Source organism: Corynebacterium sp. 22-2729 (assembly GCF_053479475.1).
In genome coordinates, this window is record NZ_JBRBCA010000006.1 from 57187 (window position 1) to 114857 (window position 57671).

Here is a 57671-nt window from a genome sequence, read left to right on the forward strand (position 1 = left end):
TGGATCAGACTCAGCTGCTCAAGACCGTGAAGGCAGATTCTGCCGACATGACCGTGAACCTCGCCGGTACTGGCAGCGCCAGCGATTCCAACTGGGGCGCGGGTAATACGAGCCGTGGCGCAGATGGTGCAGATGGTAACGACACCGGAGCATCTGCCGCAGCGGGGGAGGGCGATGGCAACGAGAATGAAAACGAAGAGAGCAATCGAGAAAAAGGTAAGTACGATACCGACAAGGTCAGCGCAGCAAAGGGCAATCGCCTGCTGATCTGGATTACGGGGCTGCCGCTTCCGAAGCCCGCGACGATCAGTGAGGTTTCCGCCGCCGGCAACTGGCTCGACCAGGCGACTTCCGACGAGGATTCCAGCGCTACTCAGCCGACCCAGCCCTCAGAGCAGCGCCAGCCGGCACAGCCAAAACCGTCGGCACAGCCGGCACAGCCGGCACAGTCACGCCAGCCCGCGCAGTCGATTCAACCCGTCGGCTGACCTGCACTGTGGCTGAGCCAAACCCATAGCGCATAGCGGCGCCCACCTCAACTGTGAAGTTCACAATGAGGTCGGCGCCGTTTGCAGTTATCCACAGGTTCAGTTCTTTGCCCCCACACTTCATTCAGCACAGAATAAAGTGTGTGACACGGGGGCGGCACGGCTCCGACGTCATACTAAGGGGGAAGATGATGCAGGGGGCGTCACCAAGAAAAACGGCTCATAAACGGCCAACAGAGCAAACCGACCACGAGCTACTACGCGGACATAACGAGGGGCAACCCGGCGCATTTCGTGAACTGATCGACCGCCACCAGCGCACGCTGTGGTGGGCTCTTCGACGGGTGAATGTGCCCGAAGCCCATCAAATGGACGTTTACCAGGAGGGGTTGTTGCGAGTGCACCGCTTTGCCTCGCGCTTTAGTGGAAAACGTTCAGCGAGCGTGAGCACGTGGATGGCCACGATTATGCGCAACGCAGCACTGTCTTACATGCAGCGCTATAACCGTGAGGCCCAACCGGGGCGGGAGGACTTCAGTGAGCGGACGCGGACGCTGCCGGCGCTAGGAGCGCGGGAAGAAGCAACGGTCGCACGGCTGGATGTGCACCGCAGCCTGCGACAGCTATCCCCCGAGATGCGCGACGTGGTGGTACTGACGGAGATCCGGGGACTCAGTGAGGCTCACGCAGCAGCACAGCTAGGCATTCCAATCGGCACCGTGAAATCACGAAAGAACCGCGCGAAGCGGATGATGTGTGAACATCTCGGTGGGGCAGAGGAATACGGAATGGCCGCAGCCGGTTAGACTGGGGTGAACTACATCTTCGACCTCAAAGGATAATCATGAACCAGCCATTCCTGCAGGCCAGCGGTATTCTCAACAGCGATTCAACGGAGGCCGCGAGCGCGGACGCAGACACCCAGAGTGCGGGCCAGGTTCATGACGTCATCATTATCGGGTCAGGACCCGCAGGCTACACCGCGGCAGTGTACGCAGCGCGTGCCGAGCTAAACCCGGTTGTGTTTGAAGGCGTGGAGTACGGCGGTTTGCTGATGCAGACCACCGAGGTGGAGAACTTCCCCGGCTTCCAGAAGGGCATTATGGGCCCGGATCTTATGGAGGAAATGCGCGCACAGGCCGAGCGCTTCGGTGCTGATCTGCGCCAGGAGGAGGTCGAGAAGGTCGACCTTTCCGGCGAGATCAAGAAGGTGTGGGTCTATGGGGAGGAGTACCAGGCTCGCGCGGTGATTCTGGCTACCGGTGCCGCCCCGCGCTATCTGAACGTTCCCGGCGAGCAGGAGCTGCTGGGGCGCGGTGTATCCGCCTGCGCAACCTGCGATGGTTTCTTCTTCAAGGACAAGCAGATCGCTGTGATCGGTGGTGGCGATTCCGCGATGGAGGAAGCCGACTTCCTTACAAAGTTCGGCGAAAGCGTGACTATCATCCACCGTCGCGATGAATTCCGCGCCTCCAAGATCATGGAGGAGCGCGCCCGTAACAATCCGAAGATCAAGTTCCTGACCAACGCCAAGGTCGTAGAGGTTAAGGGCGACAAGAGCGTAGAAACACTCGTTGTGGAGGATACGCAGACCGGAGAGCGTACGGACGTGCCAATGGATGCGATGTTCGTTGCAATCGGCCACGACCCGCGCACGACGGTCTTCGAAGGCCAGGTGGAACTACAGGACAATGGCTATGTGAAGGTCGAGGAGCCTTCCACCCGCACCAGCCTGCCCGGTGTGTTCGCCGCTGGTGACCTGGTGGATTCCCATTACCAGCAGGCCATTACCGCGGCTGGCTCCGGCTGCCGCGCCGCCCTGGATGCCGAGGCATATCTCGCAGCCCAGTAACGGAACGGTCACATTCGGTCACCTTTAGGTAAATTCCACCGTCTGCGCATAGGATATTTACACGTTGAAGGGTAACCTCCAACCTAATGAGAATGTGCCCCAACCAGGAGTTTTGTCACTCTTATGTCCGAGATTGTGAACGTTACCCAAGCCACCTTCAAGTCCGAGGTAGTGGAATCTAGCCAACCCGTTCTGGTCGACTTTTGGGCCGAATGGTGCCGCCCTTGCCTAGCCATGACGCCCATTCTCGACGAACTGGCGGCTGAGTTCGATGGCAAGGCCACAATTGCCAAGGTCAATATTGATGATGAGCGCATGCTGGGCGCCATGTTCCAGGTGATGTCGATTCCGGCTCTCTTAGTGTTCAAGGATGGCAAGAAGGTCGCCGAGTTTAGTGGCGCCCAAGATAGAGACACTCTTCGAGCTGCCATCGAGAAACAACTTTAAACACGCCTGACCTGCCTATAAGGCGGATTGGCGCAATAGACCCTAGAATTGCACCTATGGCTCGACTCTATTCGCAGGGGAATGCGGTAGTGATCTAGATCACAATAAGAGTGGGCGAGAACAAGGCGAGATCAATACCTCGTCGCACATAACTTAGAACAGCGCTAAGGGTGCTCGACCAGCACCAAAGAGCTTTAGAGAATTGGAGTGTTGAGCCCAGTGGATCGTTTGCTTCTCCACGTCGGAGACCGCAGTCCGCGCGTCGCTGAGGTACGCGGTACCTTGGCACGCTTGGGACTGCTGGAAGGTTACGAGGGGGACGCGACCGGTAGCAAAGCACAGCGCTGGACTAGTGAAGAAGAGGTGTTTGACGAGGTTCTGGCTGAAGCGCTTCGAGCGTTTCAGCAGCAGCGTGGAATCATCGCAGACGGTGCCATTACCCCAGGCACCCTGCGTGCCCTTCGAGAAGCCTCCTACACCTTAGGCGCTCGAGTGCTTTCCCTGCAGAGCAATCAATTTGTCGGCGACGATGTTGCGCAGCTGCAAACACAGCTCCACGACCTCGGCTTTTATACGAGCCGTATCGATGGTCACTTCGGCCCGCGCACGCATTCCGCCGTTGTCAATTATCAGCTGAACTACGGTCTGACTAACGATGGCGTGGTGGGGCCCGACACGCTACGTGCCCTGTCCTATCTAGGACGACGCATTACCGGCGGTTCCCCGCAATCGATCCGGGAAAAGGAACAGATCCGTTCTGCCGGACCCCAACTCACGGGCAAGCGAGTTGTGATTGATCCTGGTCTTGGTGGCGCTGACAAAGGCTATATCGTCGATGGTCCTTATGGGCAGATCTCCGAGGAGGAGATCCTTTGGGACCTTGCGGGCAGGGTAGAAGGGCGCATGATTGCCGCTGGAATGGAGACTATTCTGTCTCGGCCACGATCGGCTAATCCAACGAATCAGGATCGTGCGAACATCGCAAATGCTTTTGGCGCAGATGTCATGATAAGCCTGCGTACCGATATTTACCCTAATGAGAAAGCCAACGGTGCAGCCTCCTTTTACTTTGGTTCGCTGACTGGCTATTCGTCCATGGTGGGTGAAAAGCTCTCCGGTTTTATCCAGCGCGAGATCGTTGCCCGCACCTCATTGCAGAATTGCTACAACCACGGGCAGACGTGGGATATCTTGCGTCTGACGAGTATGCCAACTGTGCAAGTTGTGCCAGGTTATTTGACCAGCCCTCGCGACATGAAGATCCTCAGTGATCCCGCCATGCGTGACACCATCGCTGAAGCGATCGTTGTGGCTGTAAAGCGCCTCTACCTTTTGGATAAAGATGTCCACGAGACGGGCACGTTTAGCTTTGTTGAGCTTCTACAGGAAGAGCTTCCGCAGAAGTAGGTTCCCCATTGGGCCAGGTGCTTGTTTGCCTCCGATTACGGTAGATAGCTTTTCAGGTCCATTTACCCTTGCATGATCCTCTTCTGCGAAGTCGCTAAACAAGGAATTATTTCCATTGATTTCAAAGCGATAGCGGGGGAAACGCCGATGGTGTTTTACCACTTTGAAGCCCTCCGCTTCCAATATGTCTTCGGAGAGCATGGGAGCAATATCTAGAACGTCTTCATCCGCGGCGTCATGTACTTCGGCAGCCGCTTCCCATCCCCGATAGGACTCCGGAACATACTTCAGGGATTCTAGGGCGCTGTATTCGCCCTGCTTGTCACCAGCTTGATCGTACTGGCGGCTTACACCTCCTCGATCCGTCTCCGTCACCGAAGCACTGCCCAATTGCCTCGCAAGATCTTCGTCAAAGTCCTCTACACGAGCAAAAGCCTCGACGGCTTTCACGCCACGCCTGTGGGCCTCCGTAATCACCGTATCGATTAGCTGGTGTTCCAGGTAGAGACCCATGTATGGGAGGGCTACATGAACCGTACTCAGCAAGATTGCATCGGGTGAGATTGGCCCAGTAGGAAACTTGGAAATTCCCTGCATATACCGCGCAGGGGCAAAGAATACGGTCGCTGCAGGCACAGAGTGCGTACCCGCGTCTCCAGTGCCCACAAACGCCGTATAGCCGCAGATTCCCCATTCCATCATGACGTTATGCAGCCATAGTTGCTTGTCAAAAATCGGATCGCAATCTTCATTCCCCTTCCTGCCGTAGTCAGCTGGGAACGGCCAAAAAGTCGATATAGCAGCACCTGATTCTAGATCCTCGGAACGCTGAGGGGTTATGGCGCGGATACTTACTTCCACATCTTTTCCTTTCAGCGTTCAGACGACCAATTATGTGTAGGCTGCAGGGTCCTTACTTCCCATAAGTCCGAAGGATCCAACAACGTGAATCCTATAGCGCTCATCCCATGGCCGGGCGGAAATGAAGAGTTTTCTCAAAGCCGAATCCCCGATGTTTCACGTGAAACATCGGGGATTTCTAACCGAATTCGTTCTTCTTAGTATCGATCATCCACGCGCCTGTTTAGCGCACGGCCAGGGTGCGCGGGTTCTTCGTCCGCGTAACCCGCCGCGATAACCAGGGCAATTGAGCGATCATCTCGCCCCTCCAGTCCAATGGCCTTTTTGACGCCCTCCTCGTTCCATCCAGTGGTAGGGGAGGTAGACAATCCTTGTTCCTGAGCCGCAAGGAGCAAGAACCCGGCCACCAACATTGCATCACGAATACCAATTTCGCGTAGCTTGGCCGCAGAGGCGTTGCCATTAAAACCGCGAACCTTTTCCGTTAAATCTGTGCCAAGGATCTCTTCGGCATCCTCCGGAACTACTTCAGACCGTCCTACCACTACGAAGACCACTGGCGCATCTAGGAATTGCTGCTGGCCAGAGGCTTCAAAAATAGCCTCCTTGACACTCTGATCGCGGACAACTACCAGATCTCGCATTTGTGCGTTGAAGGCGCTAGGAGCCTCCAATGCATTCCTCACAACCCGGTCCAGAATCTCATTGCTCAAAGGCTGGTTCTTGAACTTTCGAGTAGCTCGGCGTTGGTCAATTGCTTCAGTCACGCTCAGAGACATGGGAAACCTTTCATTTCTACTATTGGAACTGTAGTTAATACGCTGGAGCCCTACTAATGCTATTTGAACTTCAAAAGCTCAATGATCCTGTCGAAATCCTCAGGCCCACCGAACTCAACAACGATCTTTCCCTTCTTCTTCCCCATCTGAACTGAAACCTTGGTTTCAAGCGCATCTGACGCTGTATCTACCCAGTCAGAAACCTCATCCGGAAGCTGTTGAGGCTTTCGGATGGTCTTTTTGGTGTTTAATTCGCCGCTATCGTCCCGGTTGAGCAAAGTGACCGCTTCTTCAGTGGCTCGAACACTCATACCCTCTGTCACAATGCGATTTGCCAAGTTCTCCTGAGCTTCAGCCCCGAGCTTCAAACCCAAGAGCGCTCTGGCATGACCGGCGCTGAGTACACCTGCACCGACTCGTCGCTGTACAGAAACGGGCAACTGCAGTAGACGAATCATATTCGTAATGAGCGGCCGTGAACGTCCGATTTTTCTTGCCAGCTGCTCTTGAGTTACACCGAACTCCTCCATGAGCTGCTGATACGCAGCCGCTTCTTCCAACGGATTGAGTTGTACGCGATGAATATTCTCCAAGAGAGCGTCGCGGAGCATCTCTTCGTCAGCGGTCTCGCGAACGATTGCAGGAATTACGTCGAAGCCTGCGCGACTAGCGGCACGGTATCGGCGTTCACCCATGATGAGTTCATAGGTCGAGTTCTCATTGGGAGCACGACGCACCACAATCGGTTGCATAAGGCCGAACTCCTTGATGGAGTGCACCAACTCTTGTAGCGCTTCTTCATCAAACACTTCACGGGGCTGCTTCGCGTTCGTGCGAATAGCCTCCAGCGGGATCTCTTGGTACGAAGCACCAAAATCCTCCGTCGATGTTTCACGTGAAACATTGTCTTCTGTGTTCGGCTCGTCGAAGCGACCGGAAATTGATCCTCGATTGTTTTGGTGGGCTGCGTTAGAAACGTCCGAAGCGTCACTGTGACGTTTCGCACCTATACCTGAGGTACCCCTCTCAACACCTTCTTGAGCAGATTTTTCCGAGGCAAAATTCTTTACATCATCTGATGTACGATGCTCACCCTTCTTAATGCTGCGGGAGGTAGATGGCGTATCGGTAGTGCTGACTTTTGACTGGGGGAACGAAGCGCTATTTTCACCAGCCGCATTTATTAAGCCGTTCGCCTCAAACGTAGACCTAGTCGCCGAGCTGTTGCCGAGAACTATGTCTGCGGCACCATCGCCAAGAGACGGTCGAGCTGGCCCAGTCGGGATGAGGGCGGCCAAGCCGCGACCCAACCCACCGCGACGCTGATTGCCAACGGCACTGGGGGAGGGCATTTGTGGCTTTCTATTCCTCGGAGAAGGCATGCGCGGAGTAGCAGTAGCCGCATCTCCGTTTGGATTGTCAGCTGGTTTGCTAGGCTGAGGCATCATCTTCGAGTCATCGGCGTTCGAAGGATTCAAAGGCGCTTTGTCATCTTTTGACTTCACTTGTTTGGAGCTCTTCTTAGACAATTTTGAACCCGTTTTATTGCTTTTCCCCACTATTGAACACCCCCGTCGTGGAGTTCTGGGGCAATCCCAATGGGGGCCGTTTCTGAGGATGGAAGGTAATCGCCACGTACCGCAAATTCCTTAGCCGCGTCATAGTAGGCAAGGGCACCGGGAGCGCCGCCATCGTATTGAAGCACGGTCATGTTATAACTTGGCGCCTCGGACACCTTTACGTTGCGAGGTATGTGGTTATCCAAAACAACCGAGCCAAAGTGTGTGCGCACATCATCACTAACGTTCAGCGATAGCTTCGTACGGCCATCATACATGGTTAGGAGTACACCAGAAATATGAAGATTTGGGTTCAGACTCTCACGAATCATGGCGATATTATCGATAAGCTGGGTCACGCCCTCGAGCGCATAGTATTCACACTGAATCGGAATCAGAACCTCATCTACGGCCGCCATAGCGTTAATAGTCAACAGTCCAAGCGACGGGGGACAGTCAATAAAGACGTAGTCAAAACCTTGTTCTTCCAACCATGAGTCATTCAAAGCCGTGGCAAGTCGGTACTCACGACGTACTTCATTAACAAGGTTAATTTCGGCTCCCGCGAGATCAATCGTTGCAGGCACACAGAAGATATTGTCGTTGTCTCTGTTGCCCTGCATAACCTCATCGATGGTCATCTCATTCAAGAGAACCTCGTAACTTGAGGGAGTCCCAGCATGAGGAACAGCATCTAACGCAGTGGAGGCGTTTCCCTGCGGATCAAGATCAATAACAAGCACCCTCATGCCCATCAACGCTAAAGACCACGCCAAATTAACGGTGGAAGTCGTCTTACCTACTCCACCCTTTTGATTGGCGATGGTAATCTTCCTGCACTTTGGCGGCTTCGGAAGCTGGTTCCGATTTGGGTTCTTCATTCGCGCCGCTTGTCGAGCTGCGCGACCAATGGGTGTGTCATCCATGTCGATATTCGACATTTACGTCCAATCCTGAAGTCGAGAACCGATGTTTCACGTGAAACATCGGGGTGTACGTAAAGAATAATGCAGCCTGTCCTACGTCTCAACGAGAGCACAAGGCTAGGAATAGGTGGCACGTTCAAGGAGATCATGGCGTACCCCTGAGTCTTTTACCAATATTGAACCCTGAAGGGCTCCAATGAATCGATGCCTATTTCACGCGAGGAATTATGATGACGTGAGTCGGCTCAGCAACTTTAGACTCACCAACCAGCTCAATGGTTCCCTCGCCACCACCGGCCTTTGAAATCTCCTTAGCGTCACGCTGCAATTCCTCTGCAACAGAACCACCCTTCAAGGCTTTCATCGACCCACCGACTCGAACCAGGGGGAGAGACCAACGAGCCAGTTTCCCTAAAGGCGCAACTGCGCGGGAGGTAACTACATCGGCGCCACCAATGGCTCTTACCACATCTGGTTCTTCCGCACGGCCACGGATAACATCGCAACCCAGCTCAAGCTCATCATTGATCTCTTGGAGAAAGTTATAACGACGCAACAGCGGCTCTAGAAGTTGAACCTTAAGATCCGGGCGTGCGATAGCCAACGGTATGCCCGGAAGACCCGCACCAGATCCAACGTCGATCACTCGCTGACCCGGATCGATTACTTCGCCAAGGACTGCAGAGTTAAGAACATGACGTTCCCAGATACGCGGCACCTCTCTCGGACCGAGCAAACCTCTCTCTATCCCGGCAGATGCTAGAAACTCTGCATATACACGAGCGAGGGGAAGCCGATCCCCAAACACGTCCTCGGCTATCGCTGGTGGTTCACCCAACTGAGGGTTGGCAACGGTGGAATCGTCCTGATTCGCCATCTGGGCACTCCTTCAAAAGGTGGGAGGATGGGCATGTTTCACGTGAAACCACGCCGAATGTTTCACGTGAAACATTCAAACTGATGTACTCCGCCCATTCTATAGCCACTAGCCGGAACGACAGCACCCGGGAAGGGGAGCAGGGCAAACAAAAAACCGCCACCTCATAGGTGACGGTTCTATAAGTAATTGGCAACGTACAGTAGCGAGCTACTTCCGCTTCTTGCCCTTCTTCTTTGGATTATTCGGACGCGCTCCGACCTTAGGAGCAGAGGTACGCTTCGAAGCGGCAACTGCCTCCTTCTCGGCCTCTTCTTCTGCATCCATCTTCTTGTAGAGGAAGAACTGCTGCAAGTAGGACCACGTCATGTTCGTGACCATGTACAGAGCCAGGCCAACCTGCCATGCGAAACCACCCAGCAGGTAAAGAACCGGCATAACCCAGAGCATGAGTTTCTGCATCATGTCCATCTGCATCTGCATCTGTTGAGCCTTAGGATCATTCCCCTTAGCCGGGGATGCCTTGCGGCGCTTTGCAGCGCGATCCATAGACATGCGTGCGGAGAAGTGCATCAGGACAGACGCTACGAGCATCATCGGCACGACAACAACAATGATGTTGGTCCGCGTAAAATCCACCACGCCATCAGCGGAGAACGCGCGGTAGTTCTGAGGATCCATGGAAATGAAGCCAGAAATCGGGGTACCGAAGATACGCGCATCGAGGAACGATTGAACCTCATCTACTCCGAAGAAATAGTTTGGCGTGTTTCGGGTTTCCTCAACAGACATCCCCAACTGGCCCACACCATTACCGGTACGGTTGAAGGAACGCAGCACGTGGAACAGGCCAAGGAAGATCGGCATCTGCACAAGCATCGGCAGACAGGAAGCCAAAGGGTTAACGCCCATTTCCTTCTGCAACTTGCGCATCTCGATCGCCAGCGTCTGTCGATCATTCTTGTACTTGCGTTGCAGCTCCTGCATTTTCGGCTGCATTTCTTGCATCTTGCGGGACGAGCGCAGCTGATTCGCCATCGGCTTCACCAACAAAATACGGATGGTGAAAACGAGGAACATGATCGCTAGCGCCCACGTGAATCCCGAGTCCGGGCTGAGGACGTAGCTGAACAGCTTATGCCAGAACCACAAAACGCCGGACACTGGATAATAAATAAAATCCATGGCGACTCGAGGTTTCTCCTGATATTGGTCTAGTAAGGCCTATGTTGCTGACGACTCAGCTAGCAGCTCCACAAACGAACAGCCTAACGGTGTCGCCTGCTCCACAGGCGCAAGGGACGACGAGGAGGGACAGGATCCCAACCTCCCGGATGCCATGGCCCACAGCGGGCCAATCGACCTAGCGTAAGTATTGACCCTTTAATCAGACCATGTCGGCCGATAGCGATTAAAGCGTAGTTACTGCACGTAGGTTCAAAACGGCACGTTGGCCCCATTTTAAGGGGTGAAACATAACTTTGGTAACCAAGGATTACTCGGCGAGCCATTCGAGCTCCGAGGCCGCGCTTCCGCGACCTACCCTCGTGCGCGTTAACCGTGCCTTCTGCACCGTCACCGGGGGAGGGCCCGTCGGATGCAGCTACGCACATCACCGACCAACTCCTCAAAGCTTGCCTCGGCGCTCTTCGGCAAAGCGCGGATCACCAAAGTTGTTCCAGCTGGGAAATCCAGTTTGCCTTCATCTAATACAGTCCGAAAGGCATGGCGAATCTTGCGTGATGTATTATGCCTGGTCACAGCGTTTCCAACGGCTTTGGAGACAACCAGTCCCATCCGCGGTCCAGCTGTGGCTGCCTCTTGTAAGGGTGCCGGCAAAGCCTCGGCCCCTTCACCCCCCACTAAAACATGAACCACCACAGTGCGGCTACCTTTCTTCCGGCCGTTCCGAATCGTCTTCCCAAACAGGGAAGTTGACCGAAGCCGGTGCTTAGGAGCTAGCACAATGGTGGCTCTTTCTTTTAATTGACGCCCCTACGACAATCCACCCCAAGATTCTTGGGGTGGAGGGAACGTCGATGCCTTACTTAGGCAGTGAGGGACTTGCGACCCTTGTTGCGGCGTGCGGAAACGATGGCACGGCCAGCGCGGGTACGCATGCGGGTACGGAAACCGTGCACGCGTGCACGACGACGGTTATTGGGCTGGAAAGTACGCTTGCCCTTGGCCACGGTACTTCACTCCTTAACATTCATTAGCTGTGCGCACACCGCATATGACGACAGCAGGCAGCCCAGCGCTAAAGAAGCTGGGATATTGCTTAGCCAGCGATGCGCCCACAAATTTAAGTGGACAGTTGTACCGGCAATCTCCGAGAAGAATGGCGCCGATACCGGAGGCACCCGATAGGCAGCGTGGTGAACTGCTGCCACATATGGGTTGCCATAGACGAGTCAAGGATACGTGCTGTGACGTAAGTTATCCAAATTTTAGAGACGGCGCCCTCGAAGAGGATGCAGCTGTCTCTAATAAATACTCGTCAGAACATCATTGGATGTCTCCAGAAGGCACCTTCCGGTTTCAACGAAACCAACGGGGTGGAAGTAGGTGTGTAAAGCCTAGATCTAAGTTCGTCAAATGACGATGGACCTTGTGGAAAACTCCCTCACCCCCAAACACTAAACCTTTACTTTACACCCTATTTATGCAGGTAGAGTGAATATTGAGGCTCTGATTAGAGTTATCCACAAGGAGCCTGTACCTTGGGGATAACATGTGAAGAGAAGTTATCCACAGGTGTGCATAACTATGTGCAAATGCAGGATATACGGCATTTCCCACTGTGTACGACGAGGTGAACAACTACATAAAAGACGGAATTGAGAACCACCGCTGATTTAACCCCCCGTTTACCTCTACGCCACCCCCGAAAACTCTTACGCTGAAAACAGCCCTGACCCTGGAGCCCCTATGAGCAACTCGAATTTCTCTATCGAGGAACACTTTCCCGACATGTGGGATGCCATCATGCACGATTGGCTCGCGGATAGCTCCTCCGCCAATCCCGACCCCGATCTTCCACCTATCTCCCCCAAACAGCGTTCACTTCTGCGCAAGGTCAAACCGGTGGGGCTTATGGGACGGATCGTCGTGCTTGAAACACCCAATAAGTGGACCAAGGAATCGATCGAAAAAGACCTCATCGATCCCATCAAGCATGTCCTCAAAGCTCGTTTGGATCTTTCCGTCAGCCTTGCGATCACCAGCACGAATGGGGAATCCGTAGAGGCAGAATCAGAGGAACCCAAGCAGGGCACACAGTCTGAGAGTGACACCGAAACGACAGGCGATATCCACGAAGGGGCGTCAGAAAAAAGTTCGGTAGCTACCGCAGACGACCTATCAACCTTCCAGGTAGAAGCACTGGTTCACCAAGCACAGGAAAAAGACGGCGCTGCTACAGAGACTGAGGAAGAAGCTGCTCAGCGACGGGAGCACGATGCCGATGCTCTCGCAGGACAATACGCTGCGACGGAAAACCACATCGATCCGAACCCATCCCCAACGCCGAAACATTGGACAAATAAGGAACAAGCCCACCGGGTGCCGCCGCGACAGAACGTTGCGCCGCAGCCTTCATCGAACTTCAACGATGGGCTGGATGGCGATTCTCTACTGAACAAGAACTACACGTTCGACAGCTTCGTTGTTGGCTCGTCGAATAACTTCGCCGCCGCCGCCTGCCGGGCTGTTGCAGAAGCACCCGCAAAGGCCTACAATCCTCTGTTTATCTGGGGTGAGTCCGGGTTGGGGAAGACCCACTTGCTGCATGCAATTGGACACTATGCCAAAGAGCTACAGCCAAATATGCGGGTGAAGTACGTGAGTTCCGAAGAGCTGACGAATGACTTTATTAACTCCATCGCCAATGACACCCGTGAATCCTTCAAGCGGCGCTACCGCAATCTAGACATGCTGATCGTGGACGATATCCAATTCCTTCAGAACAAGGAATCGACGCAGGAGGAGTTCTTCCACACGTTCAATGCATTGCACCAGGCAAATAAGCAGATTGTGCTGAGTTCCGACCGACCTCCACGACAGCTGACCACGTTGGAAGATCGCCTGCGCACTCGCTTTGAAGGCGGACTGATTACCGATGTTCAGACTCCGGACCTAGAAACGCGCATTGCGATTCTCACGAAGAAAGCAGAATCCGACAATGTGCAGCTACCCGAGGACGTCAAGGTACTGATCGCGAGCCGCTATGAGAAATCGATTCGTGAGCTCGATGGTGCTTTGATCCGCGTGACGGCCTATTGCGCGCTTAGCCATGAACCGCTGACGGTCGAAACCGCAGAAATTGCGTTACGCGATATTTCGCCAGCCGATCAGGATGTGGAAATTGTTCCTCAGCATGTGATTGAGGTGGTGGCGAACTACTTCAACCTCACCACCGATGAGCTCATAGGCAAGGGTAGGGCCAAGAAGTTTGTGCAGGCTCGGCAGATCGCAATGTATCTCTGCCGAGAACTGACGGATCTTTCTCTGCCGAAGTTGGGAAGTGCTTTCGGCGGACGCGACCACACCACGGTGATGTATGCCGAACGTCGCGTGCGCGAATCCCTGTCGGAGAACAAGAAGGTGTTCGATCAGGTGCAAGAACTCACACAAAAGATCAAGTCCCATGCCCGGGATTAGCCCCGTCGTCTGACCTTTCCACCCCCTATGGAGAGGCCGGGGAGCGAGTTACCCACAGTTTTCCCCAGCTTTACTGAGTTATCCACAAGCAGCTTGGGGATAACTCACGATACCCTGACCTTTGGTAGACCGGGATTCAACCGAGTTATCCACAATTCCACAACGTTTTCCACAGATGTAATTCCAAACTTGTAATTCAAGGGGTAGCAACGATGTGTCTTAAGAATCCTCGAAATCAGCATGGAGAGTTGGATGGCTCACACCGCATCCCAATGAACCCTGGGGAAAACTGCGTCTAAACTGGGTAAACAGCAGTGGACAGATTGTGTACAACTCGCAGGGCAACCGAGTTATCCACATTGCAAATGCGTTATTCACAGTTCATCCACCGACGTATCAACATCCGAACCCACGTCCTGACATGCATGGATTAGGGTTTGTGCACAGGATCCACAACACCTACTACGACTGCTATCTCTCTAAATAAAAGGGAATAAACAGAAATAGAGCTTGTGGGTTAATCTTGATCAGACGAACCTCGAGAAGAACGAGACGCTCGAGCACGACGAAGACACGGAAGTTAGATTGAGCATGGATAGCCAGACAGTGAGTTTCATTGTTCCCAAGGATGACTTCGCATCTGCCCTCGGTTGGGTAGCCCGCTCCCTTCCCAGCAAGCCCACCCAACCCATCTTGCGCGGTGTGATGATCGTTGCCGATGACGAGGGATTGGAACTTTCCGGATTCGACCGTGAGGTCTCTACCCGAGTACGCATCAACGCCGAGGTCAACGAGCCCGGAAAGATTTTGGTTGCCGGAAAACTGGCTTCCGATATTGTCGGCTCCCTGCCTAACAAGCCAATCAATATCGAGTTCGATGGCACGACTGTGACTCTGAAAACTGGTAAGTCCAAGTTCGAGCTCCCGGCAATGACGATCGAGGATTATCCAGTACTACCGGATCTGCCGGATGTCACAGGCACTATCGATCCAAACCTCTTTGCTGAATCTATTGCGCAGGTCGCTGTTGCAGCTGGTCGTGATGACACGTTGCCAATGCTTACTGGCGTACACGTAGAAATCGACGGCGAAGATGTGATTATGGTTGCTACCGATCGCTTCCGTCTGGCCGTCCGCAGCTTCCAGTGGAATCCCGCTCAGGCTGATGCGCAGGCAAAGCTGTTGATTCCAGCTCGGACTCTGGCAGATACCGCCCGTTCCATGGATCCGGCCAACACGGATCCAATCGAGATTGCCGTCGGTACAGGCGAAGACATTGGTGCAGATGGCCTTCTGGGTATTTCCACTGAATCGCGTCACACCACGACACGCCTGTTGGATGCAGAATTCCCGAAGTTCCGCCCACTGCTGCCTAAGACGCACACGGCTTTGGCAAGTGTGGAAATTGCTCCTCTGCAAGAGGCCATCAAGCGCGTCTCCATCGTCGCTGAGCGGAACTCGCAGATTCGGATGGATTTCAAGGACAACACCGTTACCCTTTCTGCAGGCGGTAGCGATGTTGGCTCCGCAACGGAAACCTTGGATTGTGCTTTTGCCGGCGAACCACTGGTTATTGCCTTTAACCCCAGTTACCTCAAGGAGGGGCTGGCGGCCATCCACACTCCGCGCGTGGTCTTCGGTTTCACCATGGCTTCTCGCCCCGCGATCCTTCTCCCCGATCCAGGCGAGTTGCCGGAAGCAGACGCTGAGGGGAACTTCGCTACCCCGGAAACGGACTTCACCTACCTGCTGATGCCAGTGCGCCTGCCGGGCTGATCCCGAGAATACGAAAACCAAGGCAAGCCTTTAGCTAACTGTGTACGTCTCCAATCTCCGTCTGAGCAATTACAGGTCGTGGGAGGAACTCGACCTGCAGCTTAGCCCTGGTATTACGATCTTCTCTGGGCCCAATGGCTACGGAAAGACCAATATCGTTGAGGCACTCGGTTACCTTGCTCACCTCAGTTCCCACCGCGTGAACTCGGACGCAGCACTTGTGCGACGCGGTGAAGACATCGCCAATGTGTCCGCCACGGCCGTGAACAATGGTCGCGAACTCACAGCCCATCTCGCCATTCGCGCTCGGGGTTCGAATCGCGCTCACATTAATCGCACGGCCATGAAATCTCCCCGTGATCTGCTGGGTGTGGTGCGAACGACGTTGTTCTCGCCAGAAGACCTGGCCTTGATTAGAGGCGAGCCGGAGCAACGTCGCCATTTCTTGGACACAATAATGATTGCCCGCTACCCGCGCCTCGCAGCAGTTAAGGCGGACTATGATAAAGCTCTACGACAGCGCAATGCACTTCTCCGGCAGTCTGCTTTTGCCCTGCGCCTTGTTGTCGGTGCTCCGAAGGGAGCTAGCCATAACCTATCCGAGGAGATCAAGGCCGACGCGGAATCTGCGTTGGCCACCCTTGATGTCTGGGATAGCCAATTGGCCGCCTTGGGTGGACAGATCATGTCTGCACGCGTGCAAATCGTCTACGATCTAGCTCCACATTTACAGCAGACCTACCAATCGTTGGCACCACAGTCGCGTCCGGCGCACATGTCCTATACGTCCACCATCGACGCGGAGTTGACCGAACTGGGAATTCATCTAGGTGTGAGCGAACCCGACCAGCCCACCGCATTGCTTAGCCCGGAGATTGCCGAGGCTACCTTGCTGCAAGCCTTCGCCACGAAGCGTCCCCAGGAGGTCGAGCGTGGTACCACACTTCTTGGCCCCCACCGCGATGACGTTAACCTGATGCTGGGTCATCAACCGGCGAAGGGATACGCATCTCATGGTGAATCATGGTCTTTTGCTCTTTCCCTGCGCCTCGCCGCGTTTTTTATGCAGCGCGGTGATGGGGTCGAGCCCGTCGTTATTCTCGATGATGTTTTTGCGGAACTCGATGCTTCTCGACGCCACCATCTCGTCAACCTCATCTCCAGCGCTGAGCAAGTGTTGATCACGGCGGCAGTGGATGAGGACATTCCCGAGGCCTTGCGGGATGTTGCGCAGATTTACACTATTGAGGAGTTGAAAGCTCAACCTCAAGAAGTGTCTGACAAAGCGGTGAAGGGTGGCGAAGACAGTGTCGATTGATCCTGTTGCGCAAGCCCTCGATGCTATGAAACAGGCGGGCGGTTCTCCTCAGGCCGAGTTGCCGATGGTGGCGTCACCACGAAAAAAGAAGAAGAAAACATCGGGTGGGCCGACAAGATACAGGACCCGAATGGATGGCCGATTAGATCGCAGCTATCGTGATCCGAAGCGTTTTGGCTCGTTGATTGGGTTAGAGATCAAACGGCAAGGTTGGCAGCAGCGAGTAAGCGTTGCCAGGATTATGAATGCATGGCCAGAGCTTGTGGGTGACAAAATTGCCGAACACACTCGGCCTGTGCGCTATGAAGAGGACTCGCAGGTGTTGGTAATTGAGTGCGATTCGACTCCGTGGACTACCCAGCTGCGTTATATGCAAACTGTGATTCTGCAGGCGATCGCCAAGCGCGCAGGGGAGGATGTGGTGGCTCAACTTCGCATTGTGGGTCCCAATATTCGGAGGCCGAAGTATGGCAAGCTCCGCGTGCAGGGGCGGGGGCCACGGGATGACTTCGGATAAGTCAGTTGGGAGTATCAACTGATTCTGAATGGCCCAAACGGCCTGTCCAATGGCACCTTTTGGCCTCCAACGCGCTAGAATAGGGTGGTTATTTACGCGCGAGAGAAGGAGTTTGACCCACCGTGGCTGAACCACAGAAGCAGAGCGACTACGGCGCGAATTCGATTACGATCCTCGAAGGCCTGGAGGCCGTTCGAAAGCGCCCCGGCATGTACATCGGTTCCACCGGTGAGCGTGGCTTGCACCACCTGGTGTGGGAAGTTGTGGACAACTCGGTTGACGAGGCCATGGCAGGTTATGCCAAGGAAGTTAGCGTAACGCTATTGGCCGACGGTGGCGTAGAGGTCATCGACGATGGCCGTGGTATCCCGGTGGAGGATCACCCGACCGGCCCGCCGACCGTGCAGGTAGTTATGACGCAGCTGCACGCAGGCGGCAAGTTCGACTCGGACTCTTATGCAGTATCTGGTGGTCTACACGGTGTGGGTATTTCAGTGGTTAACGCCCTGTCCACTCACATGGAGACCGAGATTAAGCGCGATGGCTACCTGTGGCTCCAGAACTTCAACGCGGCTGTGCCTGAGGAGTTGCAGCGCGTAAAAAAGGCTCGGGGCACCGGCACGACACAGCGATTCTGGCCGGATCCAGAGATTTTCGAAACCGTTGAGTTCAACTTCGACACGGTGGCTAAGCGCCTACAGGAGATGGCTTTCCTGAATAAGGGTCTGACCATCAAGTTGACTGATGAGCGCGAACATCTTGAGGACGATGAGGAGCTGGAGAGCGCAGCAGAGGATGCCGCAGCTCCAAAGTCCGCGGAGGAGAAGGCTGCAGAGGCTGAAAAGAAGAAGGGGCCGCGCACCCGCGTATTCCACTACCCAGAGGGTCTGAAGGATTACGTTGCGTACATCAACCGGAAGCGCACCGCGATCCACCCGACGATTGTTTCCTTCGAAGCGGTCGGCGAGGATCACGAGGTTGAGGTTGCCCTGCAGTGGAACAGTGGTTTTAGCCAGTCCGTTCACACTTTTGCCAACACCATCAATACTTTTGAGGGCGGTACCCACGAGGAAGGTTTCCGCGCGGCCTTGACCTCGTTGATGAACCGTTATGCTCGTGATCACAAGCTGCTGAAGGCAAAGGATCCGAAGCTCAGCGGTGATGATGTGCGCGAAGGTCTAGCAGCCGTCATTTCCGTTCGCGTTGGCGACCCGCAGTTCGAGGGTCAGACGAAAACCAAGCTTGGAAACACCGAAATCAAGGGCTTTGTGCAGAAGGCTGTGAACGAGCACCTGGCCGATTGGTTGGATGCGAACCCAGCAGAGGCAAAGGCCATCATCGACAAGGCAGTCGCTTCTGCCCACGCACGCGATGCCGCACGCAAGGCTCGCGACATGGTGCGCCGCAAGTCGGCCTCCGATATCGGTGGCCTGCCGGGCAAGTTGGCCGATTGCCGTTCGCGTGACCCGAAGCTCAGCGAGCTGTACATCGTGGAGGGTGACTCTGCAGGTGGTTCCGCTAAGTCCGGCCGCGATTCCATGTACCAGGCCATCCTGCCGCTACGCGGCAAGATCCTGAACGTGGAAAAGGCACGCATGGATAAGGTGCTGAAGAACAATGAGGTTCAGGCCATCATTACGGCTCTGGGCACCGGTATTCACGACGAGTTCGACATTAAAAAGCTGCGCTATCACAAGATCGTGCTGATGGCCGACGCCGACGTGGATGGTCAGCACATCGCCACCCTGCTGCTGACCTTGCTGTTCCGCTTTATGCGTCCGCTGGTGGAAGAGGGCTATGTGTACCTGGCCCAGCCGCCGCTGTACAAATTGAAATGGGCTAAGGGCGAGCCGGGCTTTGCCTTTAGTGATCGCGAGCGTGACGAGCAGTTGGAAGAAGGCTTGGCACAGGGACGCAAGATCAACAAGGATGACGGCATCCAGCGCTACAAGGGTCTGGGCGAGATGAACGCCAAGGAGCTGTGGGAGACCACCATGGATCCGACGGTACGTACGCTGCGCCGCGTGGATCTGGAAGATGCTGCTGCCGCCGATGAGATCTTCAGCGTGCTGATGGGTGATGATGTTGTGGCACGCCGCAGCTTCATCACTAAGAACGCCCGCGATGTGCGCTTCCTGGACGTTTAGTTCCAGCCTGCATCGCCGAAGCGCTCGTGGATTTGCGCCGTCACCTCACCGAGGCCATCACGAACGCCCACCGAAATGGTGGGCGTGAACAGGCCATCGCCTGAATACCCCGCGACGTGCGCTTATTTGTTGTTTAATCGAATGTTGTGAGCGATTCGAAACCCCAAGCGAAGTACACTTCCACGCCGGCACGTCGCCAGCCCACTCTGGTGCCAGTCACGATGGCCGACGACTCAACCTCGCAGATGCGTATCTTCCTGCCCGGCACCCCACGGGTAGGGGAGAAGGTTGTTAATGACGCCACCGCCTCCAGCTCCGCTGAGAATCCCGTGCAGGATCTGGTGAATGCTGGGTGGGATCGTACTCGTCCCCTCATTGTGATCTGGCCTGGTTTTGGAATGGGCGCTCGGTACTACGACCCCATTGCATGGGAGCTGGCCGACCGCGGCTATCCGGTGATCTCCGGTGAACTGCGCGGTCAGGGTACATCTACGGCGGTAGCCACTCGGAAGCATAAGTGGGGTTATCACCACCTGGCCTCTGGGGATTATCCCCGAACGATCCGCGCGGCAAAGGAAGCGTTGGGCGTCAATAAGAATCACCCGACGCTTATGCTGTGCCATTCGATGGGTGGACAGATCGGCTCGCTGTTCCTAGCTAGGCCTGAGGCTAAGGAGCTGGGGATTCGCGGCATGATGGGTGTCGGCTCTGGAACGCCTTACTACCGGGGCTTTAAGGGGAAGCAATACGCGCGATTGCGTTTCGGAACGTACCAGATCATGCTGAATATTCTGTTATTCGGCTATCAGCCTGCGGGTTTTTTGGACTTAGCGGGTTATGGGCGCCAGTCCGGCGTGCAGCTGCGCGAGTGGTTCCGCTATGGGCACACCAACCGTCTGCACAAACTGGCGGATCAGGATATGGATTACGAAGAAGCTAAGAAAGCTGTTCGTATTCCTGTCTTGCTCACCCGCTGTACGAATGACGAGGACTGCCCGCTTGCTTCCGCAGAACACCTGGGGGCAGAGTTGCCCGCGGATATGGTGACGATTGAGGAACTCGACGCGCCGCTGGGACACAATCGCTGGGCGCGTGAACCGCAGGTCGTGTCGGATCGGCTGGAGACGTTCTGGCGCGAGATCTCTGCCTAGGAGGTAAAACAAAACCCGCGCTCCCGGTAGGAGAGCACGGGTTTTAGTAGGAGAGTTCTTTATGCCTCGCGGCGGGAGAACATCATCCAAGCGCCCGCGATCATGGAGATCAGAGCCAGACCAGCCAGGATGGAGATCTCCGGCTTAACACCGGTGTTAGCCAGCTGAACGTTGCGCTCAGCGGCCGGTGCCTCGGCTGCAGGTGCCTCAGCGGCCGGTGCCTCAGCTGCAGGTGCGTCTGCGGCCGGAGCCTCTTCACCCTTCATGTCGCCCTCGCCCTTCGGAGCCTCAGCCTTAGCGTCGTCTTTCTTCTCACCCTTAGGTGCTTCAGCCTTGGCGTCGTCCTTCTTCTCGTCCTTCTTTTCCTCGGCCTTGTCGCCGGCGTTGCCCAGGACTGCACCCAGAACGCCCAGGCCGACGATGGCGCCGCCGACGCCAGCAGCGATCTTGTCATCCTTGCTCATGTTGGAGGAGCCGGCCGGCTCGTTCTCGTCGCCTTCACCTGGCTGCTCTTCGCCAGCGCCCGGCTGCTCTTCGCCAGCGCCCGGCTGCTCTTCGCCAGCGCCGTTGTCTTCCTCGGCCGGAGCCTCCGGAGCCGGGGCGCCTCCCTCGTTCTGAGCGTTAGCGGCCGGGGTCAGCAGGGCTGCGGAAGCCAGTGCGGCAGCAGCGGCGGTAGCGGTGATCTTCTTGGACAGCTTCATGTCATTCTCCTGTGTTTTCGTGTGTAGCCGAGATGTGGCATTGGGGGTGAAACGTTTGACATTTTTAAAATAATCTTTGCCAAGGTATTTAGCAGTGCTAAGAATTACAAAAGTGCCTCTTCAGGCCGATTTATAAACACTTGCTCACGGAATAAGCTGGTCAGCGCGATCTTGCATATATACGCAAATGTTGACAACAATCACTTTGATTTACCCCCGTATGGAGGAGTGAAAAGGCCTTTCCCTAGAAAGTCATCTTCCGCAGCAACCCCTGGGAATACATAGAAATACCCACCGCCGTACGGCCTGATGTAGTCAGCCAGCGGTTCGCCCTCCAGCCGCCTCTGCACGGTAATAAACTGCCGCTGCAGATCCTGCTGGAAGCACACAAACACTAAACCCACGTCCAGGGTGCCGTTGTCCAGCACACCATTGTCGTAGTTATAGGCACGCCGCAGCATCAACTGGTTCGCCGTCTCCTCGGTCCGCGGGTTCGCCAAGCGGATGTGCGCATCCACCGGAATCACATCCCCTGTGGGGTCATCCAGATAGTCCGGCTCCTCCCATTCGTCGCCGCCGGAAAGCGGCCCGCCGCTGAAGCGTTCGCGGCCAAAGATCTGCTCCTGCTCCGCGATAGAGATGCGATCCCAGAACTCCGTCAGCATCACGATCAGCCGCACGGCCATGTAGCTACCGCCCGCTGCCCACTTCGGCTCGTCGCCGCCGGCCCACACCAGCTCGTTGTGCTGCTCGGGCGTGGGATTAACGATTCCATCCTTAAATCCCAGGTGGTTGCGTTGTGTGCCACTCGGCCGGGGCGGGTTCTGGTAACCGGATTGGCGCCACCGCACCGCCATCCCCCCGCGCGTGTGCCGCAGAATATCGCGCAGTGCGTGCATTGCCGTATCCCGGTTGTGCGCGCAGATCTGCAGCACCAGGTCGCCGTGGCACTGTGCGGGATCCAGCGAATCATCCGCGAAGGCCTTCATGGTGTTGAGGTGCTTTGGCTTCTTGGCCTTCAACCCGAAGCGATCGTCGAACAGCGTTGCGCCCGCCCCTAGCGTGATCGTCAGCCCGTCCACCGGCACGTCCTCGCCCAGCTCCCCGGAATCCGTCGCTGGGTATGCGATCCCATCAGGCGCCGCCGGCCCACCGGTGGTCAGCACGCGCGCCCGCTTGGTGATTGTCTGCAGCAGGTTCTTTAGCCCCTCGCGTCCCTCCGCGAGTACATCTAAACCGCAGATAATCAGCTCTTTTTGCGGTGGAGTAATCACGCCCTGCTGGTGCTCGCCTTCAAACGGATAGTCGGGCAGATCGTCGTCGTTGTCGTGGTATTCCTCGGCGGTGGCGCCGGTTTTTGCAAGGGTAGTGACGCCACCCACTCCAGCCAAGCCCAGCATTCCGCCCAACATTGTGCGCCTCGAAACCCGGGCGCCTCCGGGGCGGTTTTTCTGCTCGCCGTGGTCGTCTGCGGTGGCACGGGAATGAAAAGGACAGTTCACTACATCCTCCTGATCACAGTCATGGTTGCCAGCGGGGCAAGCAGTTCGTTTAGTTCGCCGATGGCCGCCCCCAACTCTCGCTGATCGGCTTGATCCCATGCGGTGAAGGGTTTCTTTCCGTCGTATTTGGCGGCCATCTTCTTGGCTACCTCGTCCGTCCGATCCAGTTGCCGATCCAATTCGTGCAGCTCTGCCCCGCGGTCTTCCACCAGTTCGCGCAGTGGTTTGAGGGTAGAGCGGGTGGAATAAAGGGCGGCCCGTACTGCGCTGCCCGTGATGTGGGCGCCGAAGTCGTTATGGCTCTTGAGGTCGAAGCGCTCGACCTCCTCGGTGACCTCGTGTGTTCGCAGGCCATAATTGGGTGCGAAGATCGCAAAATGCTCGGTGCCGTCCGCCACTTCGTGGACGTCTTCGTTCAGGTTCTCGGCTGGGTCGAGCAGATCGCCCATGGACTCGCCGTGCCACAGTCCCCACTCCAGCCGGTGGTAGCCCGAAAGATCCTTGGCCTGATTGCCGTTGGCCTTCGAACTGGTGCCGAAGTCCGCGATGTCATCCACCGGCCCCGGCCACTCGTGGTTGGAATCATCTAGCCTGCGGTAGGCCAGGTAAGCCGTCTTCCAGGCTTCTTTGGCGGCTGTGCGGTCGCCGGAACGCACGGCGCGCAACAGCGCGTCGTCTTTAGACACCCAGTCGCGCACCTGAGGTTCTTGTGCACGCGCATGGGCGATGGATACGGCCGTGACCTCTTTCTCCGTGATCGGTTTCATTTTTGGGGCGTCACGAAGAGAAGAATCGGTGACCTTAAACTCGTCGCTAGAGATCGCCTTTTTACCCTGGAAGACACAGGTCAGGTGGTATGTGCCGTCGGTCAGCTTCACGGACCAGGAGCGGGTGGCGGAACTGCCGACGCGCTCGAGGGTCTGGTAGGCGAAACCCTCCTGGTCGGCGACGTAGACCGTGGTGGAGGCGTCCGCGGTGTTGGTCACTCGGATGTGGTTGAGGTCGCCGTGCAGATCGCCGGGGGAGGGGCAGGCGCGGCGGCTCTTGATGTGAATGTCGGCGTCAGCGTTTGTGCCGTTGCCGCCAGTGCCGTTGTCGCTATCCTCGCTAGAGCAGCCGGATAGCAGCAATGCGCTCGCCGAGACAGAGGCCACGGCGAGGGCTGCGACAACCCGGGCGGGCTGCCGCCGCGGGCGGGGTCGATCCGATGATTCAGGGGAGGTCATGGCTGGTACCGATGGTGGCTAATAATGGCGCCTATTAGTTCTAGCTCTCGGATCCGCCCTTGCGGTTGGAGATCCAGGTGAGGAAGCCCAACACGATTACGGCCACCGCGCCCATGCCCAGCCAGGCGCCCAGGTGGTTGGAGTCGTCGGACTCGCCCGCAGCGTTGTTCTTGCCGTTAGAGGCTGCGGCGTTCTGCACGTCCTTCTCCGTGACCTTCGGGTCGTTCATGCCCTCGGCGACGTCCTTCAGCTTCTCGCCCGCGCGGTCGCTGTCATCCACCCGCTCGATGGAGTCGTAGTCCTTGGCGACGGTGCCATCGGTCTCGTTGAGGAACAGCTTCTCGGCGCTGGCATTGTCGAAGTCGAACATGTTGTCCAGCTTGCCCGCGCGGTTATCGAAGCTGTGCTCGCTGAGGCGGCCCAGCTCCCAGTTGTCCTGGATGAACTTCGTCACCGAGGTCTGCTCGGTGTAGGTGCTGTCCACGTGGTTGACCTTAGAGTACGGGGAAATAACCAGCATCGGCTGGCGGGTACCCGGGCCACACTGGCCGTTCTCGTCACCGGCTACGCCGACCTTCTTGGCTGCAGTGGTGCAGATCTTGGAGTCGATCGGCTTTCCGGTTTCCTCCAGCTTGGTCGTGTCCTTGGAGCCATTCAGAACCTTCGGGGCACGGTGGTCGTACCAACCATCGGAGTCGTCGTAGGCGATGACGATGGCGGTGGAATTCCACTGATCAGAGTTCTGGATCTCGTTGATGTAGTGGGTCATGAAGGCCTGCTCATCCAGTGGGTTGGAGTAGCCCGCATGGCCGTCCTGGTAGTTGGAGGCCTTCAGGTAGCTCACGGCCGGCAGGTTGTTGTTCTCCAGGGCGGTATCGAAATCCTGCAGGTCGTACTGGTGGTTGGCCTGATCGGACTTGCCGATCATGTCCGGGCTGCTGGGCTCCAGGTGGTGCGGGTTGGCGGTGGTGGCGAAGTATTGGAATGGCTGGTGGTGCGGGTTGTAGTCTGTCTTCTCCTGGCCGGTCAGGGTCTTGTGGGTGGCGCCGCAACGAGCGCGGGCATCGTCCGTGGCCTTCTCCGTCGGGCGGAAGCCACCCTGGAACCAGCCCCAGGTGATGTCCTTCTCGTTCAGCTGGTCACCGATGTTCTTGTTGTGCAGCGCAGCCACCTCGTCGGTCTTGGAGGAAGAGCTGTTGGAGCAGTCGTCGTACAGCGGATCCGGGTCGCCTACGACGGTAACGGTTTTGCCGTCCTTGGATACGCCGGCGAATTCGTCGGACTCGCCCGGCTTGATCTTCACCTGCTCACCGTTTGATGGATCGTGGATGGTCGCGCCGGCGACGGTGGCGCCTACCAGGTTCAGCGCGCCGGGGGTCGACGGGCCGAAGATGGTGGAGTAGCTGTTGTCGTTCATGGCGTAGTGCTGCGCGTAGTTCCACAGACCCGTGACGGTGTTGCCGTCGTAGTAGCCCATGGTCATGCCCGGGCGGGCGTATAGACCCTCGTTGTCCTTATCCACGTCGGTGGAGACGGTCTCCGGGAACTTGTCCATCTTGCCGCCGTTAAAAGCCTCCTGCAGCGCGGAGTACTCGTGGTTCTGGTCCACGGTGACGGCCTGGTCCGGGCCCAGGCGGAAAGGCTTGACGGAGTTGGGGTTGTTCTTACCCAGCAGATCCTCGCTAGCCAGGTTGTTGACCTTCGGGGTGCCCTTCTTTGCCTTGAACTTCGGCGCATCCTGGTCGTTGGACTGCAGCTTCTCGCCGTCCTTGTTCGCGGCCTTGGGGTAGGTGGCGAAGTAGTGGTCGAAGGAGATGTTCTCGCTGTAGATGACGACGACGTGCTCGATGGGAGTCTTCGGCTTGGCCTGAGCGTCGTCGGCGGCGGCAACACCCATGCCGCCGGTGGCTGCAGTAAGTAGCAGGGCGCTGGAGGCGGCCATCGACGCGACCTTGCGAAAAGCGGTGAGGGGCTTAGGAGAGTTCATTGTTTGGGCTTCCTCTTGCGATAGCGGTCAAAGCCACTAGTTGGCTATGGCTGCAATAGGGTCAGTGTTTGACACTTTTGATCTAACTCCTGGTTCTGTGACCTCGCACGGCGAAGAGGATGCATCCGCATGAGTTCAGCGGTTATTTACCCGTGCAACATCTCGAATTCACCTAACGGGGCGGGAAAGGTGGCGTCACAAAGCCACCAAAGCACAGTAAACCCGCAACTAGGGGGTAGAATAGATAGGTCTGAAGGCTAAACAGAAAGGCTTCTCAAAACAGTGAGCGACGACAATAACGGTAGCGACAACCTCTTCGATCGAGTCACACCGATCGATCTGCAGGAGGAAATGAAGTCCAGCTACATCGATTACGCCATGAGCGTGATCGTCGGACGCGCCCTGCCCGAAGTCCGCGATGGTCTTAAGCCCGTGCACCGGCGCATCCTCTACGCGATGTTCGACAACGGCTACCGCCCCGAGCGCAGCTACGTGAAGTCCGCAAAGCCCGTCGCTGACACGATGGGTAATTACCACCCGCACGGCGACAGCGCGATCTACGACACCTTGGTGCGCCTGGCACAGCCATGGTCTATGCGATACCCGCTGGTAGACGGTCAGGGTAACTTCGGCTCCCGCGGTAACGATGGCGCGGCCGCTATGCGTTACACCGAGTGCCGCATGACGCCCCTGGCGATGGAGATGGTGCGCGATATTCGTGAGAACACCGTCGAGTTCCAGCCCAACTACGACGGCAAAACCACCGAGCCGACTGTGCTGCCGTCCCGCGTGCCGAACCTGCTGATGAATGGCTCCGGCGGCATCGCCGTGGGCATGGCCACGAACATTCCGCCACACAACCTGAACGAGCTGGCAGAAGCCATCTACTGGTTGCTCGACAATCCGGAGGCGGAAGAGGCGGACGCACTGGAAGCCTGCATCGCGCGGGTCAAGGGACCGGATTTCCCAACCGCTGGCCTGATCGTCGGTGACAAGGGCATCCAAGACACCTACCGCACTGGCCGTGGTTCGATCCGAATGCGTGGTGTGACCAGCATTGAGGAAGAGGGCAACCGTCAGGTCATTATTATCACTGAGCTGCCATATCAGGTGAACCCGGACAACCTGGTGGCCTCGATTGCGGAGCAGATCCGCGATGGCAAGATCGCCGGCATCTCCAAGATCGACGATGAATCCTCCGACCGCGTTGGCATGCGCATCGTCATCACCCTGAAGCGCGACGCTGTACCGCGCGTGGTGCTGAACAACCTGTACAAGCACTCCCAGTTGCAAACCAGCTTCGGCTCCAACATGCTGTCCATCGTCGACGGCGTGCCGCGTACGCTGCGTTTGGATCAGATGCTGCGTCAGTACGTAGATCACCAGATCGACGTGATCGTTCGCCGTACTCAGTACCGCCTGGACGAGGCCGAGAAGCGCGCCCACATCCTGCGTGGCCTGGTGAAGGCCCTGGACATGCTGGATGAGGTTATCGCCTTGATTCGCCGTTCCCCGACGGTAGATGAGGCCCGCAGTGGCTTGATCGACCTGTTGGATGTCGACGAGGTGCAGGCCGATCACATCCTGGCAATGCAGCTGCGTCGCCTGGCCGCCATGGAGCGCCAGAAGATCATCGACGAGTTGGCAGAGCTGGAAGAGACGATCGCCGACCTGAAGGCGATCCTGGCATCCTCGGAGCGTCAGCGCGAGATCGTTCGTACTGAGCTGCAGGAGATCGTAGAAAAGTACGGTGACGAGCGTCGCACCCAGATCATCGCGGCGTCCGGCGATGTGTCCGAAGAAGACCTCATTGCCCGCGAGAACGTGGTCGTCACCATTACCTCCACCGGCTATGCGAAGCGCACGAAGGTGGATAGCTACCGCAGCCAGCGTCGCGGCGGTAAGGGCGTGCGCGGAGCCGAGCTGAAGCAGGACGATGTGGTGCGCCACTTCTTCGTCTGCTCGACGCACGACACCATCATGTTCTTCACGAACTTCGGCCGGGTATACCGCCTGCGTGCTTTCGAGCTGCCGGAGGCTACTCGTACCGCTCGTGGTCAGCACGTGGCCAACCTGCTGGAGTTCCAGCCGGGTGAGCAGATCGCACAGGTCATTCAGATTCAGTCTTACGAGGATGCCCCGTATCTGGTGCTCGCCACCGCACACGGCCGCGTGAAGAAGTCCCGTCTGACGGATTACGATACGGCGCGTTCCGGTGGCCTCATCGCCATCAACCTCAACGAGGGCGATCGCTTGGTCGGCGCCCAGCTGTGCACCGCCGAGGATGATTTGCTGCTGGTTTCCGAAGAGGGCCAGGCCATGCGCTTCACCGCGGATGATTCCACGCTGCGGCCGATGGGTCGAGCCACTGCTGGTGTGAAGGGCATGCGATTCCGTGAGGAAGACCAGCTGCTGGCGCTGACGGTCGTGGCTGAAGACTCCTCCTTGTTCGTGGCTACTTCTGGCGGCTACGGCAAGCGCACCCCGATGGAGGAGTACCCGTCGAAGGGCCGTGGTGGCCTGGGTGTGGTCGCGTTTAAGTACGACAAGAAGCGCGGCAAGCTGATCGGCGCGCTGACCGTCAACGACGACGACGAAATCCTGGCCATGACCTCCAACGGCGGCGTAATCCGCACCGAGGTGCGCCAGATCCGCAACAGTGGCCGTGCGACGATGGGCGTACGTCTTGTGGACCTGGCGAAGGGCAACGAGCTGGTGGCCGTGGACCGCAACGTGGAGGAAGAGGCAGAAGAGTCTGCCGAGGCCACCGCGAAGGCGGAAGCCGACTCTAAGTAAGTCGTCTACGGAAAGCCCAACAAGTAAGTCCAAGTAGCCTGGCGGTTAAAACCGCTAGGCTACTGTCGTAATTGCACAAAAATCTGAACGAGAACAACAAAGTGCCGAACAAGCACCAAACAGGCACCAACCAAGCACCGACAAGCACGGAGATGCGATGACGCACCAAACGCCCCCGCCGAATGCGAAGAACATTCAGAACTCCAAGAGCGCGCAGGCAAAGAAAGCGAAGAATGCGAAGAACGCAAAGCCAACCGCGGAGGAGACAAAGAATGCTCAGGTAGCTGGGCAAACCACGGCGCAGGATCAAGCCAAGGCAGACGGCCAGGGCACCGTAAAGCCTGGTGGCAAGGTCTCGGAGACTGTAGCGTCTAGCCAGCCCGACCAGAGTGCTGTGTCCACTCAGCCGGAGGCGAAGCCCGATGCGTCAGGCAAGGCGGGCAAGCCCAGTAATCCCGCTAAGCGTGGCGTGCAGCGAACGATTACGTACATTGAGCCCGTCAGTGCCCTGAAGATGGCGCTCATCTTCAATCTGGCGTTGTTTGCCGTGTGGTTTGTGGCCATGGCGCTGATCTACATTGTCCTCAGCGTTGCGGGCACGTGGGATCGTTTGGACTCGCTGGTGGGTGACCTGACGAGCTCTGATGGTTTCTCTGCGGGCATGTACTTCGGCGGCGTGATAGCGATTGGGCTTTTCGAGGTTGTGTTGTTCACCCTTCTAGCGCCGGTTGCCGCATTGATTTACAACGCCTCGTCGAGCATCCTCGGCGGTGTTCGCATCCAGCTGGATCGCTAGTTCTTCTGTTCTTTGTGACGCCTACTTTTCAGCGATAAAAAGCCATCTGACCAGCCGATTTGGTGATTGCCTGGATTGGTGGGTAATGTTTCTACTCGTTCGAGGGCCTATAGCTCAGGCGGTTAGAGCGCTTCGCTGATAACGAAGAGGTCGGAGGTTCAAGTCCTCCTAGGCCCACCAATCGAACACCTTTCGCTAGAGAGTCAAAGCATCTGATATAGTTTCGGAAGCTTCGTTCGATAGTCAAGGGGCATTAGCTCAATTGGTAGAGCATCTGCTTTGCAAGCAGAAGGTCAGGAGTTCGATTCTCCTATGCTCCACAACTAAACACGGTGAAGGCCCTCCCGGAAAGTAAACCCGGGGAGGCCTTCATTTTTGCTTGTTCGGCTTTTCCTTCTTGCTTTCAGCGATGCGTTTACGAAGGAACTTGGCACGTTCGCTGTCGCCGTAACCGTGTCGTTCCAACACTTCCAGTACAGCTTCGTCGCCGGTGATTTCTCCTTGGAAGATACGTCGGACGTCCTCTTCGTCTTGGGTTGTCATGGTATATCCGGCCATCGTCATGGAGGCCCGGACAGCGGCTACTTTTTGATCTTCGGTGCGATTGTCGGCGGTCATGTCGTGTTCCTTCTGATCTGCTGTGCAGTTGTCTACGGCGGGCAGGTGCTTAGACATCTTTGGTGGGTGTAGAACTCAGTTTAGTGGCGGGGAGCGACGTCCCAGTTGGTATGCCATTCAATAATCGAACACTTATCTGCCGGACTGTCTTGTAGCGAAAGGTCTGTGGGATACCGCAGATCCCGCCAGCACTACCCAAACGTCAGTGAGTAGAGCTCCACGCCCTTGCCAGCCTCCACTTGCCCTCCAAGCTGTAGTGCAGCGCCTCCGGCTGCACCTTCGCAAACTCGTGGGTTCCGTCCTTGTACTCACCCGCGTGATTAGAAAAATATTCCGCGCGCCGCGTGCCCAGGTACGTCTCCGGGTTCCGCTTGCGGGAACTGGTGGCGCCATTAGAAGAATCCCCACCTTCCTCTACCGGCGAAGGCAGCTCGATACCCGGATTGGCCGCCGAGAGTAGCTCGCGGACCAGGTGTTCGGTCTCGGCATAAGCGCCCTCGCCCTCGTGGATCTGGCGTACCTTGCCCGTGTGGTCCACCAGATAATGCGCAGGCCAATAGCGGTTATTGAAGGCCCGCCACGTGGTGAAGTTGTTGTCCTGCGCGACGGGGTAGTGGATGCCCTGGTCGCGGATGGCGGCGGTGACGTTGGAGGCCTCGTGCTCGAATGCGTACTCCGGTGCGTGCACGCCCACTACCTGCAGGCCGCTATCCCGGTAGCGGTCGAAAAGCTTGGTGACGTGCTCGTTGGCGCGCTGGCAGTTGATGCAGGCATAGGCCCAGAAATCCACCAGGGTGATGCTCTGCTTGCCGTTTACCTTCGCCGGGTGGCGCGGATCCACAGGCGTTTCGGTATTCTGCCAACTCTCTAGGTCGGCGAAGGCCGGCACCGGGCCGCAGTCCTGCAACTCGTCGGGGGCAGAATTGCGGCAAGATTCCAGACTGCCGTCGCCGACGTTGCCACCGCTGCCGTTGGCCTGCTGTATCGCATTCTGGGTCCTGTCCGAAGCGTTGAACTGCTCCTGCACGCCCGCGGTCCAATCCGGTAGCGCCCGCTGCAGCGCCGCCGGAGCGTTGAACGCTATCGCCACTGCCAACACAATCACCAGTGCACCCGCGCCGTAGGAGATGCCCTTGCGGTGAGCACGTACGAAATCCGCCCGCGTGCCGATTCGCTTGCCCGCCAGCGCAAAAAAGAACAACGGTGTGCAAGCACCGATGGCAAAACTGATCGCCAGAATCACGTTGCCCCAACCGATCTGCCCCGTCGCACCCGCCACGGTAACCGCCGCCAAAACCGGCCCTGCACAGGGGGAATACACCGCACCCAGCGCCAGACCGATGCCAAAACCGGAGCCTCCTCCCGTGGTGAGGCGTTGAATCCACTGCGGAATGCGAATCCGCGCAAAAGGCCGTTCCAGCTGGTCGCTCAGCGCTGGCCACAGCATGCTTACACCGACCAGTACCAAAAGCACGACGCCCGCCCAGCGCAGCAGATCCTTCGGCAGCCCCAGAGCACTAAGAACCACAGTGCCCAGCAGGGTGACCAGCGTAAAGCTCAACGCAATACCTGCTGCCACCAGCCACGGTTTGCGCCGTCTATCTGCACTAACCGCCAGCACAATCGGCAGCACCGGCAGGATACAAGGCGAAAGTCCCGTCACCAGCCCGCCGATCAACCCGATGAACGCTATCTCCCATGCCATGTCTCCCGTGCTCCTTCTTGCTCTTTGTGACGCCACCACGTGCGTTACCGGGGTGGTTTTAAAACGAGTTATGTGAATGATTACGGAGCGTTTGCGTGAAATGGATTGGAGAAAAATTTTTTTTAGCTGCCGTCCAATCCGCCGTGGGGGAGGGTGCCGTATGTACTCATGACACGGTCCTTAAGGGGGCTGTGTGGAACCCGAAAACTACTCCCGAAGGAGACTTAAAAATGATGATTCGCAAGACCAACTCTGGGAATGACCGAGCAGCTGGATTCTCTGTAGGTCGCGCCGCCGTTGCCGTGGCGCTGACTGGCGTAATGGGACTGGGACTGGTGGCCTGCAATGATTCCGACGATAAAGGCTCCGAGGGTAAGTCTTCTTCCAGCTCTTCCTCCGAGATGACGACTGAGGAAAAGATGAGCGAAGAGAAGATGACCGAAGAGAAAATGACTGAGGAGAAGATGACCGAGGACATGAAGGGAGGCGCACAGATGTCCGGCAAGAACGACAACATGATGGAATCCGGGGAGAACATGATGCCGAACAAGCCCGCAATGTCCGAAAAGATGCCTGAGAAGATGTCCGACAAGATGGACGGGAAGACGGACGGCAAGATGAAAGACAAGGTCGAAAACATGATGGAGACCGACGAAAGCATGATGCCGGACCTGCAGGGCAAGCACAATCACTAACAAACACGTAGTTTGCCCAACGCACTACGATGAAAATGGTGGCCATAGTCGATAGAGAAACGCCTGAGAGTTTGATGCTGCTCGCCCAAAAGGGCGATGCGGCGGCTTTCGCGCGCCTTTACGACCGGATCGCCCCGAACGTCCTGGGGCTTGCCCTGCAAATCATCCACGACCAGGCACAAGCAGAGGAAGTCACCCAGGAAGTCTTCATCGAACTCTGGCAGCACGCGGCAGACTTTGACCCTGCGAAGGGCTCAGCCAAGGCCTGGATTCTCCGTCGTGCGAGGCTCCGCGCAATTGATCGAGTTCGAAGCGCCATTGCCACCCTGAAGCGGGATGACCGGGAGGCCTTCCTGGTGGCGTCAATAAAACAAGAAAGCGTGGAAGACGAAGCATTACGGAACGTGCAACGGCATGCAGTGCGAACCGCGTTGGACATCATGGGCGAGCCGCACAAGACTGCGATTCTCTTGGCTTACTTCGGTGATATGACTCATGCTGAACTGGCCGCAACGACTGGTGTGCCACTCGGAACTGCGAAGACGCGCGTACGCGACGGGCTCCGTAAGTTGGAGAAAATCCTGAAAGAACAACGCGATGCCCTGGCGAAAGGGGGTGCCTCATGAACGAAAACAAGCCGAAGTTTGGGGAGCTGGAAAGCGATTTGGCTGCATTGGCCGAACCTGTCGCGCCTCCGTCACAGCTGAAGTCGGACATTATGGATGCGATTACGTCGGGCAAGTTCCCGCAGATCCCGCCGGGTGATGAGGTCGCGCCGGGCGAAGACAGCGCAGCAAACAACGTAGTGCCTTTGTCGAAGGCAGCTGTGTCGAAGGCAGCTGGCTCCCGCCGGGGATTCGCACGCGCAGCGTTTGCTGCAGCTGCCGCAGTCGTCCTGCTGGCCGGCGTAGGGATCGTCGGAACCACCAGCGGATTGTGGGGCAGCTCTAGCGAGGACTCCAACGTGGCGGAAAGCAACTCGAAGCAGCCCACGCAAAACGTTGAGGAAGAGGCCCCGGAGGTGTTCTCGGACGGCGAGGGCGCAGCCCGTGCGGACGGCGACGAACCGATGCAGGGCAAAGAAGCGGAAGACCACATGCACTCGATCATGGCAATGGGTGATGTACGAAGCGTTTCGCTTAAAGCCGATGGTTCGACACTCGATGTCGTGGTTTCCGCGAAGATGGATTCCGGCGGTGCGATGGTCAATGGTGCGCCCGACTTGAAGAACGGCATGGGCGCCCAGGTGTGGTCCATCGACGAAAAAGGATCCGCCCGCTCGGCCGGTGTGATTGGTCAGGATCCGCACGACAATGTGTGGATGCCATTGCCGGCGGACACGATAATGGTGCGCGTTACCGAGGAGCCGATGGCCGGAAGTAAAGAACCGGGTGGGACGGTCTTGGCCGAGGGGAAGCTTTAGGCGCGATGCCCTATGCAGAAGTGGGAAAAATCAAGGGGGACGGGACCGCTTCAAAAATCCCCGAAACGGTCTTGGTATCAGCGCCTCTTGCTTGTGGTTGCCGCCACGGTCGGGGTTTGGATCCAAGGTCTTATTGCGACTTGTGTGTTCGCCTCCCTCGGGTTGCTCTTTGGCGTGGATCTTCTCCGGATTGAGGACAGTGAGCACCTTGGCGAGAAAGTCGTGGAACTACCCGTAATCCACGTTGTCGAGGGGGACATGACCAATGCTTCGGTCACCTACTGGGATGAGAAAGAGAACCGCATTCAAATTGATGGGGTTTCGGCTGATTGGAGGCAAAGTGTGTACCTAGAAGACGGTTACTTGCGCGCAGATCTAACTGCCACCAACGGGCCTCAAGATCGAGGGTCCATCACCTGCAAGCTCATGCAGAATGGCAACATCATCATGCAGCAGACTGCGACTGGTCCAGGCGCGAGTGTTAGATGTGCGACTAATTGGCATCGCATACCTGAACACATTCCGGATAATCCAGACATTCTCTACGCTCCACGTGGTGGTGCCCCATCGGCAGCAAGTAATGTTGAAGAAGCGAGCTAGACAACCCCCCAACCAACGGAGCGCCACGACCCATGACCAGCATGAACACCACGTATCGCTACACCGACCCCTTCACCGGTACGCCACAGACTATCGACGGACCTGAAGGCAAGGCGTACCTCCTGGTCGAGCGCGGTGCGGAAGTTCGCCCAGGTGCGCCGATGGAGTTCTACAACGATCGCGAGAGCGCCCGCGAGGCCGTCATGGCCCGACTGAATGAGAAGGCCCGCACCCTGCAGGACTACGAAGAGTACTACGTCACCCACGCCACTCTGCGTGGTGCCCAGCTCTAGCACTATCCATGCGCAACCTGCGGCAAAAGATTCTCCCGGTTCTGCAACGGCGGGCAAAGTGGGCCTCCTTCAAGGCACTTTCCTATTCTTTCCGAGCCGCCGCAACTGCTGTTGAACTCTACGCAAATCTCTTCCCCGGAGTGCGCCTGAACAGGCTCTATGCCTTGGATCCCCGCCGCGGTTTCGCCATCATTGGCGCGGAGATCGGCATGTGGAATGCCTTTTCGCCCTCCCTACTTCCGCACCCCTGGTGGGCGGTTGCTGGCAATGCCTCCACGTCGCAGGCAGTGGGGCATCTTAACGGCACCATCATTGCCAGCGCCGCTTTGCCAGCCTTGCGCGCAGCAGGGTTGGACCTGCAGGAACTGGTAAACAAGCCTGGCTATCGCACCGCCTACCGCGGGATCCACGGTGCCTTTACCCTGGCAACCGTTGCTGCTGCCTATCGCTTTTACAAGCGGCAGGGGGATTCTGCCGAGTTGGTTCACAGCCAACGCCTGGGCGCTCCCTCTGCCTTCATCGGAGTGGCCGTCAGCACCCTTGGCTATGGTGCGTTCCTACTGCTTGGCGAGCTACTTCAATCCAGCTTCGACCTCACCCGGCACTCGCTACGCCGGTTCGTCCCCGCTCCTGTGGCGGTGCCTATAGCCGCGGGAGCAGTGGGCGTCATCGCTTATCTCATCTCCGACAAGATCTTGCTGCGGCAGTTCCTAGAGAAGTTTAACGAGAAAGCCGAACTAGTAAATCGCCGCGTGTACTGGGGTTATCAGCAGCCATGGGAGCCCGAGCGGTCGGGCTCGGTGTGGTCGCATGAACGCTGGATCTCGCTCGGCGCGCAAGGCCGCGTACTGGTCGGCGGCGGGCCACGGGCGCGCGACATTACAGAGGTCACAGGTTGTACCGACGTGCATGAGCCGATCCGAATCTACGGTGGCTTGGCTCCGGGACGCACGCTCGAAGGCATCGTTGACCTAGTAAAACGGGAGTTGCTGCGCACCGGGGCGCTGCACCGTTCCGCCATCATCATCCACACCTCTACCGGCACGGGATGGGTACCGGACTGGCAATTGGATACCGTGGAGTTCCTCACAGGCGGAAACTGCGCCAATGTGACTATGCAGTATTCCTACGTGCAGTCACCCGTCGCTTATGCGCTCGATCGCGATACGCCGGTGCGCGCCGCGAAGTTGCTTATTGACGCCGTGTTTGAGTTGCTGGACGGCATGCCAAATGCGCCGAAGGTGTTCGTGACGGGCGAATCCCTGGGAGCGTATGGCACGGCGGCAGCTTTTGACGGGCTGGAGGACATGTTGGCCAAGGTGGATGGGGCAGTGCTTTCCGGAGCTCCACGGTTTACCAAGATGATCCGCGAGATCACGGAGTGCCGTGGTGAGGGTTCGCCGGAGCGACTGCCGCTCTATGACGGGGGGCGTCACGTGCGTTTCCTCAGCCATTCCGACCATCTAGACCATGATTGGCGCGGACAAGAATACGTCGAGAAGTGGCAACACCCACGGGTCGCGGTAGTGCAGCACGCCTCCGATGCGATTGTCTGGTGGGGTCCGGAGTTGTTTTGGCGGGAACCGGATTGGCTGCGCGAACCGGGTGCCAGGGGAGTCCCGGCGCCAGCCACCCAGCACAGTGACGTGGTGGATAAGCTGCGTTGGATTCCGTTCACTACCGGCTGGCAGGTAGCGATGGACATGCTGAACTCCAAGCAGGCTCCAGAAGGTCACGGCCATAATTACCGTGGCATCATGGTGCCTACGTGGGAGCGCATCCTCGGCCCCGATCTGGTGCGGGTGCCGCTCGATCCTGCGCTGCAAAAGCGCATCACCGATTGGATTACAAAGCATTCACGGGATACGCGCCGGGAAGAAGACCGCTTCCTCGATCGCTTTGGTTTCGGAGTAGCGCGCGAGGACTAGGCTGCCGACTGTGGCGGGTAGGGATTACTGCGGCGGGGTGAGGTAATCGTCGATGGGGCGCGCAATGGCTTGCCGCGCACGTTCCTCCGAAACACCCAGCATTCGCAGCAGATCGAGCGCAAGATCATCCCCAGCTGTTCTGCTATTCAACGTCGGATCCTGATGCAGGCGCTGGCCCAGCATCGCGGAAGCTCCAAAGAGGATCGCTGCTGCTGTTTCGGTGCTTGCGACGTGGAACGATCCATCTTCCACGCCTGCGCTGATACGCTCGCGTAGTAATCTGACCAGCTCATTTGGCATGGTGTAGAAGTCGGGGGAACGCCGCACAATCGTCTTCGACAACGTGGGCACGAGGCGGTGTGCATAAGCCAGGATGCGGATGTTCGTGGCCGCCGCATCGATGGAATCAAGGTCCTGATCCGTGGCCATTTCAAAAATGATCACCAAGTGGTTCACTGCATATTCGGCGACTTCGTCGAAGAACTGCGTGCGGTCTTTGAACGCATTGTAGAAACTGCCGTTAGACACCCCGGCCTTTTGGGTAATCGCCAGGATGGAAAGATCCGTCCGCTCTTCCGCAATCAGCTCTATTCCGGCGCGCAGCAGCGCCTGTTTAGTCCGTTCGCGGCGCGTATCCGCCTGTTCGCTGCGGTTGAAGATAGCCTGCATCCACGCGGCGGTATCGATGTGTTGTTCGCCTGCTCGCACGCGCGGATTCACCCCTTTTCTTGGTGACGCCTACCTGTTTCAACCACACCCACCCCAGCAAGGGCTCCGGTGCGCGAATCTATAGCTTTCTATCAGGTTAACTCACCGGCGGCTCAGGCTAAGAAGGCGCATCTGCTCGTCGCGAGAGTTGACGATCCGCTTGCCATAGGGGAAGCACGTCACAGGGATGAGCTTCAGGTTTGCCCAAGCCAGCGGGAGGCCAATAATGGTGACGGCTTGGGCGGCGGCGGTGGCAATGTGCCCGACTGCCAGCCACACGCCCGCAACAATAAACCAAACGATGTTGCCGAAAGCTGCCAGGCCGGTCGGCATATCGGTTTCCACAGCTTCGCGGCCAAACGGCCAGATCACAAAGCTGGCGAGGCGGAAGCTTGCCACGCCAAAGGGGAACGTGACGATGAGCAGACAAGCCAGGAGGCCGAAGAGAACATAGAGAAGTGCGAGCCACAGTCCAGCAGTGATAAACCAGATGATGTTGAGGATCAGACGAATAAGTTCCATAAATCCACTATATTCCGGGAACCCGGCAGGGGAGCAGGGTTAGACATCACACAATCTGACCACCGAGCGCTTCGAGCAGCGCCGCGGCTTTCACCAGCGTTTCCTCGTGTTCTGCCAACGGGTCGGAGTCCGCGACTATCGCCCCGCCCACCCCGAACGAGCACTCCCTGCCATCGTCGACGAGAGTTCGGATCGTAATGTTCATCTCCGCTGCGGTGTTTGGCGAGATCCAGCCAATTGCGCCGGAGTACAGTCCGCGCGGTCGTGGCTCAAGCTCTTCAATGATCTGCATCGTGCGGATTTTCGGCGCTCCCGTCATGGATCCACCAGGGAAGCTGGCCTCGATCACGTCGACGGCCTCCAGTCCCGTGCGCAGTTGTCCCGTGATGGTGCTAACTAGCTGGTGGACATGCGAAAAACTCTCCACCGAAAATATTATCGGCACCTGAACGCTGCCCGGTTCACAAACCCTCCCGAGATCATTGCGCAGCAGGTCGACGATCATCAGATTCTCCGCACGATCCTTCGGGTTGCTCTGTAATTCATGACGCCCCTTCGCATCCGCCACCGCATCTTCCACGCGGGGTCGGGTGCCTTTAATTGGCTTGGCCGAGACCTCACCGCTGGGCGAGATTTTCAGGAATCTTTCCGGGGAGGCGCTGAGAATATGCAAGGGCGCCTGACCGGGACGGTGGAAGCGCAGAAACGCCCCATAGGGCACAGGGCTAACTTCGCGGAGCCGCAGGTAGGCGCAGAGCTCAGCCGACTCACACGACGCAGACGACACAGCCGATGGGGAAGGGACGGGAGTGGTGGCGGAGCGAAACTCTGGCAGATCGCGTAGCGCCGGCCCCCGGGCGGTGTTAGTAAGACAAACCTCGTAGCTATCGCCTGCAGCGATGTAATCCAGGCAGCGTTGAATACTGTCTAGGTACTGCTGTTTGGACTGGTCGAAGTGAAAAATGGCAGTGCGAGGTGCCGGGGTGGAGTGCGCGAAATCTTCGGTGGAAAACGGTACACGAGCGATGCGTTGCACCTCTGCCACGGTTGCATCGAGCCATGCCAGCTGCTGGGCGTGTGCGTCCTGCTCGTTGTTCGCGTCCGGCAGTATCGCCATCGCGTAGGCCACAGCAGCCGCATGGTCAATCACCACGGCTCGGTCGGCGTAAAGCAGGGCTGCGTCCGGGTGATCTTCGTAGGAGCGAGCGATGTCCTCCACCCCGTAGCCCAGCGCGCCCACCCAGCCAAGTGCAAAGTCGCAGGGCCAATTGTCGGGCACTTCCACCCGTGCGGAAAGACTCTGCCGAAGTTGGGAGAAGAACGCCTTCGAGCTATCTACCTGGGGCAACCAAGTGTCCGCGAGCGGGCCAGCGTTGTTTGCCAGCACACTGATGTTTCCGCCATTGCCGGAGGAATCGAGCCAGGCCGCGGTGGGGGCGTCATTAAACAAAGACAAAAAGACCCGCGACGCGACACATCCGGTGCCTTCCCCAGAGCCTGTCGGCTGCAGGGGGATCGTGCGGAATGTGAGGCGGCGCGGGGTCATGTACGCCATTATCGCGCGCCGGGTTCAGCGCGCGGCCTGGGGGTATGGATTAGAGGCGGTGCTTGCCACCCTCGTCCGGATCTTCACCCGGGCCCTCGGCCAGTGGGAAGTCGGCCTCGGCGGCGTCCTCAGCGTCGGTGGTTTCGGCGGCACCCTGGCCGCTACCTGCGTGCGGAGCAGCCGGAGCACCCGGAACAGCAACGCCCGGTCCGGGAGCGCCTGCAGCCGGAGCGGCTGGAGCTGGTGCTTCCGGAGCAGCCGGAGCGCTGGAGGTCTTCTGGTTCTCAGCCTTATCCTCGGCCTTGTCCTTTACATCGTTCTTCACATCGGCAGCCTTGGCCTTGGCCTTCTCGGCAGCACCAGTGGCCTTGTCAGCGAAATCCTGAACCTTCGGGGAGTTCTGCGGAGCATTCTCGCTCTTGCGCAGGAAGTTCACCACTGCCGCCCCAGCAGCAATGAGCACGGCGAGCAGCAGGAACTTACCGAACACGCCGCCCTTCTTTTCCTGCTTCTTCAGGCCCTTCTTCTCAGCCTTGGCCAGCGCCTTGTTCTGAGCCTTGCTGGTGGCGCGAGATACCTTCTCATCCAGCTTCGCAGCACGCTTGCGCGCATCCTTGTTCGCGCCCTTTGCCTGCTTCTTCGCGCGCTTGGCAGCCTGCTTCTTGGTTGCCTCGAGCTTCTTCGTCAGCTTCTTCTGGTTCTTCTTGGCGCTCTTCGTCAGATCCTCGGTGCGGGCTTCCACGTTGTCGCGCAGGCTACTGGTGACCTCCTGGCTACGAGCCTGGAGATCCTGAGCATTGTCCTTCAGCGCTGCGGTGAGCTGAGCGATCTTCTGCTCGCGCTTGTCAGCCTGCTTCTTCGCCTTCTTTTCGGCCTTTACCTGCGCCACGTCGAAGCGATCGCGCAGCTTCTGGGTGCGCTTATCGATCTTCTTGCGCAGCTTCTCTGCATCTACGCCGAGCTTGTCGGCCAGGTCAATGCTGTTCACGTTCTCGCCCTTCTTCTTTAGTGACGCCACAGACTTCGCTGCCTTGGCGCGAGCCTTCTCTGCCTTCTTAGCTGCTTTATCTGCAGTTTTCGCTGCCTTGTTGGCAGCCTTGTCGGTGGACTCAGCGGTGTTGTTCTGGAAACCGGTAGAAGCCATGTCATCAACATCCGCAGTGGTGTGCTCATCAGAGACATGTACCTGGTGGTGCCTGCGAGCTGCTGCCGCCGCGCGAGCCTTCTCCAAAGCTGCCGCTGCGCCCTCTTCGTTGCGCATAAGCTCCGCCACAGCCTTTACGTGGGCAGGAGAGCCAGCGATAATGCCTTCCCGCTCCTCAGCGGCGAGGTTGTCGCGAAGCTGCTGCAGAGCGTCAAACTCCTGGCGACGCTTAAACTCCTGGCGATTTTTCAACATGGTGCGACCCTGCTTGGCGCCACGTAGCGCCAGCCTTAGCGTGGTGGGGTTCATCGTGCGGGATGCTCCTTGAAGATCTATTTGAATGACTAATTTTGTTCGTACTTTTACCCATCCTAAAGAAAATTCCCCACAAAGGATGGGCATTACGCCTTATTGTGCGTATAGGCCAGGGCGGATGTAGGCAATCGTCAATTTCCCGTACAATGGCTCACTGTGAGTAACAAGACTGCAACCGCAATTCTGCACACCAACCACGGCGATATCGCCATCGAACTGTTCGGAAACCACGCTCCGGAGACCGTGGCTAACTTCATCGGCCTGGCTCGGGGCACGAAGGAGTATTCCGAGGCGAACGCTTCCGGTACCAATGAAGGTCCGTTCTACGACGGTGCGATTTTCCACCGCATCATCGACGGCTTCATGATCCAGGGTGGCGACCCGAAGGGCACCGGTCGTGGCGGCCCTGGCTACCAGTTCGGCGACGAGTTCCACCCGGAGCTGCAGTTCGACCGCCCGTTCCTGCTGGCTATGGCTAACGCTGGCCCTGGCACCAACGGCTCCCAGTTCTTCATCACGGTGACGGCCACCCCGCACCTGAACAACCGCCACACCATCTTCGGTGAGGTTACAGACAAGGAGTCCCAGAAGGTCGTGGCCAAGATTTCCCGCGTGGCCACCGATCGTATGGATCGCCCGAACGACGATGTCGTCATTGAGTCGGTAGAGATCCAGGAGTAAAAACTTCTTGCCCGTCCAAGAAGTCACTATCCGCCGGCCCTATCGGCGGTATTCCGTCACCAACGTCTTCATCGCAGCCTGCTGCCTTGTTTTCGTGGTGACGGTTTTTCAATCCGGCAACATTGTCAGCCCCCTCGAAGGACGCTCGACACTAGGTTCCGGAGCCGAGAATCTCGGACTGAAGATGATCTTCAACGCCACCAATGTCACCCTCTACGGTGAATGGTGGCGAATCCTCACGGCCGCTTTAGTGCACTTGAGTCCAGTACACCTGGGTTTCAACATGCTGCTGATTTTCCTGATCGGCCGCGAGGTCGAACGGTCCTATGGGGCGGTTGTCATGCTTAGCCTCATCGTCGCCAGCGCTGCCGGTGGAGCCTTGGCCTGCATGTACTTCCAGCCGGAAGTTCCTGTCGGCGGAGCCTCTACCGTAGGTTATGGGCTTTTTGCCATGCTTATTTCACTATCCCGGGTTGAACAACGCGACCTACGCGGTCCCATCACCTTACTCCTGGTGAACCTCGGATACTCCTTTATGCTCACCAATGTTTCGGTGTGGGGGCATATCGGTGGGCTCGCTGGAGGCACCATCATTGCACTTGCCACCAGTGCCACTGGAGCGGATAGCAACGGGGGCGAAAGGGCGTCCACAAAAAGAAAGACCATCGCAGCAACAGCCGCGACGGTCATTTTGGCCTTTACGATATGGACCGGCCTGGGGTGGCACTACTAGAGCTAGCTACTTCCATCCCATAGTCATTAACAGACCGACGATCAACAGGGCGAAGCCGATCAGGTAGTTCCATGCGTTGAGCTCAGCCATGAACGGGATCTGCGGGCCAGCAATGTAATTAACAACCAGCCAGGCCAGACCCAGAATCATCAGCCCGAGCATCAGCACAATGTACCAACGCGGAGTACCGCTGGAGTTCAGCTTCACGGGCGTGCGACGATCCGCGGAGGAGGAACTGGAGTAGTTCTCCTCCGCGGAATTAACCTTGGACTTTGGCATTGTTCAAAAACCTCAAAGGGATTGACTGCGAAGCGGACGGTAGGCGAGGTACCGAGCGCCCATGGGCAAAATATGTACCCAACGATATTAGCAGCACACCCCGGCAATGCTATGCACGCTGCACGCTAGACTCTTTGTTATGCGCATTCTCGTGATCGATAACTACGACAGTTTCGTATACAACCTCGTGCAATACATCGGACAGCTGGGGTTTAGCGGAAACGACTGTGTAGTTCTGCGCAATGACGCCCCCGAACTTGCGGACGCAGGAGCCGATAACGAGACCAATGCCGATGGCCTGGCTGCGATGTTGCAGGAGTTTGATGCGATCCTGCTCTCTCCTGGCCCAGGCGAGCCGAGCACCGCGGGGCGCATGTTGGATGTGCTGAAGATCGCCGTTGAAAAGCAGATTCCGCTGCTTGGCGTCTGCCTTGGACACCAGGCGATCGGTATGCACTTCGGCGCAGAAGTGGTGCGTGCAGATGAGTTCTTCCATGGCAAGACCTCCCCGGTCACCCACGACGGCACCGGTGTACTGGCCGGGGTGCCGAGCCCGTTCCGCGTGACTCGTTACCACTCCCTGACAGTCGATCCCGCGACGGTACCGGAAGAACTACAGGTCACGGCCACTTCCGATTCCGGGATGATCATGGCGATGCGACACCGGAAGCTGCCAATCCATTCTGTGCAATTCCACCCCGAGTCCGTGATGACGCAATACGGCCACCTGATGCTCGCCAATTGGTTGAACGAGGCAGGGCGACGTGGGCCGGGTGCGGAAGCCGATGTGATACCGGCTGAACTAGTTAACCGACTGGTTCAGGAGCAGCTAGAAGTAACTGGCGCTATCAGCGCCGAAGCGTCAATGCTGTAGCGCTAGGGCAGAAGGTTAAAGACATACACCGTGACGGTGATGTCTGCGTCACGCTTGATGACCTCACCACTGTGGATTGATTGCTGCGCGACCTCATCAACACGCGCCAGATCCGGAGTGTTCTTATTCTCTCGGTGCAGCTGCTCCGGGGTGCCGCGCCAACCGGCGGCCTGCAGTGCGCGGAATACATCGCCGTACTTTTTACCTTGCAGGGAAGGCATCTCGAACTGGTTGCCCAGGGATACCTCTAGTGTGACCTCGCTGCCCTTGGGCAGCTTCTCTCCCTCGTTCGTCGCGGAGAGCACCTGACCCTTCGGCTCGACCGAATCCACCTGTTCGACGATCACCTTGAATCCGGAGGATTCCAGGTTCTCCTTTGCATCCTCTATCTGCTGGCCGGTTACTACCGGCACTCGAATATCCTCCGGGCCAGTCGAGACGGTAATCGCTACCTTGGTGCCAACGGATACCTGCGAACCTTGCGGCGGAGTCTGCGTGATGATCTTGCCCTTCGGCACATCCTCGCTCGCCTCTTCCTTGACCTCCGTGTTCAGCGCCAGCTTCGCCTGCTTCAGGAGCTTCTGCGCTTCCTCGGTGGTCTTACCCGTCAGATCCGGCACATCGGTAATCTCACGGCCGTTGGAAACCAGCAGTTTAATCTCGGTGCCCCGTTCGATCGACGTTCCCGCCGCCGGGTCGGTGCTGATAGCTTTGCCGCGGGCGATCTTGTCGTGCGTCGTTTCCTCGACAGTCACCTGGAAGCCTGCGTCCTCTAGCAGCTTCTGCGCTTCGGCGCGATCCTTGTTGGCAACGTTAGGAATCTTCACCTGCTCGACCTCGACGGGCTTATCGTTTCCGTCGTCAGCGGAGATCGATTGGTAGGCGAAGTAACCACCGGCAATCAGAGCAGCGATACCCGCAACCCAAGCAATGGGCGCCCACCAGCGGCGCTTGGGCTTTTCCTCGTAGTATTCACCGTCGTACTGGTCGTCGTAATCGTCGTTATAGCCACCGGCATAGCCATCGTCGTAGTCGTCCTGGTACTCGCTGTCGTACCCGTCGCTATAGTCGCTGCTGTAGTCATCGCTGTGGGCAGACTGCTCGTAATGCCCAGCAGCTACCGCTCCGCCATTGGCAGGCAGCACAGTGGTCTGGGGATCTTCGTCCCAGTTGCCACCGGATCCATTGCCACGCGCCGCGTGGGCGCCGGCAGCTCCCGCGGCGGCACCGGCGGCTAGTCCCGCAGCACCCGCACCGCGGGAGCCTGCATGGTGGAATCCCGTGCCGGCCGAGTCGGCGTCATTGGCATAAGCCTGAGCGACGAGCGGCAATTGATCCTCAGAAAGGCGCTTGAGATCCGTCGACATCTCCTGCGCATCGTCGTAGCGATCCGCAGGAGACTTCGCCATAGCGGTAAGGGCGATGGAGTCCAAGCTCAACGCCTCACGCTTGGAAAGGTGCATACCAGGAACCTTGGACGGTGGTTCCGGGTTCTCCTGTACGTGCTGGAAGGCAACGGAAAGCGGAGACTCACCGTGGAACGGTGCTTTGCCGGTGGCCAGCTCGTAGAAGACACAGCCCGCGGCGTAGATGTCGGAGCGCGCGTCGGCGGACTGGCCTCGCGCCTGCTCGGGGGAAAGATACTGGGCAGTGCCAATGACGGCAGCGGTCTGCGTCATCGCCGAGGAACTGTCGCTCAGCGCTCGTGCAATGCCAAAGTCCATGACCTTCACTGCGCCGGTATTCGTGATCATCACATTGGCGGGTTTAATGTCACGGTGAATAATGCCCGCTTCGTGGGAAAAGTACAGCGCGGAGCACACCTGCGACATCACAGATGCGGCTTCGGTGAGACTCATCTTGCCTGAGTCTTGAATGATGTCGCGCAGCGTCTCGCCGTGGACGCGCTCCATGACGATATACGGCACTGCGCCGTCCTCGTCGGGAGTCTGACCCGTGTCGTACACCGCGACGATGGCGGGGTGGTTCAACTTTGCGGCGTTCTGTGCTTCGCGGCGGAAGCGCTCCAGGAAGGTTGTGTCGCGCGCCAAGTCGGGGCGCATCATCTTCACCGCAACATCACGGCCCAGGAGTTCGTCGGTAGCGGCGTAGACGTCAGACATGCCACCCGTGCCGATGGTGGCACCTAGGCGGTATCGGCCACCCAAGGTTGTGCCGTTTCGGTCCACGCCGTTGCTCCTTTGTCTGCCTCGTCGTATGGGTCGTGTGCGACTTAACTCTCGCTACGCTCTTGTTGGGCCTAGCTCGTTGGGACGCTAGCCGGAGTGCTAGCCCGGATACTTTGTGGAGTTGCCAACTGAACCCAGAATACGTTTTTTGTCACTTTGATTGACGAATAATAGTCGAATTTGTTGTGCGGACATAGTTGCTTACTCATGGGCGCTGTCGGTGTGGACTTAATCCAGTTCTTTTCCAGAGCCCATTTTCTACAAGACTGGCTGGTTCTCGGCATTGTTTGTCATGCTAAGGAACTCGCTCGGCAGGTTGTTATCTGCTGAGGTCGCGTTGTCGTTCGTGTTTGGGCTATTTGGGCGGTTGGGAGAGTTTTGCGGGTTTGGTGCGGCGGTAGGCTCGGCCGCCCCGTCAGCATCTCCGCCGTTGTTGCCGTCACCGTTGCCATTGCCATTTCCGTTGCCGTTATTGTTGCCACGCCCGCCACCGTTAGGGAAGTGTGGGAGCGACGGGAACAACGGGCTACTCTCTCTGGAGCTTTCGGTCTCCTCTCGCGTGGACTCGGTCGTCCGGTCATCGCGATCATTGGTCGTGTCCGTCGGAGCTGGGCTATCCGTTTCGGCGGGTACGCTTCCACCGCCCTGGCTCGTCGGCTGTTCCTCACCAGTCGGCTCGGTCGTCACCTCGTTGGTCACGGTCATAGTCTCGGGGTTCGGTGCGGCATCGTCATTGCCACGAGTGAGGAGGAATGTTGCCAGCGCCAGCGCAACGATGCTGACGAGCGCCAGAATAACCACAATAATGTGGTTCTTTTTTCGTGACGCCCCCTGCGAATCCTTCGCTCCACGTGCCATCGCGGCATTGCCGGTGCCCACGGCCGGTCCGGGTTCACTCTGGTAGGCCGGTTGGTACGAGGAACTCGGGTAGTTGGAGTTCGGTACCGACGGCACTCGGGTGCCCGGGCCGGTGGCCACATCTCCCAATTGCTCGGTGAGCGGATGCGGATCAGTGCTGACGTTCGGCACGTTATGAGGAGACGGGGGTTGCTTACCTTCTGAAACCAGCACAGTCGCGGCGGCTAGCTCTGCACCGTCTGCGTAGCGCGTGCGTGGATTCTTGCGCAGGCATACCCTGATGAGTTCTCGGAGGTTGGGGTCGATCGTATCCGGCAGTTCCGGGGGAGTCTCCGAAATATGCTTGATCGCCACTGACACCGTGGAATCGCCAGAGAATGGGCGGTAGCCCGCCAGCATTTCGAATCCCACAACACCGAGGGAATATACGTCACTGGCAGGGCCGACCTGATCGCCCTGGGCCTGTTCGGGGGAAACGTACTGGGCTGTACCGACCACCATGCCTGTGCGCGTGAGCGGTACGGCGGCAGCTGCCTTGGCGATGCCAAAGTCAGTGATCTTGACGAAACCGTCGGAGGTGATCAGCAGATTGCCTGGCTTGATGTCGCGGTGCACTAGGCCGGCATCATGGATTGCCTTAAGACCCGCGGCGGTTTGCGTCAATACGTCAAGCGCCAGATTCTGAGGCAGCGAGGCTTCGCGCGACAGTACATCGGCAAGGGACTCGCCACGGATGTACTCCATGATGATGTAGCAGAACACCGTCCCGTTGTCTGGAGCCTCGACCTCACCGGAGTCATAAGTATTGACGACATTGGGGCTGGAGAGATGCTGAGCGGCGGAGGCCTCATTGCGGAAACGAGCACGGAATTCTTCGTTTTCCGTGTACTCAGGTTTGAGGATCTTAACGGCGACGTCGCGTAGTTTTTCCGTATCGTGAGCCAGCCACACCGTAGACATGCCTCCGCGGCCAATGATCCACTGCAACTCGTAGCGTTCGCCCAGTAGTCGTTGCGTGCGCTCGATCTCGGTGCGGTCGGGTTGACGGGAATCGCTCATGGCTACTGCTGCTCCTTTTCAGCTGCGTGGATCACGGCACGCCCAATGGGGCCGGCAAGTGAACCGCCGGTGGCGGCACGGCCACGGTCACCACCATTTTCCACTAGAACGGCGACGGCGACATCGGCGGAAGTGGAAAAAGCAATGTACCAAGCGTGGGGGTTCGAGTTGCGGGAATCCTCGCCGTGTTCGGCCGTACCGGTCTTCGACGCGATGGTGGCGTCCCCGCCGGCCCAGTTTTCAGCATCCACCATGAGTTCCTTCAAGGTATCTGCTGTCTTTTCCGGTATCGCACGGCCAGCCTTCTGCGGCTTGGTGGTCCGCAGCGTGGACAAATCGCGGCCCGTGATTTTGCTAACGAGGTACGGCTTCATGCGCACCCCGCCGTTGGCGATGGTGGCGGCAATCACCGCGTTCTGCAGCGGAGTCAGAGCCACATCACGCTGACCGATGGAGGACTGACCCAGTGCTGCGCCATCCGGGATGTCGCCCAGCCGGGAGGGTTCAACGGGCATACCCAGGTAGTCGTCTTTTTCGCCGATACCGAACTTGCCGGCAATGTCCTTGAACTTGTCCGCTCCGTGGCGGGTGGAAATATCCACAAAGGCGGTGTTACACGAGCGCTTGAATGCTTCGCGGAGGGTGGTTTGGCCTCCTCCGCCACATGCGGCGCCACCGTAGTTCTCCAATGTTGTGGCCGTATCGGGCAGCGTGATCTGGGGAGCGGCGGTGACGGTTGTGTCCGGAGTGTCGCCCTCCTCCAGAGCCGCAGCGGTGGTGATGACCTTGAAGGTCGAGCCCGGCGGCTGGATCTGCTGAGTGGAGCGGTTCAACAGGGGAGCGTTCTCATCGTTGGCGTAGTTTTCGAAGTTAGCCTTCGTTTCTTCAGCAGGCGGGCCGACAAGCTTAGCCGGGTCGGTTGACGGGGTGCTGGCCATTGCCAACACCTCGCCCGTCGATGGGCGAAGTGCCACCACGGAACCCGAATAGCCCTTGTTAGCCAGCTGGTCGTAGGCAACTTCCTGCACTTTCGGGTTCAGTGTCAGTTCGACATTCGCCCCGCCGAGTTCCTTGCCCGTCAGCATGTCCCACGTGCGGGTCGCGAATAGCGAGTCGTCCTCGCCGGTCAGGATTGAGTTTTGGGAGGACTCAATACCGGAAGCGCCGTATTGATCCGACAGGTAGCCGATCACGGAGCCGTACTTCGCGGACATGTAAGGGTATTCGCGATCATAAAAGTCTTCGGAGTCCTTCACGGACTTAGCCAGCACCTGGTCACCGGCGATGATGCTGCCGCGCTCCTTTGACTTAGCCTCAAGGAATTGACGCGAATTCAGCGGATTCTGTGCCAGCGACTTTTGTTGGAAAGCCTGGATATAAGTCAGGTTTGCGATCAGGGCCATCACCAGGATGAAGCTAAAGATGGCTACCGCGCGGATGGAGCGATTCATGCTTCCTCTCCTTCCTTGATGGCCAGTGGTGTGCGGGCGTCATGCGAGATGCGCAGAATAATCGCCAACAGTATGTAGTTCGCCAACAGTGACGAACCACCGTGCGACAGGAACGGTGTTGTCAGGCCAGTCATAGGCAGAAGTCGCGAAATGCCGCCGGTGACAACGAAAATCTGGATGGCGATGGTCAGCGACAAACCGGCGGCAACGAGCTTGCCGTAGGAATCGCGGGCACGCATTGCAGTATTAAAACCACGGGAGACGAACACGATGTAGGCCAACAACACAGCAGCCAGACCGATAAGCCCCAGTTCTTCGCCGATGGCAGCCAGGATGAAGTCCGAGTGCGCGACCGGGATGTTGTTCGGGTAGCCCTCGCCGAGCCCGCGGCCGGTCACACCGCCGAAAGACATGCCAAATAGTGCTTGGGAAAGCTGGAAGCCGTTGCCGTCGTAGTTCGCCAACGGATCGACGAAGTTAGAGACGCGATCCTGGATCTTCGCCGAGATCTGGTACACGCCGAATGCGCCGATGAAAGCTAGCCCCAGACCCAGCACCAGCCAGGAGGCGCGGCCTGTCGCCATGTACAACATGCCCAGCACAGTGCCGAATAGCAGCAGCGCGGGCCCAAAGTCGTTTTGCGCTGCCATGATCATCAGCGCAATGCCCCACACTAAAAACAGCGGCCCCAAGTCACGCAAGCGAGGAAACTGCAGTCCCAGGAAGGACTTTCCAGCCACCGTGAAGAGGCGGCGCTTATTCACCAGCAGAGTGGCAAAGAACAGCAGCAGCATGATCTTTGCGAACTCGCCCGGCTGAATGGAGAACGGGCCGATGCTGATCCACACGTTTGCATCAGCATTCAACGACGTGGGCCAAACGATCGGCAGCGCAATCAAAATCAGACCAGCAAGACCCAGCAGGTACGAATAGTTCTGCAAGGATCGATGATCCCTTAAAAAGCTGATGACCAGGCAGAAAAGCACCACGCCGATGGCGGTCCACATGATTTGGGATTTCGCCAGGCTAAGACCTGAGCCCAAATCCAGCCGGTAAATCACAACCAGACCAATGCCGTTGAGGAGTGCCGCGATGGGAAGCATGATCTGGTCGGCCTCTGGAGCCATCCAACACACCACGAGGTGGGCGACCAGGAAAGTGGCAAAAAATCCGCCGACGAGGTAAAACACCTCGGAACTAATTTCATTGCCCTGTGAGATCTCCAGCGCCACGATGGCGAGCAGCAAAATGATTGCGGCCAGAAGCAAAAGCCCGGCCTCTGTACGTCGGCTAAAAAGCTTCATAGGTTAGTTCACCTCGCGGCAGGAAACTCCGGGGGTGGTGAGGTCTTCCGGCGCTTCGGTGGGTTTCTCAGATTTCGAGTTGTTGTCCTTTTGGTTGTCCTCGGACTTCTTCTTATCGTCCTTCTTGTCAGCTTCCTTGTCGGTTTGCTTGTCAGACGGCACGCGCGTTACACACACTGGCAGTGTTTGTTCCGCCAGGCGAGTGATCTGGCCGGAGACTTTGTCATAAGAGTCCTCCGGCAGATCCGCCAGCGCACCCTGAGCAGCCGGGGTCAGATCGGAAGTCTTAAACAGGTGGCAATCGCCGCCTGCACCGGGCTCGACGAAGGTCGCCTTGCCATTGTCGTCCAGGCAGATGTCTTGGTGCACGGAGTTCAGTTTGATCCCTAAGACGGAACTATCCGTACCGTTCATCAACTTGAGCTGTGAGTTTTCCTCGGCCACGTAGTACGTGTCCTTGATGCGCTGGTACGTCACATACCCCACCGCACCTGCGGCTGCGATGACCACCAACACAATTGCGAGCGTTACCCACAGGCCGCGCCGGGACTTCTTCGGCTTTTTGGTTTTTGCTTTGCCGGTGGGTTCTACACCTTCGCCGTCGTCCTCGCCGTGACTCTGATGAGTCCGTTTGCCTGCTGGTGTAGCCGTCGCAGGTTCAGGCTCTTCTTCTGTTGCGTCCTTTTTTGGTGACGCCGCTGGCGTGGTCAAAAGCCCTTGAATTGCCGCGGCGCGAGCTGCTGAAGAATCCGGACGTGGCATTTCTGCTTCTTCGCCCGCGATAGCTCCTGCTAGTACCGGGCGAGATGGCAGAGTGAGTTCTGGATCGGTCGGCGAGTTGGACTGGGCGTCAAACTCAACAACATCAGCGACAACAACCGTGACGTTGTCAGGTCCGCCACCGCGCAGTGCCATTTCGACGAGTTTGCGGGCGGCCTTTTCCGGGGTGCCACGGGAGAGGACTTCGCGGATCGTCTCGGGGCTTACCGGGTCGGATAGACCGTCGGAGCAGAGCATGAAGCGATCGCCGATTTGTGTCTTTTCGCGCCACAGAGTGGGCTCGACGGGGCGTCCAGTGAGAGCCTTGAGGATGAGGGAGCGCTGCGGGTGACTGCTGACGTCCTCCGGCGCGAGCTTGCCTTCGTCGACGAGAGACTGAACGAAAGTGTCGTCCTTCGTCACCTGGCGAAGCTCACCATCGCGCAGACGGTAGCCGCGAGAATCGCCGATATGGCAGATGGCAACTTCATCCTCGCAAAAGAGCATGGAGGTCAGGGTGCAGCCCATTCCGTCCAGGTTCGGGTGCTCATCTACGTGCGATTCGATGTCCTGGTTGCCTTCGTCGACGGCAGTAGCCAGCAGGTTCTCTAGCTGGTCACGGTTGTCAGACTCGTCGATAAGCGGGGAGTCCAGGGGGCTGAGAGCATTAATGAGGAACTGAGAAGCAACCTCGCCGGCCGCGTGGCCGCCCATGCCGTCGGCGAGCGCGAGCAGGTGTGGGCCCGCATAGGCGGAGTCCTCATTATTGCCGCGAACGAGGCCGCGGTCGGAGCACGCGGCAAAGTTTAGAGTGCGATCGGTAGCCCTGGCCTTGCCCTCGGTCATGCGTCCATCCTCACGTGGGTCTGGCCGATGCGGATTTCCATACCGGCGGAGAGTTTAACGGGCTGGTCTAGGCGTTCATTGCCAATCCAGGTTCCGTTGCGGGAATCGAGGTCTTCGACGTACCAATCCGAGCCCCGGCGGAGCAGCCGGGCATGGGAACCGGAGGCGAAGTCATCCTCCAAAACCAATGTGCACGACTGGGAACGGCCGATCGAAACGTCCTGGTAGCCCTTTAGGTTGAGCGTGGTGCCAGCCAGTGGGCCGGAAGTGAGCTCCAAAGAGGTGGGCGACTTGTGACGCCGAAAGGAGTGACCGGATGATGATGGCTCGTTCATCGGAGCGTTGTAACCCGCGACGATAGGTGCCCCGCCGGCAGGGGCTAACCCGGAGGTGCGGTCTGCATCCTTTTTGAGGGAGCGAACAGTCATCCAGATGAAGAACCACAACAAAAGCAACAGGCCAATCTTGACCAGCAAAAGCAGTGTGGTCTGCACGGTTTCAACTCCTCAACAAGGTAGGGGCCCAGGACTCACATGTCCGACAAGGGCACATGTGTATGTGAATAGCCTAGTTTAGATGACCCCTGAGGAGTAGACGAGAAAGAAAATGGCTCCTAAAAACGCGGAATTTTAGTGGAACTCGACGCCGATCTCGGAGTGACCAAGCGAGATAACGTCACCGCTTGCCAGCAGCCAATTTTCAATCGGAGTGCCGTTGACGGAGGTGCCGTTGGTGGACTGCAGATCCGTCAGCACAGCGTCGTACCCATCCCAGGTGATGTCTGCGTGCTGACGGGAGACGCCCGTATCGGGGATGCGAAGATCCACGCCGTTTCCGCGTCCGATGATGTTGCTGCCCTTGCGTAGTTCATAGGTGCGGTCGGAACCATCATGCAGAGTGAGGGTGACCTTGAGCTCCCGCTCGTTGCCGTCCGCGCCTACGCCGCCGCGTACCGGAGCGGGGGTGCTTTGCACGATAACTTCAGTGCCCGGGTAGCTGGCTGGACGCTCAAAGCTGTCGCCTGCCTGCTGGTTGTGTTGGTTCTGTCCGTAGTGCACGGCGCTGTCTCCCTGGTTCTGTGACTGTTGTGGTTCTTGCTGCTCGTGCTGTTCGTACTGTTCAGACTCCCTAGACGGTTCAGGCTCACTGGTTTCTTCGTACTGTTCAGCCTGTTGATTGCGCGCGAAATCTGGTGCGGCGTGGTGCACAGCGGCTGCCCCGCCGAGTCCTGCGGCGCCCGCCGGGGACACTAGATCTCCCAGGGACTTGCTTGCACCGTTCGCGCCCGTAGCGTCCGAAGCGTTTGCGTCGTTGGAGTGGTTGTCGTTGGGGTTGTAGGCGTCGTAATCCTGCGATACCAAAGAGCGCTCCTCAGACTGCGAATATGGCCACTCCGGGTGCCCCTCATGTGGTCCAGCCTGTGGGTAGGAATCCTGATAGCCGCCGTCTGGATTGCGGAAGGGATTGACGCCCCCCTGCTCAGTCGCATTAGCCTCCCCAATTGCGACATTTCCTCCTGGGATGTCGTTGGTGCGGGGGACGTCGAAACGCGCATCTGCGCGCATTTGACCCGAGTGCAGGCCGTCATGAGGTGCAAGATTCACCTTGACTGGTTCGTTGGTGCGCCAGCCTTGGTTACGGATGAAGCGGCTTAGGCGGTCGCCCATTTCTTCTGCGAGGCGGGGACGCGACTCGGTGAGGCTGGCGTAGTCGCGGGTGCTGACGAGAACCTGGAAGTGGCTTGGGGCTAGGCGCTGCCCCTGTGCATCCGTCATGACGGATTCCTCGGCGTATTGCTTGAGAACCTCGTCGATCTCGGTCGGGACAACCTCTCCGCCGAAGACGCGCGCGAAGCCGTTATCCAACCCGCGCTGAAGCGAGCTGTCAAGCTTCTTGAAACGTCCAAATAGGCTCATTGTCCGTAGTCCTCCTATGTGGTCTTGTGTTTTCCAGTACTGTCTCGTGCCTGTGGCGCAGGGCGTGGAAGCCAATCGACCTATAGGTCGTGGGGCGCCGGAATAGCAGGCTGTACAGTGCAGTCGCTGCTCCGCTGCCGCGAGTTCAAAGCGGAGTGGATCTGCGTGAAAACAGCTACAATGCGAGCATTTAGTTGGCCATTATAAGGGTAATAGTGTTGTGCGTGCATTTTCCCGCAGGTCAAGTGTGTTTTTTGGAAGCATGCATGCATCGTGCTAGAGTTTCATTTCGTTGCCAGCGAGCATCGCTCCTGAAAAGGAATGTGCGGCTTTAGCAGGTAAGACAGTGTAAAGACCATGTGTCCTACATAGTCACTCGGGCGAGTGGCGGAATGGCAGACGCGCTGGCTTCAGGTGCCAGTGTCCTTCGGGACGTGGGGGTTCAAGTCCCCCTTCGCCCACAGAATAAACACCCCGCTGGGTTGAGATCTTAAGGATCTTGGCTCCGCGGGGTGTTTTGTGTTGCTCGGGGCTATCGATGGGTGCATGGCGGTCGGGTGTAGGATCTCACACTGCAAACGGGTCGTGGTCGGCATCGCGATGAGCTTGGATTTCTAGATCGTGAGCGATCTTCTCGGCAAGAGGGGCGCCGAAGTAATGAGAAACAAATGCAATGGCCATGTCTGTGCCTGCCGCAACGCCTGATGAAGTCCAACGATCACGGTCATGAATCCAGCGAGCTGATCGTTTCCACTCGACATTTCTGCCGAAGCTGCTGGCCCAGTTAAAAGCACGTTTGTTGCTGGTGGCGGAATACTCTTCCAATAAACCGGCCGCAGCCAGGATCGCGGACCCTGTACATACTGAACAGATGAGAGACGCTGAGCTCGCTATCGAATTGATCTGAGTGAGGAAAGCAGAATCCTTCACAAGAGCTCGCGTGCCCTCACCGCCAGGAACTACAACGGTGTCGCAGGTCAAGGTGCTGAAAGCCGTGTCTGGAACAACCTCCACACCTTGAGAACTAGCAACGTTGTTTCCGTCCGCGGAGGCGAATTCCAACTCCAGGCCGGGTACCTTGGCGAAGATTTCAGCGGGGCCAAAGACATCCAGCAACTCGAATCCGTCGAAAAGAATAAATGCGATGCGCTTTGGCTGCTCGTTATTGATCTACCTGCTCCTGAAGTTGTGCTAGCTCTTCGTGTAATAAGGACTGATCGATCGCGATCGCAGTAGCCACACCCGCGCCCATCGCCTGTGAAACCTGATCCGGCGAACTGGTGACATTGCCTGCGGTCCAGAGTCCGGCCACCGAGGTCTGGCCGCGGGGTTGCCGCAATACCCAGCCGTTTTCGGCTTCGCACCCGGCAGCAAGGAGGAGTTGATCGTTGGGGTGGAACTCGGGGCCTGTAAAGCAAGCCTCGAAGGCATGGGTGGCACCTGGAGTCGTGGAACTTGGATCATTGCTAGTGCTTACCAATACTCCCGATTCCGATTCTGGGTTTGGTTGTATGCCGGAGACGGGGGCGTCCAAAAGAGCAACACCACGCTTTTCGAACAGCGCGCGGTCAACCTCCGAGAGGGAAAGACCGTTGGTGAAGAACGTGACGTGGTCGGTCCATTTACGCATTAGATGCACCATGTGCACCGTGAATCCAGGGTTCTTGCCGCCAATGACGGCAAGCTTTCGATCGCGAACCTCGTAGCCGTGGCAGTAAGGGCAGTGGAAGACCCGGGACCCCCATAGTTCGGCCAGTCCCGGCACGTCCGGCAGTTCGTCGGTGATACCAGTTGCCACGAGAATCTGTTTGGCATGGAGGCGTGAGCCATGTGTGAATGTGGCCTCCCAGGTGCTGCCAACCCGTTCGAGAGCGGTGACTTCCCCGGGGATCACGGTGCCGCCGAAGGAGGTGAACTCGCTGCGACCTTGGTCTAGTAGATCCATGGGGTTAGCTCCATCGCGCCCCAAGATGCCGTGCGCATGTGCACTGAAGCGGTTGCGGGGTCTGCCGCTATCCACGATTGATACGTGGCGGCGAGCGCGGGCAAGGGTTATGCCCGCTGCTGTGCCTGCGAATCCGCCACCGACAATGAGTACGTCGAGCGGGTCGGTGGTGTCGTTTTCCATGGCCTTGCTCCCTCCGAATGTTGTACGTGGCCACTCTACCCACGAAGTTACACGTGTCTTTGAGCGTTTGGCATAGCGGTTTGGCTCGGCGCTGCGTGAAAGTCTCGTCCGGGATGCCCCAGTTCAGGCAGGTTATTGAAAACTTTTTGAAAACTCTAATGAAAACGTATTGACAACATGGCAGGTGAGGGGCATCATGGAAAGTGTCAAAGCGACCTGCTAGCCCACCTGGCGAAGAGGAATTGGCTCCATGGTTGCCCTCAAATAAAAGGAGTTCATAATGAGCTGCACCACCCACGCCGACCACGATCACAAGCACGGACCGAACTGCGGCCACGTTGCCGTTCCGCACGAGGATCACGTTGATTACGTACACGATGGTCACCTGCACCGCGAGCACGATGGCCACTACGACGAGTGCGAGACCTCCGAGCACCACGTCCACGAGGGGCACGACCACCAGCACGGCCCTAACTGTGGTCACGTTGCCGTTCCGCACGGTGACCACGTCGACTACATCCACGACGGCCACCGCCACGCTCAGCACGGCGACCACTGGGACGATCACTAAACCCCAAGCCCTCGTAGCAATGGTTTTGTTGCGTAGCGAGATAGCGGCCACACAGTATCTACGGCACTTGCTGTATCTACTGTGTGGTCGTTTTTTCTTTGTGACGCCCAGCCTCCCCGGCCGTGCATAGTCCTTTGAGCCTTCACGGTGATAAAGGAGGTGACTACCCAATAGTCACTCGGGTAACATTGGCCACCTAAATCGCCGGTGAAAGGAGTGTCGGGTGACCTACCCGCAAGGAAACGACGATCAGACGCGCATGTTCAACACGCAGGGCAACGGTGGCTATGGCGGGAACTATGACCGGGGCTATAGCAATCAGAACTACAGTAACCCGAACTACAACAACCCGAACTACTACAACCAACCACAGCAAGATCCTCGGGAGGGGCTACTAGCCGGTCGTTACGACGGCAAGAAGGTTGCGATGAACCTCATCGTCCTTGCTGTGCTGGCTGCCGCGGTCACCTTTGCTGCGGTGTTCATCGTGGATCTTCTGGTGGGCTTTATCCCAGGTGAAGCGTCGTCGGGCGTGGGTCCCGCCGTGCTGACTGGCGTGATTGCGGGCGTCATCGGCGTACTTGCCGGACTGCTGTACATTCCAGTTTCCGGCACAGGTAACGAGCATCTCTTTGGCATGGCGGTGATCGCGCTAGCCGCCGTTGCTGCGATTGCGTGGGTGTTGGCCGGTGGCTTGCTCAGCGGTGATTGGGGGACGTTGGTCACGCTGACAGGCATTGTCTGCACCGCA

General features: G+C 57.7%; 53 protein-coding genes and 3 tRNA genes (2 of these 56 only partly in view). 27 read left to right on the top strand and 29 right to left on the bottom strand.

The features are described from left to right. From ACUY2T_RS05775 to ACUY2T_RS05795, 5 genes are all read left to right on the top strand, one after another. Positions 1–488, top strand: the 3' portion of a protein-coding gene (locus ACUY2T_RS05775) for a murein biosynthesis integral membrane protein MurJ (protein WP_448307974.1). It extends 3268 nt beyond the left edge of the window; 488 of the gene's 3756 nt are visible here — the last part of the coding sequence; its start codon lies off the left edge, out of view; the stop codon is at positions 486–488. A 143-nt stretch (positions 489–631) separates the two neighbouring features. Next, positions 632–1294: an RNA polymerase sigma factor gene (locus tag ACUY2T_RS05780; RefSeq protein WP_448307899.1), complete on the top strand. Its 663-nt coding sequence runs from the start codon at positions 632–634 to the stop codon at positions 1292–1294. A gap of 38 nt (positions 1295–1332) precedes the next feature. Then, on the top strand, positions 1333–2340 hold the full coding sequence (gene trxB, locus ACUY2T_RS05785; protein WP_448307900.1) for a thioredoxin-disulfide reductase: 1008 nt from the start codon (positions 1333–1335) through the stop codon (positions 2338–2340). A 123-nt stretch (positions 2341–2463) separates the two neighbouring features. Further along, positions 2464–2787, top strand: coding sequence for a thioredoxin (trxA, locus tag ACUY2T_RS05790; RefSeq protein WP_448307901.1), 324 nt, complete (start codon positions 2464–2466; stop codon positions 2785–2787). A 219-nt stretch (positions 2788–3006) separates the two neighbouring features. After that, a complete protein-coding gene (locus tag ACUY2T_RS05795) occupies positions 3007–4194 on the top strand; it encodes an N-acetylmuramoyl-L-alanine amidase (RefSeq protein ID WP_448307902.1) in 1188 nt (395 codons plus the stop codon). Here the strand turns inward: ACUY2T_RS05795 and ACUY2T_RS05800 are convergent. The 9 genes from ACUY2T_RS05800 to rpmH form a co-directional block, all read right to left on the bottom strand. After that, complete coding sequence (locus ACUY2T_RS05800) at positions 4168–5055, bottom strand: hypothetical protein (RefSeq protein ID WP_448307903.1); 888 nt, start codon at positions 5053–5055, stop codon at positions 4168–4170. The genes ACUY2T_RS05795 and ACUY2T_RS05800 overlap by 27 nt on opposite strands. Positions 5056–5252: 197 nt before the next feature. Further along, on the bottom strand, positions 5253–5834 hold the full coding sequence (locus ACUY2T_RS05805; RefSeq protein WP_448307904.1) for a nitroreductase family protein: 582 nt from the start codon (positions 5832–5834) through the stop codon (positions 5253–5255). A gap of 59 nt (positions 5835–5893) precedes the next feature. Then, complete coding sequence (locus ACUY2T_RS05810) at positions 5894–7216, bottom strand: ParB/RepB/Spo0J family partition protein (protein ID WP_448307975.1); 1323 nt, start codon at positions 7214–7216, stop codon at positions 5894–5896. 176 nt (positions 7217–7392) lie between these two features. Next, positions 7393–8334 (bottom strand): ParA family protein, encoded by a 942-nt coding sequence (locus tag ACUY2T_RS05815; RefSeq protein WP_448307905.1) that lies wholly within the window; start codon positions 8332–8334, stop codon positions 7393–7395. A 193-nt stretch (positions 8335–8527) separates the two neighbouring features. Continuing rightward, the gene (gene rsmG, locus ACUY2T_RS05820; protein ID WP_448307906.1) at positions 8528–9196 is read right to left on the bottom strand and encodes a 16S rRNA (guanine(527)-N(7))-methyltransferase RsmG; all 669 of its coding nucleotides are present in this window, start codon (positions 9194–9196) and stop codon (positions 8528–8530) included. 210 nt (positions 9197–9406) lie between these two features. Further along, positions 9407–10381, bottom strand: coding sequence for a membrane protein insertase YidC (gene yidC / locus ACUY2T_RS05825; protein WP_448307907.1), 975 nt, complete (start codon positions 10379–10381; stop codon positions 9407–9409). Between the two features lie 83 nt (positions 10382–10464). Further along, on the bottom strand, positions 10465–10707 hold the full coding sequence (gene yidD, locus ACUY2T_RS05830; RefSeq protein ID WP_293792289.1) for a membrane protein insertion efficiency factor YidD: 243 nt from the start codon (positions 10705–10707) through the stop codon (positions 10465–10467). A 64-nt stretch (positions 10708–10771) separates the two neighbouring features. Then, a complete protein-coding gene (rnpA, locus tag ACUY2T_RS05835) occupies positions 10772–11161 on the bottom strand; it encodes a ribonuclease P protein component (protein ID WP_448307908.1) in 390 nt (129 codons plus the stop codon). Between the two features lie 83 nt (positions 11162–11244). Further along, positions 11245–11388, bottom strand: coding sequence for a 50S ribosomal protein L34 (gene rpmH, locus ACUY2T_RS05840; RefSeq protein ID WP_005292556.1), 144 nt, complete (start codon positions 11386–11388; stop codon positions 11245–11247). A 796-nt stretch (positions 11389–12184) separates the two neighbouring features. Between rpmH and dnaA the strand changes: the two genes are divergently transcribed. The 6 genes from dnaA (at position 12185) to ACUY2T_RS05870 (ending at position 20767) form a co-directional block, all read left to right on the top strand. Further along, complete coding sequence (dnaA, locus tag ACUY2T_RS05845; protein WP_448307976.1) at positions 12185–13858, top strand: chromosomal replication initiator protein DnaA; 1674 nt, start codon at positions 12185–12187, stop codon at positions 13856–13858. A gap of 591 nt (positions 13859–14449) precedes the next feature. After that, positions 14450–15634 carry a DNA polymerase III subunit beta gene (gene dnaN, locus ACUY2T_RS05850; protein ID WP_448307909.1) on the top strand — a complete coding sequence of 395 codons (1185 nt, stop codon included), beginning with the start codon at positions 14450–14452 and terminating at the stop codon, positions 15632–15634. Between the two features lie 40 nt (positions 15635–15674). Further along, positions 15675–16952, top strand: a complete 1278-nt coding sequence (recF, locus tag ACUY2T_RS05855) for a DNA replication/repair protein RecF (protein WP_448307910.1) — start codon at positions 15675–15677, stop codon at positions 16950–16952. After that, on the top strand, positions 16942–17469 hold the full coding sequence (locus ACUY2T_RS05860) for a DUF721 domain-containing protein (RefSeq protein WP_448307911.1): 528 nt from the start codon (positions 16942–16944) through the stop codon (positions 17467–17469). The genes recF and ACUY2T_RS05860 overlap by 11 nt, the downstream gene beginning before the upstream one ends. Positions 17470–17591: 122 nt before the next feature. After that, positions 17592–19616, top strand: a complete 2025-nt coding sequence (gene gyrB, locus ACUY2T_RS05865) for a DNA topoisomerase (ATP-hydrolyzing) subunit B (RefSeq protein ID WP_448307912.1) — start codon at positions 17592–17594, stop codon at positions 19614–19616. Between the two features lie 146 nt (positions 19617–19762). Continuing rightward, on the top strand, positions 19763–20767 hold the full coding sequence (locus tag ACUY2T_RS05870; protein ID WP_448307913.1) for an alpha/beta fold hydrolase: 1005 nt from the start codon (positions 19763–19765) through the stop codon (positions 20765–20767). Between the two features lie 59 nt (positions 20768–20826). Here ACUY2T_RS05870 and ACUY2T_RS05875 read toward each other — a convergent pair whose 3' ends face one another. From ACUY2T_RS05875 to ACUY2T_RS05890, 4 genes are all read right to left on the bottom strand, one after another. Continuing rightward, positions 20827–21468, bottom strand: a complete 642-nt coding sequence (locus tag ACUY2T_RS05875) for a cell surface protein (RefSeq protein ID WP_448307914.1) — start codon at positions 21466–21468, stop codon at positions 20827–20829. Positions 21469–21668: 200 nt separating this feature from the next. Continuing rightward, the gene (efeB, locus tag ACUY2T_RS05880) at positions 21669–22970 is read right to left on the bottom strand and encodes an iron uptake transporter deferrochelatase/peroxidase subunit (protein ID WP_448307915.1); all 1302 of its coding nucleotides are present in this window, start codon (positions 22968–22970) and stop codon (positions 21669–21671) included. Next, positions 22970–24196: an EfeM/EfeO family lipoprotein gene (locus ACUY2T_RS05885; protein WP_448307916.1), complete on the bottom strand. Its 1227-nt coding sequence runs from the start codon at positions 24194–24196 to the stop codon at positions 22970–22972. The genes efeB and ACUY2T_RS05885 overlap by 1 nt, the downstream gene beginning before the upstream one ends. 40 nt (positions 24197–24236) lie before the next feature. Beyond that, on the bottom strand, positions 24237–26183 hold the full coding sequence (locus tag ACUY2T_RS05890; protein ID WP_448307917.1) for an alkaline phosphatase family protein: 1947 nt from the start codon (positions 26181–26183) through the stop codon (positions 24237–24239). 282 nt (positions 26184–26465) lie between these two features. Here ACUY2T_RS05890 and gyrA point away from each other — a divergent pair, with 282 nt between their 5' ends. The 4 genes from gyrA (at position 26466) to ACUY2T_RS05910 (ending at position 30095) form a co-directional block, all read left to right on the top strand. Continuing rightward, entirely contained in the window at positions 26466–28979 is a 2514-nt protein-coding gene (gyrA, locus tag ACUY2T_RS05895; RefSeq protein WP_448307918.1) for a DNA gyrase subunit A, read from the top strand. A 157-nt stretch (positions 28980–29136) separates the two neighbouring features. Next, positions 29137–29775, top strand: coding sequence for a DUF3566 domain-containing protein (locus ACUY2T_RS05900; RefSeq protein WP_448307919.1), 639 nt, complete (start codon positions 29137–29139; stop codon positions 29773–29775). Between the two features lie 103 nt (positions 29776–29878). After that, positions 29879–29955 (top strand) — tRNA-Ile (locus ACUY2T_RS05905). A 67-nt stretch (positions 29956–30022) separates the two neighbouring features. After that, a tRNA-Ala gene (locus ACUY2T_RS05910) sits at positions 30023–30095 on the top strand. Between the two features lie 49 nt (positions 30096–30144). On the opposite strand, the gene ACUY2T_RS05915 is transcribed toward ACUY2T_RS05910, so the two are convergent. Next, a complete protein-coding gene (locus tag ACUY2T_RS05915; protein ID WP_448307920.1) occupies positions 30145–30393 on the bottom strand; it encodes an antitoxin VbhA family protein in 249 nt (82 codons plus the stop codon). 202 nt (positions 30394–30595) lie between these two features. Then, complete coding sequence (locus ACUY2T_RS05920) at positions 30596–32098, bottom strand: cytochrome c biogenesis protein CcdA (RefSeq protein ID WP_448307921.1); 1503 nt, start codon at positions 32096–32098, stop codon at positions 30596–30598. Between the two features lie 230 nt (positions 32099–32328). Between ACUY2T_RS05920 and ACUY2T_RS05925 the strand changes: the two genes are divergently transcribed. Genes ACUY2T_RS05925 through ACUY2T_RS05950 form a run of 6 tightly spaced genes read left to right on the top strand, consistent with a single transcriptional unit; the run spans position 32329 to position 37037 of the window. Continuing rightward, complete coding sequence (locus tag ACUY2T_RS05925; protein WP_448307922.1) at positions 32329–32793, top strand: hypothetical protein; 465 nt, start codon at positions 32329–32331, stop codon at positions 32791–32793. A 29-nt stretch (positions 32794–32822) separates the two neighbouring features. Then, the gene (locus tag ACUY2T_RS05930) at positions 32823–33419 is read left to right on the top strand and encodes a sigma-70 family RNA polymerase sigma factor (RefSeq protein ID WP_293791742.1); all 597 of its coding nucleotides are present in this window, start codon (positions 32823–32825) and stop codon (positions 33417–33419) included. Further along, entirely contained in the window at positions 33416–34216 is an 801-nt protein-coding gene (locus ACUY2T_RS05935; RefSeq protein ID WP_448307923.1) for an anti-sigma factor, read from the top strand. The genes ACUY2T_RS05930 and ACUY2T_RS05935 overlap by 4 nt, the downstream gene beginning before the upstream one ends. Before the next feature lie 12 nt (positions 34217–34228). Further along, positions 34229–34816, top strand: coding sequence for an MmpS family transport accessory protein (locus ACUY2T_RS05940; RefSeq protein ID WP_448307924.1), 588 nt, complete (start codon positions 34229–34231; stop codon positions 34814–34816). 32 nt (positions 34817–34848) lie between these two features. Beyond that, entirely contained in the window at positions 34849–35109 is a 261-nt protein-coding gene (locus ACUY2T_RS05945) for a hypothetical protein (RefSeq protein ID WP_293791737.1), read from the top strand. Positions 35110–35117: 8 nt separating this feature from the next. Next, positions 35118–37037, top strand: a complete 1920-nt coding sequence (locus ACUY2T_RS05950; protein ID WP_448307925.1) for an alpha/beta-hydrolase family protein — start codon at positions 35118–35120, stop codon at positions 37035–37037. 24 nt (positions 37038–37061) lie between these two features. Here ACUY2T_RS05950 and ACUY2T_RS05955 read toward each other — a convergent pair whose 3' ends face one another. The 4 genes from ACUY2T_RS05955 to ACUY2T_RS05970 all read right to left on the bottom strand — a co-directional run bounded on the left by ACUY2T_RS05955 (position 37062) and on the right by ACUY2T_RS05970 (position 41266). After that, the gene (locus ACUY2T_RS05955) at positions 37062–37745 is read right to left on the bottom strand and encodes a TetR/AcrR family transcriptional regulator (protein WP_448307926.1); all 684 of its coding nucleotides are present in this window, start codon (positions 37743–37745) and stop codon (positions 37062–37064) included. A 102-nt stretch (positions 37746–37847) separates the two neighbouring features. Continuing rightward, entirely contained in the window at positions 37848–38267 is a 420-nt protein-coding gene (locus ACUY2T_RS05960) for a YccF domain-containing protein (RefSeq protein WP_448307927.1), read from the bottom strand. Between the two features lie 46 nt (positions 38268–38313). Further along, complete coding sequence (locus ACUY2T_RS05965; RefSeq protein WP_448307928.1) at positions 38314–39813, bottom strand: anthranilate synthase component I family protein; 1500 nt, start codon at positions 39811–39813, stop codon at positions 38314–38316. Positions 39814–39862: 49 nt separating this feature from the next. Next, positions 39863–41266 carry a hypothetical protein gene (locus tag ACUY2T_RS05970; protein WP_448307929.1) on the bottom strand — a complete coding sequence of 468 codons (1404 nt, stop codon included), beginning with the start codon at positions 41264–41266 and terminating at the stop codon, positions 39863–39865. Between the two features lie 162 nt (positions 41267–41428). Between ACUY2T_RS05970 and ACUY2T_RS05975 the strand changes: the two genes are divergently transcribed. Both ACUY2T_RS05975 and ACUY2T_RS05980 read left to right on the top strand, forming a co-directional pair. Then, positions 41429–41953, top strand: a complete 525-nt coding sequence (locus tag ACUY2T_RS05975) for a peptidylprolyl isomerase (RefSeq protein ID WP_448307930.1) — start codon at positions 41429–41431, stop codon at positions 41951–41953. Between the two features lie 7 nt (positions 41954–41960). Next, the gene (locus tag ACUY2T_RS05980; RefSeq protein ID WP_448307931.1) at positions 41961–42686 is read left to right on the top strand and encodes a rhomboid family intramembrane serine protease; all 726 of its coding nucleotides are present in this window, start codon (positions 41961–41963) and stop codon (positions 42684–42686) included. A gap of 6 nt (positions 42687–42692) precedes the next feature. On the opposite strand, the gene crgA is transcribed toward ACUY2T_RS05980, so the two are convergent. Beyond that, positions 42693–42965 (bottom strand): cell division protein CrgA, encoded by a 273-nt coding sequence (gene crgA, locus ACUY2T_RS05985; RefSeq protein ID WP_293791727.1) that lies wholly within the window; start codon positions 42963–42965, stop codon positions 42693–42695. A gap of 139 nt (positions 42966–43104) precedes the next feature. Here crgA and ACUY2T_RS05990 point away from each other — a divergent pair, with 139 nt between their 5' ends. Further along, complete coding sequence (locus tag ACUY2T_RS05990) at positions 43105–43839, top strand: anthranilate synthase component II (protein WP_448307932.1); 735 nt, start codon at positions 43105–43107, stop codon at positions 43837–43839. Positions 43840–43841: 2 nt separating this feature from the next. Here ACUY2T_RS05990 and pknB read toward each other — a convergent pair whose 3' ends face one another. The 7 genes from pknB to ACUY2T_RS06025 form a co-directional block, all read right to left on the bottom strand. After that, entirely contained in the window at positions 43842–46028 is a 2187-nt protein-coding gene (pknB, locus tag ACUY2T_RS05995) for a Stk1 family PASTA domain-containing Ser/Thr kinase (protein WP_448307933.1), read from the bottom strand. A 258-nt stretch (positions 46029–46286) separates the two neighbouring features. Then, positions 46287–47945, bottom strand: coding sequence for a protein kinase domain-containing protein (locus ACUY2T_RS06000; RefSeq protein ID WP_448307934.1), 1659 nt, complete (start codon positions 47943–47945; stop codon positions 46287–46289). Positions 47946–47947: 2 nt separating this feature from the next. Next, positions 47948–49396, bottom strand: coding sequence for a peptidoglycan D,D-transpeptidase FtsI family protein (locus tag ACUY2T_RS06005; RefSeq protein ID WP_448307935.1), 1449 nt, complete (start codon positions 49394–49396; stop codon positions 47948–47950). Continuing rightward, a complete protein-coding gene (locus ACUY2T_RS06010) occupies positions 49393–50700 on the bottom strand; it encodes an FtsW/RodA/SpoVE family cell cycle protein (RefSeq protein ID WP_293791722.1) in 1308 nt (435 codons plus the stop codon). The genes ACUY2T_RS06005 and ACUY2T_RS06010 overlap by 4 nt, the downstream gene beginning before the upstream one ends. Before the next feature lie 3 nt (positions 50701–50703). Further along, positions 50704–52305, bottom strand: a complete 1602-nt coding sequence (locus ACUY2T_RS06015; protein WP_448307936.1) for a PP2C family protein-serine/threonine phosphatase — start codon at positions 52303–52305, stop codon at positions 50704–50706. Beyond that, complete coding sequence (locus ACUY2T_RS06020) at positions 52302–52799, bottom strand: FHA domain-containing protein FhaB/FipA (RefSeq protein WP_293791719.1); 498 nt, start codon at positions 52797–52799, stop codon at positions 52302–52304. The genes ACUY2T_RS06015 and ACUY2T_RS06020 overlap by 4 nt, the downstream gene beginning before the upstream one ends. Positions 52800–52934: 135 nt before the next feature. Then, on the bottom strand, positions 52935–54221 hold the full coding sequence (locus ACUY2T_RS06025; RefSeq protein ID WP_448307937.1) for a DUF3662 and FHA domain-containing protein: 1287 nt from the start codon (positions 54219–54221) through the stop codon (positions 52935–52937). 378 nt (positions 54222–54599) lie between these two features. On the opposite strand from ACUY2T_RS06025, the gene ACUY2T_RS06030 reads away from it, so the two are divergent. Next, positions 54600–54682: transfer RNA gene (locus ACUY2T_RS06030), tRNA-Leu, on the top strand. A gap of 106 nt (positions 54683–54788) precedes the next feature. Here ACUY2T_RS06030 and ACUY2T_RS06035 read toward each other — a convergent pair. After that, complete coding sequence (locus ACUY2T_RS06035) at positions 54789–55391, bottom strand: DJ-1/PfpI family protein (RefSeq protein ID WP_448307977.1); 603 nt, start codon at positions 55389–55391, stop codon at positions 54789–54791. After that, positions 55384–56349 (bottom strand): NAD(P)/FAD-dependent oxidoreductase, encoded by a 966-nt coding sequence (locus ACUY2T_RS06040; RefSeq protein ID WP_448307938.1) that lies wholly within the window; start codon positions 56347–56349, stop codon positions 55384–55386. The genes ACUY2T_RS06035 and ACUY2T_RS06040 overlap by 8 nt, the downstream gene beginning before the upstream one ends. 280 nt (positions 56350–56629) lie before the next feature. Between ACUY2T_RS06040 and ACUY2T_RS06045 the strand changes: the two genes are divergently transcribed. Further along, positions 56630–56920 carry a hypothetical protein gene (locus ACUY2T_RS06045; RefSeq protein WP_293791712.1) on the top strand — a complete coding sequence of 97 codons (291 nt, stop codon included), beginning with the start codon at positions 56630–56632 and terminating at the stop codon, positions 56918–56920. A 223-nt stretch (positions 56921–57143) separates the two neighbouring features. Next, on the top strand, positions 57144–57671 hold the 5' portion of the coding sequence (locus ACUY2T_RS06050; RefSeq protein ID WP_448307939.1) for a hypothetical protein. It continues 63 nt past the right edge of the window; only the first 528 of its 591 coding nucleotides appear in the window; the start codon lies at positions 57144–57146; its stop codon lies off the right edge, out of view.

Bases quoted from the DNA above. Each gene is read 5' to 3' on its own strand.
- rsmG (WP_448307906.1), bottom strand. From the start codon at position 9,196: ATGGCGAATCAGGACGATTCCACCGTTGCCAACCCTCAGTTGGGTGAA.
- ACUY2T_RS05935 (WP_448307923.1), top strand. From the start codon at position 33,416: ATGAACGAAAACAAGCCGAAGTTTGGGGAGCTGGAAAGCGATTTGGCT.
- ACUY2T_RS05945 (WP_293791737.1), top strand. From the start codon at position 34,849: ATGACCAGCATGAACACCACGTATCGCTACACCGACCCCTTCACCGGT.
- ACUY2T_RS05930 (WP_293791742.1), top strand. From the start codon at position 32,823: ATGAAAATGGTGGCCATAGTCGATAGAGAAACGCCTGAGAGTTTGATG.
- ACUY2T_RS05950 (WP_448307925.1), top strand. From the start codon at position 35,118: ATGCGCAACCTGCGGCAAAAGATTCTCCCGGTTCTGCAACGGCGGGCA.
- ACUY2T_RS05875 (WP_448307914.1), bottom strand. From the start codon at position 21,468: ATGAAGCTGTCCAAGAAGATCACCGCTACCGCCGCTGCTGCCGCACTG.
- ACUY2T_RS05805 (WP_448307904.1), bottom strand. From the start codon at position 5,834: ATGTCTCTGAGCGTGACTGAAGCAATTGACCAACGCCGAGCTACTCGA.
- crgA (WP_293791727.1), bottom strand. From the start codon at position 42,965: ATGCCAAAGTCCAAGGTTAATTCCGCGGAGGAGAACTACTCCAGTTCC.
- ACUY2T_RS06005 (WP_448307935.1), bottom strand. From the start codon at position 49,396: ATGAATCGCTCCATCCGCGCGGTAGCCATCTTTAGCTTCATCCTGGTG.
- ACUY2T_RS06025 (WP_448307937.1), bottom strand. From the start codon at position 54,221: ATGAGCCTATTTGGACGTTTCAAGAAGCTTGACAGCTCGCTTCAGCGC.
- ACUY2T_RS05810 (WP_448307975.1), bottom strand. From the start codon at position 7,216: ATGCCTTCTCCGAGGAATAGAAAGCCACAAATGCCCTCCCCCAGTGCC.
- ACUY2T_RS05965 (WP_448307928.1), bottom strand. From the start codon at position 39,813: ATGACCCCGCGCCGCCTCACATTCCGCACGATCCCCCTGCAGCCGACA.
- trxB (WP_448307900.1), top strand. From the start codon at position 1,333: ATGAACCAGCCATTCCTGCAGGCCAGCGGTATTCTCAACAGCGATTCA.
- ACUY2T_RS05925 (WP_448307922.1), top strand. From the start codon at position 32,329: ATGATGATTCGCAAGACCAACTCTGGGAATGACCGAGCAGCTGGATTC.
- ACUY2T_RS06015 (WP_448307936.1), bottom strand. From the start codon at position 52,305: ATGACCGAGGGCAAGGCCAGGGCTACCGATCGCACTCTAAACTTTGCC.
- ACUY2T_RS05900 (WP_448307919.1), top strand. From the start codon at position 29,137: ATGACGCACCAAACGCCCCCGCCGAATGCGAAGAACATTCAGAACTCC.
- ACUY2T_RS05815 (WP_448307905.1), bottom strand. From the start codon at position 8,334: ATGTCGAATATCGACATGGATGACACACCCATTGGTCGCGCAGCTCGA.
- ACUY2T_RS05890 (WP_448307917.1), bottom strand. From the start codon at position 26,183: ATGAACTCTCCTAAGCCCCTCACCGCTTTTCGCAAGGTCGCGTCGATG.
- dnaA (WP_448307976.1), top strand. From the start codon at position 12,185: ATGCACGATTGGCTCGCGGATAGCTCCTCCGCCAATCCCGACCCCGAT.
- trxA (WP_448307901.1), top strand. From the start codon at position 2,464: ATGTCCGAGATTGTGAACGTTACCCAAGCCACCTTCAAGTCCGAGGTA.
- ACUY2T_RS06040 (WP_448307938.1), bottom strand. From the start codon at position 56,349: ATGGAAAACGACACCACCGACCCGCTCGACGTACTCATTGTCGGTGGC.
- dnaN (WP_448307909.1), top strand. From the start codon at position 14,450: ATGGATAGCCAGACAGTGAGTTTCATTGTTCCCAAGGATGACTTCGCA.
- yidD (WP_293792289.1), bottom strand. From the start codon at position 10,707: ATGGCTCGCCGAGTAATCCTTGGTTACCAAAGTTATGTTTCACCCCTT.
- ACUY2T_RS06000 (WP_448307934.1), bottom strand. From the start codon at position 47,945: ATGAGCGATTCCCGTCAACCCGACCGCACCGAGATCGAGCGCACGCAA.
- ACUY2T_RS06010 (WP_293791722.1), bottom strand. From the start codon at position 50,700: ATGAAGCTTTTTAGCCGACGTACAGAGGCCGGGCTTTTGCTTCTGGCC.
- ACUY2T_RS05960 (WP_448307927.1), bottom strand. From the start codon at position 38,267: ATGGAACTTATTCGTCTGATCCTCAACATCATCTGGTTTATCACTGCT.
- ACUY2T_RS05920 (WP_448307921.1), bottom strand. From the start codon at position 32,098: ATGGCATGGGAGATAGCGTTCATCGGGTTGATCGGCGGGCTGGTGACG.
- ACUY2T_RS05970 (WP_448307929.1), bottom strand. From the start codon at position 41,266: ATGAACCCCACCACGCTAAGGCTGGCGCTACGTGGCGCCAAGCAGGGT.
- ACUY2T_RS05940 (WP_448307924.1), top strand. From the start codon at position 34,229: ATGCAGAAGTGGGAAAAATCAAGGGGGACGGGACCGCTTCAAAAATCC.
- ACUY2T_RS05885 (WP_448307916.1), bottom strand. From the start codon at position 24,196: ATGACCTCCCCTGAATCATCGGATCGACCCCGCCCGCGGCGGCAGCCC.
- yidC (WP_448307907.1), bottom strand. From the start codon at position 10,381: ATGGATTTTATTTATTATCCAGTGTCCGGCGTTTTGTGGTTCTGGCAT.
- ACUY2T_RS05915 (WP_448307920.1), bottom strand. From the start codon at position 30,393: ATGACCGCCGACAATCGCACCGAAGATCAAAAAGTAGCCGCTGTCCGG.
- ACUY2T_RS05990 (WP_448307932.1), top strand. From the start codon at position 43,105: ATGCGCATTCTCGTGATCGATAACTACGACAGTTTCGTATACAACCTC.
- ACUY2T_RS06045 (WP_293791712.1), top strand. From the start codon at position 56,630: ATGAGCTGCACCACCCACGCCGACCACGATCACAAGCACGGACCGAAC.